The sequence below is a fragment of the Microbacterium sp. NPDC056569 genome, assembly GCF_042793475.1.
In the GTDB taxonomy this organism is placed as follows: Bacteria; Actinomycetota; Actinomycetes; order Actinomycetales; family Microbacteriaceae; genus Microbacterium.
The window spans coordinates 1-56,925 of record NZ_JBHTUV010000010.1; the positions used below are offsets into that span (position 1 = coordinate 1).

At 70.1% G+C, this 56,925-nt stretch carries 47 protein-coding genes and 4 tRNA genes (1 of these 51 only partly in view); 29 read left to right on the forward strand and 22 right to left on the reverse strand.

Annotated features, from left to right (window positions below; translation table 11 throughout):
• Positions 1-54: 54 nt before the first annotated feature.
• The 3 genes from sucB to ACFQ7C_RS12565 form a co-directional block, all read right to left on the reverse strand.
• Positions 55-1,833 carry a 2-oxoglutarate dehydrogenase, E2 component, dihydrolipoamide succinyltransferase gene (sucB, locus tag ACFQ7C_RS12555; protein ID WP_378901345.1) on the reverse strand — a complete coding sequence of 593 codons (1,779 nt, stop codon included), beginning with the start codon at positions 1,831-1,833 and terminating at the stop codon, positions 55-57.
• 62 nt (positions 1,834-1,895) lie between these two features.
• Entirely contained in the window at positions 1,896-3,269 is a 1,374-nt protein-coding gene (gene lpdA / locus ACFQ7C_RS12560; RefSeq protein WP_378901348.1) for a dihydrolipoyl dehydrogenase, read from the reverse strand.
• Positions 3,266-4,753 (reverse strand): leucyl aminopeptidase, encoded by a 1,488-nt coding sequence (locus tag ACFQ7C_RS12565; protein WP_378901351.1) that lies wholly within the window; start codon positions 4,751-4,753, stop codon positions 3,266-3,268. Before ACFQ7C_RS12565 ends, lpdA begins: the two co-directional genes overlap by 4 nt.
• 85 nt (positions 4,754-4,838) lie before the next feature.
• On the opposite strand from ACFQ7C_RS12565, the gene ACFQ7C_RS12570 reads away from it, so the two are divergent.
• The 3 genes from ACFQ7C_RS12570 (at position 4,839) to ACFQ7C_RS12580 (ending at position 8,041) form a co-directional block, all read left to right on the forward strand.
• Positions 4,839-5,759, forward strand: a complete 921-nt coding sequence (locus tag ACFQ7C_RS12570) for a proteasome assembly chaperone family protein (protein ID WP_378901354.1) — start codon at positions 4,839-4,841, stop codon at positions 5,757-5,759.
• 246 nt (positions 5,760-6,005) lie between these two features.
• A complete protein-coding gene (locus ACFQ7C_RS12575) occupies positions 6,006-7,349 on the forward strand; it encodes an RNA polymerase sigma factor (RefSeq protein WP_378901357.1) in 1,344 nt (447 codons plus the stop codon).
• Positions 7,346-8,041, forward strand: coding sequence for a coenzyme F420-0:L-glutamate ligase (locus ACFQ7C_RS12580; RefSeq protein ID WP_378901360.1), 696 nt, complete (start codon positions 7,346-7,348; stop codon positions 8,039-8,041). Before ACFQ7C_RS12575 ends, ACFQ7C_RS12580 begins: the two co-directional genes overlap by 4 nt.
• 78 nt (positions 8,042-8,119) lie before the next feature.
• On the opposite strand, the gene ACFQ7C_RS12585 is transcribed toward ACFQ7C_RS12580, so the two are convergent.
• Positions 8,120-9,142 carry a sugar-transfer associated ATP-grasp domain-containing protein gene (locus ACFQ7C_RS12585; protein ID WP_378901363.1) on the reverse strand — a complete coding sequence of 341 codons (1,023 nt, stop codon included), beginning with the start codon at positions 9,140-9,142 and terminating at the stop codon, positions 8,120-8,122.
• A gap of 44 nt (positions 9,143-9,186) precedes the next feature.
• Here ACFQ7C_RS12585 and ACFQ7C_RS12590 point away from each other — a divergent pair, with 44 nt between their 5' ends.
• Together ACFQ7C_RS12590 and ACFQ7C_RS12595 are read left to right on the forward strand one after the other, a co-directional pair.
• Complete coding sequence (locus ACFQ7C_RS12590; RefSeq protein ID WP_378901366.1) at positions 9,187-9,912, forward strand: alanine racemase C-terminal domain-containing protein; 726 nt, start codon at positions 9,187-9,189, stop codon at positions 9,910-9,912.
• Entirely contained in the window at positions 9,909-10,958 is a 1,050-nt protein-coding gene (locus tag ACFQ7C_RS12595) for an alanine racemase (RefSeq protein WP_378901369.1), read from the forward strand. The genes ACFQ7C_RS12590 and ACFQ7C_RS12595 overlap by 4 nt, the downstream gene beginning before the upstream one ends.
• 32 nt (positions 10,959-10,990) lie before the next feature.
• Here ACFQ7C_RS12595 and ACFQ7C_RS12600 read toward each other — a convergent pair whose 3' ends face one another.
• Positions 10,991-11,209, reverse strand: a complete 219-nt coding sequence (locus ACFQ7C_RS12600) for a hypothetical protein (RefSeq protein ID WP_056367331.1) — start codon at positions 11,207-11,209, stop codon at positions 10,991-10,993.
• Positions 11,210-11,377: 168 nt separating this feature from the next.
• Between ACFQ7C_RS12600 and ACFQ7C_RS12605 the strand changes: the two genes are divergently transcribed.
• On the forward strand, positions 11,378-13,459 hold the full coding sequence (locus tag ACFQ7C_RS12605; protein WP_378901373.1) for a type IIA DNA topoisomerase subunit B: 2,082 nt from the start codon (positions 11,378-11,380) through the stop codon (positions 13,457-13,459).
• Positions 13,460-13,511: 52 nt separating this feature from the next.
• Here ACFQ7C_RS12605 and ACFQ7C_RS12610 read toward each other — a convergent pair whose 3' ends face one another.
• Positions 13,512-15,971 carry a DNA topoisomerase (ATP-hydrolyzing) subunit A gene (locus ACFQ7C_RS12610; RefSeq protein ID WP_378901375.1) on the reverse strand — a complete coding sequence of 820 codons (2,460 nt, stop codon included), beginning with the start codon at positions 15,969-15,971 and terminating at the stop codon, positions 13,512-13,514.
• 68 nt (positions 15,972-16,039) lie between these two features.
• Between ACFQ7C_RS12610 and ACFQ7C_RS12615 the strand changes: the two genes are divergently transcribed.
• Positions 16,040-17,161: an alkaline phosphatase family protein gene (locus ACFQ7C_RS12615; protein WP_378901377.1), complete on the forward strand. Its 1,122-nt coding sequence runs from the start codon at positions 16,040-16,042 to the stop codon at positions 17,159-17,161.
• A 10-nt stretch (positions 17,162-17,171) separates the two neighbouring features.
• Here the strand turns inward: ACFQ7C_RS12615 and sepH are convergent, their stop codons facing one another.
• The gene (gene sepH, locus ACFQ7C_RS12620; RefSeq protein ID WP_378901379.1) at positions 17,172-18,215 is read right to left on the reverse strand and encodes a septation protein SepH; all 1,044 of its coding nucleotides are present in this window, start codon (positions 18,213-18,215) and stop codon (positions 17,172-17,174) included.
• 261 nt (positions 18,216-18,476) lie between these two features.
• On the opposite strand from sepH, the gene ACFQ7C_RS12625 reads away from it, so the two are divergent.
• Entirely contained in the window at positions 18,477-18,770 is a 294-nt protein-coding gene (locus ACFQ7C_RS12625) for a DUF4193 domain-containing protein (protein ID WP_378901381.1), read from the forward strand.
• Here the strand turns inward: ACFQ7C_RS12625 and ACFQ7C_RS12630 are convergent.
• A complete protein-coding gene (locus tag ACFQ7C_RS12630) occupies positions 18,745-19,248 on the reverse strand; it encodes a DUF3093 domain-containing protein (RefSeq protein WP_378901383.1) in 504 nt (167 codons plus the stop codon). The genes ACFQ7C_RS12625 and ACFQ7C_RS12630 overlap by 26 nt on opposite strands.
• A gap of 12 nt (positions 19,249-19,260) precedes the next feature.
• Here ACFQ7C_RS12630 and dut point away from each other — a divergent pair, with 12 nt between their 5' ends.
• From dut to dxs, 5 genes are all read left to right on the forward strand, one after another.
• Positions 19,261-19,782: a dUTP diphosphatase gene (gene dut / locus ACFQ7C_RS12635; RefSeq protein ID WP_378901385.1), complete on the forward strand. Its 522-nt coding sequence runs from the start codon at positions 19,261-19,263 to the stop codon at positions 19,780-19,782.
• Entirely contained in the window at positions 19,779-20,378 is a 600-nt protein-coding gene (locus ACFQ7C_RS12640; RefSeq protein WP_378901387.1) for a DUF3710 domain-containing protein, read from the forward strand. Before dut ends, ACFQ7C_RS12640 begins: the two co-directional genes overlap by 4 nt.
• Positions 20,375-21,166: a DUF3159 domain-containing protein gene (locus ACFQ7C_RS12645; RefSeq protein ID WP_378901389.1), complete on the forward strand. Its 792-nt coding sequence runs from the start codon at positions 20,375-20,377 to the stop codon at positions 21,164-21,166. The genes ACFQ7C_RS12640 and ACFQ7C_RS12645 overlap by 4 nt, the downstream gene beginning before the upstream one ends.
• Before the next feature lie 88 nt (positions 21,167-21,254).
• A complete protein-coding gene (locus ACFQ7C_RS12650; protein ID WP_378901391.1) occupies positions 21,255-24,134 on the forward strand; it encodes an aconitate hydratase in 2,880 nt (959 codons plus the stop codon).
• A gap of 98 nt (positions 24,135-24,232) precedes the next feature.
• Complete coding sequence (gene dxs / locus ACFQ7C_RS12655; RefSeq protein WP_378901393.1) at positions 24,233-26,185, forward strand: 1-deoxy-D-xylulose-5-phosphate synthase; 1,953 nt, start codon at positions 24,233-24,235, stop codon at positions 26,183-26,185.
• Positions 26,186-26,270: 85 nt separating this feature from the next.
• Here the strand turns inward: dxs and ACFQ7C_RS12660 are convergent, their stop codons facing one another.
• From ACFQ7C_RS12660 to ACFQ7C_RS12675, 4 genes are all read right to left on the reverse strand, one after another.
• Positions 26,271-28,415 carry a 3-hydroxyacyl-CoA dehydrogenase NAD-binding domain-containing protein gene (locus ACFQ7C_RS12660; protein WP_378901395.1) on the reverse strand — a complete coding sequence of 715 codons (2,145 nt, stop codon included), beginning with the start codon at positions 28,413-28,415 and terminating at the stop codon, positions 26,271-26,273.
• A gap of 12 nt (positions 28,416-28,427) precedes the next feature.
• On the reverse strand, positions 28,428-29,633 hold the full coding sequence (locus tag ACFQ7C_RS12665; RefSeq protein WP_378901397.1) for a thiolase family protein: 1,206 nt from the start codon (positions 29,631-29,633) through the stop codon (positions 28,428-28,430).
• Between the two features lie 72 nt (positions 29,634-29,705).
• Entirely contained in the window at positions 29,706-30,905 is a 1,200-nt protein-coding gene (locus ACFQ7C_RS12670) for a ribonuclease D (protein ID WP_378901399.1), read from the reverse strand.
• Entirely contained in the window at positions 30,898-31,488 is a 591-nt protein-coding gene (locus ACFQ7C_RS12675) for a DUF3000 domain-containing protein (RefSeq protein WP_378901401.1), read from the reverse strand. The genes ACFQ7C_RS12670 and ACFQ7C_RS12675 overlap by 8 nt, the downstream gene beginning before the upstream one ends.
• A 25-nt stretch (positions 31,489-31,513) precedes the next feature.
• On the opposite strand from ACFQ7C_RS12675, the gene ACFQ7C_RS12680 reads away from it, so the two are divergent.
• Positions 31,514-32,767, forward strand: coding sequence for an alpha/beta hydrolase family protein (locus ACFQ7C_RS12680; protein ID WP_378901404.1), 1,254 nt, complete (start codon positions 31,514-31,516; stop codon positions 32,765-32,767).
• A gap of 15 nt (positions 32,768-32,782) precedes the next feature.
• Here ACFQ7C_RS12680 and ACFQ7C_RS12685 read toward each other — a convergent pair whose 3' ends face one another.
• Both ACFQ7C_RS12685 and ACFQ7C_RS12690 read right to left on the reverse strand, forming a co-directional pair.
• Positions 32,783-33,223: a SufE family protein gene (locus tag ACFQ7C_RS12685; RefSeq protein ID WP_378901407.1), complete on the reverse strand. Its 441-nt coding sequence runs from the start codon at positions 33,221-33,223 to the stop codon at positions 32,783-32,785.
• Positions 33,224-33,256: 33 nt separating this feature from the next.
• Entirely contained in the window at positions 33,257-34,162 is a 906-nt protein-coding gene (locus ACFQ7C_RS12690) for a sulfurtransferase (protein ID WP_378901409.1), read from the reverse strand.
• 161 nt (positions 34,163-34,323) lie between these two features.
• Between ACFQ7C_RS12690 and zapE the strand changes: the two genes are divergently transcribed.
• From zapE to ACFQ7C_RS12705, 3 genes are all read left to right on the forward strand, one after another.
• Positions 34,324-35,352, forward strand: coding sequence for a cell division protein ZapE (gene zapE, locus ACFQ7C_RS12695; RefSeq protein ID WP_378901412.1), 1,029 nt, complete (start codon positions 34,324-34,326; stop codon positions 35,350-35,352).
• 203 nt (positions 35,353-35,555) lie between these two features.
• Positions 35,556-36,797, forward strand: coding sequence for an ammonium transporter (locus ACFQ7C_RS12700; RefSeq protein WP_378901415.1), 1,242 nt, complete (start codon positions 35,556-35,558; stop codon positions 36,795-36,797).
• Positions 36,798-36,886: 89 nt separating this feature from the next.
• Positions 36,887-37,408 carry a type II toxin-antitoxin system PemK/MazF family toxin gene (locus ACFQ7C_RS12705; protein WP_378901418.1) on the forward strand — a complete coding sequence of 174 codons (522 nt, stop codon included), beginning with the start codon at positions 36,887-36,889 and terminating at the stop codon, positions 37,406-37,408.
• Between the two features lie 42 nt (positions 37,409-37,450).
• Here the strand turns inward: ACFQ7C_RS12705 and ACFQ7C_RS12710 are convergent.
• Positions 37,451-37,526: transfer RNA gene (locus tag ACFQ7C_RS12710), tRNA-Val, on the reverse strand.
• 156 nt (positions 37,527-37,682) lie between these two features.
• Between ACFQ7C_RS12710 and ACFQ7C_RS12715 the strand changes: the two genes are divergently transcribed.
• The 3 genes from ACFQ7C_RS12715 to ACFQ7C_RS12725 all read left to right on the forward strand — a co-directional run bounded on the left by ACFQ7C_RS12715 (position 37,683) and on the right by ACFQ7C_RS12725 (position 37,981).
• Positions 37,683-37,755 (forward strand) — tRNA-Gly (locus ACFQ7C_RS12715).
• Between the two features lie 54 nt (positions 37,756-37,809).
• A tRNA-Cys gene (locus ACFQ7C_RS12720) sits at positions 37,810-37,880 on the forward strand.
• A 26-nt stretch (positions 37,881-37,906) separates the two neighbouring features.
• A tRNA-Val gene (locus ACFQ7C_RS12725) sits at positions 37,907-37,981 on the forward strand.
• A gap of 45 nt (positions 37,982-38,026) precedes the next feature.
• Here ACFQ7C_RS12725 and ACFQ7C_RS12730 read toward each other — a convergent pair.
• From ACFQ7C_RS12730 to ACFQ7C_RS12740, 3 genes are all read right to left on the reverse strand, one after another.
• Positions 38,027-38,239 (reverse strand): KTSC domain-containing protein, encoded by a 213-nt coding sequence (locus tag ACFQ7C_RS12730; protein WP_378901424.1) that lies wholly within the window; start codon positions 38,237-38,239, stop codon positions 38,027-38,029.
• A 71-nt stretch (positions 38,240-38,310) separates the two neighbouring features.
• Positions 38,311-39,351 (reverse strand): alpha/beta hydrolase, encoded by a 1,041-nt coding sequence (locus ACFQ7C_RS12735; protein WP_378901427.1) that lies wholly within the window; start codon positions 39,349-39,351, stop codon positions 38,311-38,313.
• A complete protein-coding gene (locus ACFQ7C_RS12740) occupies positions 39,348-41,768 on the reverse strand; it encodes a GMC oxidoreductase (protein ID WP_378901430.1) in 2,421 nt (806 codons plus the stop codon). The genes ACFQ7C_RS12735 and ACFQ7C_RS12740 overlap by 4 nt, the downstream gene beginning before the upstream one ends.
• A gap of 365 nt (positions 41,769-42,133) precedes the next feature.
• On the opposite strand from ACFQ7C_RS12740, the gene ACFQ7C_RS12745 reads away from it, so the two are divergent.
• From ACFQ7C_RS12745 to ACFQ7C_RS12755, 3 genes are read left to right on the forward strand one after another with little or no spacing between them, the layout of a single operon-like run.
• Positions 42,134-43,966: a peroxidase family protein gene (locus ACFQ7C_RS12745; RefSeq protein ID WP_378901433.1), complete on the forward strand. Its 1,833-nt coding sequence runs from the start codon at positions 42,134-42,136 to the stop codon at positions 43,964-43,966.
• The gene (locus ACFQ7C_RS12750) at positions 43,963-45,291 is read left to right on the forward strand and encodes a cytochrome P450 (protein WP_378901436.1); all 1,329 of its coding nucleotides are present in this window, start codon (positions 43,963-43,965) and stop codon (positions 45,289-45,291) included. The genes ACFQ7C_RS12745 and ACFQ7C_RS12750 overlap by 4 nt, the downstream gene beginning before the upstream one ends.
• Positions 45,272-46,192: an alpha/beta hydrolase gene (locus tag ACFQ7C_RS12755; protein ID WP_378901439.1), complete on the forward strand. Its 921-nt coding sequence runs from the start codon at positions 45,272-45,274 to the stop codon at positions 46,190-46,192. Before ACFQ7C_RS12750 ends, ACFQ7C_RS12755 begins: the two co-directional genes overlap by 20 nt.
• A 49-nt stretch (positions 46,193-46,241) precedes the next feature.
• Here ACFQ7C_RS12755 and ACFQ7C_RS12760 read toward each other — a convergent pair whose 3' ends face one another.
• Both ACFQ7C_RS12760 and ACFQ7C_RS12765 read right to left on the reverse strand, forming a co-directional pair.
• Positions 46,242-47,702 (reverse strand): hypothetical protein, encoded by a 1,461-nt coding sequence (locus ACFQ7C_RS12760; RefSeq protein ID WP_378901442.1) that lies wholly within the window; start codon positions 47,700-47,702, stop codon positions 46,242-46,244.
• A 19-nt stretch (positions 47,703-47,721) separates the two neighbouring features.
• On the reverse strand, positions 47,722-48,804 hold the full coding sequence (locus ACFQ7C_RS12765; RefSeq protein WP_378901445.1) for an alpha/beta fold hydrolase: 1,083 nt from the start codon (positions 48,802-48,804) through the stop codon (positions 47,722-47,724).
• Between the two features lie 307 nt (positions 48,805-49,111).
• On the opposite strand from ACFQ7C_RS12765, the gene thrS reads away from it, so the two are divergent.
• Both thrS and ACFQ7C_RS12775 read left to right on the forward strand, forming a co-directional pair.
• Complete coding sequence (thrS, locus tag ACFQ7C_RS12770) at positions 49,112-51,106, forward strand: threonine--tRNA ligase (RefSeq protein ID WP_378901448.1); 1,995 nt, start codon at positions 49,112-49,114, stop codon at positions 51,104-51,106.
• A complete protein-coding gene (locus ACFQ7C_RS12775) occupies positions 51,103-51,687 on the forward strand; it encodes an HIT family protein (protein WP_378901451.1) in 585 nt (194 codons plus the stop codon). The genes thrS and ACFQ7C_RS12775 overlap by 4 nt, the downstream gene beginning before the upstream one ends.
• 50 nt (positions 51,688-51,737) lie before the next feature.
• Here ACFQ7C_RS12775 and pdxY read toward each other — a convergent pair whose 3' ends face one another.
• Positions 51,738-52,589, reverse strand: a complete 852-nt coding sequence (pdxY, locus tag ACFQ7C_RS12780; RefSeq protein WP_378901454.1) for a pyridoxal kinase PdxY — start codon at positions 52,587-52,589, stop codon at positions 51,738-51,740.
• A gap of 7 nt (positions 52,590-52,596) precedes the next feature.
• Complete coding sequence (locus ACFQ7C_RS12785; protein WP_378901457.1) at positions 52,597-53,940, reverse strand: aminotransferase class I/II-fold pyridoxal phosphate-dependent enzyme; 1,344 nt, start codon at positions 53,938-53,940, stop codon at positions 52,597-52,599.
• 127 nt (positions 53,941-54,067) lie between these two features.
• On the opposite strand from ACFQ7C_RS12785, the gene pdxS reads away from it, so the two are divergent.
• The 4 genes from pdxS to ACFQ7C_RS12805 form a co-directional block, all read left to right on the forward strand.
• The gene (gene pdxS, locus ACFQ7C_RS12790; protein WP_341999502.1) at positions 54,068-54,958 is read left to right on the forward strand and encodes a pyridoxal 5'-phosphate synthase lyase subunit PdxS; all 891 of its coding nucleotides are present in this window, start codon (positions 54,068-54,070) and stop codon (positions 54,956-54,958) included.
• Positions 54,952-55,554, forward strand: a complete 603-nt coding sequence (gene pdxT, locus ACFQ7C_RS12795) for a pyridoxal 5'-phosphate synthase glutaminase subunit PdxT (protein WP_378901888.1) — start codon at positions 54,952-54,954, stop codon at positions 55,552-55,554. Before pdxS ends, pdxT begins: the two co-directional genes overlap by 7 nt.
• A 37-nt stretch (positions 55,555-55,591) precedes the next feature.
• Entirely contained in the window at positions 55,592-56,113 is a 522-nt protein-coding gene (locus tag ACFQ7C_RS12800) for a hypothetical protein (protein ID WP_378901460.1), read from the forward strand.
• A gap of 74 nt (positions 56,114-56,187) precedes the next feature.
• A protein-coding gene (locus ACFQ7C_RS12805; RefSeq protein ID WP_378901463.1) for a YebC/PmpR family DNA-binding transcriptional regulator crosses the window boundary here: on the forward strand, positions 56,188-56,925 show its 5' portion. Its footprint extends 24 nt past the window's final position; 738 of the gene's 762 nt are visible here — the first part of the coding sequence; the start codon lies at positions 56,188-56,190; its stop codon lies beyond the right edge, outside the window.

Genomic DNA, 56,925 nt, shown 5'->3' on the forward strand with positions numbered 1-56,925 from the left:
TGCGCGACGTCACCGACGTCGCGCAGCAGCCTTAGCAGCGGAACCCGCTCCGGATCAGATGCCCAGCTGACCCTCGAACGCGGCGGCCTCGAGGCGCGACTTCACCGCACCGAGGAAGCGGGCGGCGTCCGCACCGTCGACGACGCGGTGGTCGTACGACAGAGCCAGGTAGACGTACGAGCGCACCGAGATCGCGTCCTTGCCGTCGACGGTCACGACGCCGGGGCGCTTGACGACCACGCCGGTGCCGAGGATCGCGGTCTGGGGGAGGAACACGACGGGCGTGTCGAACAGCGCGCCGCGCGAACCGGTGTTGGTCAGCGTGAACGTTCCGCCGGCGAGCTCGTCGGGCTTCAGCTTGTTGTCGCGGGTGCGTGCGGCGAGGTCGGCGATCTCGTGCGCGATCTCGGCGAGGTTCTTGCTCGCCGCGTCACGCAGCACGGGGGTCAGCAGGCCCCGCTCGGTGTCGACCGCGATCGACAGGTTCTCGGTGGCGGGGTAGACGATCTGGTCGCCGTCCACCGTCGAGTTGACGACGGGGTACGCCTGCAGAGCCTCGGCGGCCGCGAGCGCGAAGAACGGCAGGAACGACAGCTTGTCGCCGGTCTTGGCGAGGAAGTCGTTCTTCACCTTGTCGCGGAACGTCGCGAGCTTGGTGACGTCGACCTCGACCACCGTCGTGAGCTGGGCGGTCGCCTGCATCGACTCCACGGCGCGCGACGCGAGCACCTTGCGCAGGCGCGACATCGGCTGCGTGGTGCCGCGCAGCGGCGACACCTCGAGCGGCGCGGGTGCGGCGGCAGCCGGCGCGGCGGCCGGAGCAGCCGAGGCGGCCTCGGCAGCCTTGAGCACGTCCTCCTTGCGGATGCGACCGCCGACGCCCGTGCCCTTCACCGACGCGAGGTCGACGCCCTGCTGCTGCGCGAGGCGACGAACGAGCGGCGTCACGTAGGTGATCCCATCCTCATCGGCGACCAGCGCCGGAGCGGCGGGAGCGGCGGCGGGGGCAGCTGCGGGAGCGGGGGCAGCTGCGGGAGCGGGGGCAGCTGCGGGAGCGGGGGCAGCTGCGGGAGCGGGGGCAGGAGCCGGGGCAGGGGCGGGCGCAGCTGCGGCAGGAGCCTGCTCGGCAGCCGGAGCCTCGGCGGGCGCCGCTGCGGCGGGGGCCGGCTCGTCGGCGGGCGCAGGCGCCGCGGCCGCAGGGGCCGCACCCGCCTCGCCGATGCGGGCGAGCGCCGACCCTACGGCGACCGTCTCGTCCTCGGCGACGAGGATCTCGGTGAGCACGCCGGCGAACGGCGACGGGATCTCGGTGTCGACCTTGTCGGTGGAGATCTCGAGGAGCGGCTCGTCGGCGGCGACCTCGTCGCCGACCTGCTTGAGCCAGCGGGTGACGGTGCCCTCGGTGACACTCTCGCCGAGCTCGGGCAGGACGACGTCCTTGCCACCGCCGGCGGGAGCGGCCGCGGGAGCCGGAGCGGCCTCGGCGGCGGGCGCCTCGGCGGCGGGAGCCTCCGCGGCCGGAGTCTCGGCGGGCGCCGCGGGGGCGGCCTCTGCGGCGGCGGCCTCCGGGGCCGGCGCCGCCGCGGGGGTGCCCGAACCGTCGCCGATCTTCGCCAGCACGGCGCCGACCTCGACGGTCTCGTCCTCCTGCACGAGGATCTCCTCGATCACGCCGCTGACCGGCGACGGGATCTCGGTGTCCACCTTGTCCGTGGAGATCTCGAGCAGGCCCTCGTCCGCCTGGACCGTGTCGCCGACGTTCTTGAGCCAGCGGGTGACCGTTCCCTCGGTCACGCTCTCACCGAGAGCGGGGAGGACCACGGATGTGCTCATGAGGATGTCTCCTTCTGAAGAAATATCGGTTCTAGCTTAGTGATGGGGGACGGTCTCGAAGGTCAGAGCGCGTGCAGCGGCTTGCCCGCCAGGGCGAGGAACGCCTCGCCGAGCGCCTCCGACTGCGTCGGGTGCGCGTGGACGAACGGGGCGATGTCTTCGGGGTGGGCCTCCCAGCCCACGACGAGCTGGCCTTCGGTGATGAGCTCGCCGACGCGGTCGCCGATGAGGTGCACGCCGACGACGGGCCCATCCTTGACGCGCACCACCTTGACGATGCCGCTCGTGCCGAGGATCTCGCTCTTGCCGTTGCCGGCGAGGTTGTACTCGTACGCGACGATGCCGTCCGCTCCGTGGGCATCGACCGCCTGCGCCTCGGAGAGCCCGACCGAGGCGACTTCGGGGTGGCTGTAGGTGACCTTGGGGATGTGGGCATCGGGAACGACCACGGGCGACAGCCCTGCGATCTCCTCGGCGACGAAGATGCCCTGCTGGAATCCGCGGTGCGCGAGCTGGAGGCCGGGGACGATGTCGCCGACGGCCCACACGTGGTCGACGCCGGTGCGCAGGCGCTCGTCGGCCACGACGAAGCCGCGGTCGATCGTCACGCCCGCTTCCTCGTATCCCAGGCCAGCCGTCGCGGGACCGCGCCCGACGGCGACGAGCAGGTAGTGGGCGGTGAAAGTCTTGCCGTCCTCGAGCGTCACGGTCACCGCATCGGCCGTCTGCGTCGCGCCCTGGAACCGCACTCCGAGCGAGTACTGGATCCCGCGGCGGCGGAAGGCCCGCTCGAGGCCCTTGCTCAGCGCCACGTCCTCGTTGGGCACGAGGTGGTCGAGCGCCTCCACGATCGTGACCTCCGCGCCGAACGAGCGCCAGACGCTCGCGAATTCGACGCCGATCACGCCACCGCCGAGGATGATGACGCTGCCGGGCACCTCGTCGAGCTCGAGCGCGTGCTCGCTGGTGAGGACGCGGCCGCCGATCTCGAGGCCGGGGAGCGTGCGGCTGTAGGAGCCGGTGGCGAGCACGACGTCCGTGCCGCGGTACAGGTCGTCCCCGACGCGGACGGCCGGGCCCGCCTCGAGACGCCCCGCGCCGTTCACGACGGTGATGCCGCGGGCCTTGACCAGTCCCTCGAGTCCCTTGTACTTCTTCGCGACGATGCCCTCGCGGTAGGCGCGGACGCCCCCGGGGTCGACGCCGTCGAACGTCGCGCGGATGCCGATGGCCGACGCATCCCGTGCCGACTCGGCCACCTCTGCCGCGTGCAGCAGCGCCTTGGTCGGGATGCAGCCGCGGTGGAGGCATGTCCCACCCACCTTGTCCTTCTCGACGAGGGCGACGGTCTTGCCGAGTTCCGCGGCGCGGAGCGCGGCCGCGTAGCCGCCGCTTCCACCGCCGAGAACGACGAGATCGAAGGAGTGGTCGGTCATCGTGCCTCCTCATCGAGGTCTGCCAGGACGAAGCGGACCAGGCTGCGCACGGTGGCGGCAGTCGGCCCCTTGTCGGTGAAGCCGTACGGCGCGCCCTTGTGGGTCCCGCTGCCGGCGATGTCGAGATGCACCCAGGGGATTCGGGGGGCATCCGCCTCGTCGGCCGTGCGGCCGACGAAATGACGCAGGAACAGTCCTGCGAAGAGCGAGCCGCCCGCGGGATCGCCGATCTTGGCGTTCTGCAGGTCGGCGATGGGGGAGTCGAGCTCCTCGACCATGTGGGCGGGGAGGGGCAGCTGCCACGCGGGCTCGCCGGCCTCCGCAGCGGCGGCGAGGTAGCCGGCCACGGCGTCGTCGTCGCCCATCACACCGGTGTGCCGCGTGCCGAGGGCGATCAGGATCGCACCGGTGAGGGTGGCGACGTCGACGATCACGTCGGGGTTCTCGCGGCTCGCGGCGACGAGGCCGTCGGCGAGCACGAGGCGCCCTTCCGCGTCGGTGTTGAGTACCTCGACGGTGGTCCCGTCCAGCAGGCGCAGCACATCGCCGGGGCGGGTCGCGCGGCCGGACGGCATGTTGTCGGCGAGGCAGAGCCACGCCGTCACCTTGACCGCGGCCTGGACGGATGCCGCCGCCCGCAGCACACCGAGCACCGTGGCGGCGCCCGCCATGTCGTACTTCATGCCGACCATCGATCCGGCCGGCTTGAGCGACAGGCCCCCGGTGTCGAAGGTGATGCCCTTGCCGACGAGCGCGACGTGCTTCGACGCCCCCTCTGGCGCGTACTCCAGGCGGACGAGGCGCGGCGGCCGGTCGGAGCCCTGGCCCACGCCCAGGATCCCGCCGAATCCCTGCTCGCGCAGCGCCGTCTCGTCGAGCACCTCGACAGTCACGGGCAGGCCCGCGACGGCGTCCGCGGCCCGCTCGGCGACGTCGGCAGGGCCGAGCCATTCGGCGGGCGTGTTCACGAGGTCCTTGACGAGCGCGACGGATGCTGCGGTCTCGACGACGAGCTTCAGCGCGGCATCGTCGGGCTCGGCGGTGCCGTGGACGACGACGCGCTGTGCGCGCGGCTTCGGCGCCTCGCTCTTGTAGCCCTCGAAGCGGTACCCGCCGAGGGCCGCGCCTTCCGCGGCCGCGGTCCACAGCGACGGGTCCGCGAACGGCGCCGCGACGGCGACGGTCGCGAATCCCGTGATGGCGCGGATCGCCGCACCGATCGCATCGCGCAGGGCCGCAGCATCCGGAGCCGAACCGGTGCCCACGACGGCGAGCGGCAGCGTCGTGGCCTCGGGCGCATGGACGCGGACCCATGCCCCCGCGGCACCGGTGAATCCCACGCCCGACAGGGCCTCGCGGAGGCCTTGCCATTCCGAGAGATCAGGGGATCCCTCGGCCTCGAGCGGGGGGAGCGCGAGGAGAAGCAGGTCGGCGTCGGACTCTCGGACGGATGCAGTGCGGTACTCGAGGTCGGGGAACGACATGATCTCCATCCTAGGGACGACGGCTGTTCGCTCTGAGCGCGTCCGACACGACCCGACCCGGGCGGACGGCTCGTAGCATGGGACCATGCCTTTTCCCGGCCCGCTGTTCGAGCGTGCGGCCTCCGCGCCGCCCGTGCCGCGCGGGCTGCCGCTGGTGATCGCCCTGACCGGGTTCACCGACGCCGGCAGCGCCGTGAGCCGTGTGATCGACTACTTCCGCGACGACCTCGGGCCGTCGCCGCTCGCCGTGTTCTCCAACGACACGCTTCTCGACTACCGGGCGCGCCGCCCGATCGTGTCGTTCGAGAAGGACCACCTCACGGACTACCGGCCGTCGCGCCTGGAGCTGTCGTTCGCCCACGACGCCCTCGGTCAGCCGTTCCTGCTGCTGGCCGGCTACGAGCCGGACTTCGCCTGGGATGCCTTCAGCGAGGCGGTCCTCGAGTTCACCGAGGTGTACGGCGTGTCGACGGTGACGTGGGTGCACGCCATCCCGATGCCCGTGCCTCACACGCGCCCCATCGGCACGACCGTGAGCGGCACGCGGTCGGAGCTGACCGAGGCGCACTCGGTGTGGCAGCCGCACACGCAGGTGCCGGCGACCGCGGGACACCTGCTGGAGTACCGCCTCGCCGCCGCGGGCGCGCGCGTCGCGGGCTTCGTGCTGCTCATCCCGCACTACCTGGGCGACACCGAGTACCCGGCGGCCGCATTGGCCGCCCTCGACAGCGTCACCGTGGCGACCGGGCTCGTCTTCACCGGCGACGAGCTGCGCGAGGAGAACCGCGAGTACCTCGAGAAGGTCACTGAGCAGATCGAGGGCAGCGAGGAGCTCGCCCGCATGGTGCAGGGACTGGAGGAGCGCTACGACGCGTACATGGCCGGTTCCACGCTCGCGACGCCGATGATCCACACCGGCGATCTGCCGAGCGCCGACGAGCTGGCGGCCGAACTCGAGCGCTTCCTCGCGACGCGCCCGGCCGAGGACGACAAGCGCGGTTCCTGATCGCGGCGCCGCGCGCCGGCGGAATTCGACGCCCGACCCGTGCGTTGACACAGGGGATGGAGGTGCGCCGACCCCGGCAGGGCGATGCTGGCGGCGCACGGCAAGTATGAGATACTAGACGCTCTGACCCGTTGTCAACCGTCTTCGTGGGGCATCCCTTCGAAGATGTGGACTTGACAAGGGTCTTACTAGTGTCCGAAACCGACCGGAGAGGCGCAGGGCGCCTCGACCGGTGAAAGGCGAAACGTGACTCCAGGCACGAACACCAAGGCTCGCTCGGCCGCGAAGGACACCGAGACGGACGAGACGAAGACGGCGGCCGCCAAGAAGGCTCCCGCAGCCAAGGGCGCCGCCAAGACCAAGGCCGCACCGAAGACCGCGTCCAAGCGCGCGAAGAAGTCGGACGACGAGTTCGAGGACGACGTCGAGGAGCTCGACGACGACGTCGAACTCGAGGACGACGGCGACGACGCGGACGGCGACGACGCGGCGGACGTGGGAGCGACCGCCAAGGACGCGAAGGCGACCACCGAGGAGACCGCCCCCACCGAGGACGAGGAGGACGAGGAGGAGAGCACCAAGCCGGCGTTCACCGAGCCGCTCCCGACCGGCGCCATCGTGATCTCGTCGAGCGACGAGGACGACGTCCCCGTCTACTCGACGCAGATCACCGGCGCCACGGCCGACCCGGTCAAGGACTACCTCAAGCAGATCGGCAAGGTGCCGCTCCTGAACGCGGCCGAAGAGGTCGAGCTCGCGATGCGCATCGAGGCAGGACTGTTCGCCGAAGAGAAGCTGTCGCACATGTCCGCGGCCGAGAAGACCTCGCAGCTCGGACTCGACCTGCAGTGGGTCGCCCGTGACGGCCAGCGCGCGAAGAGCCACCTGCTCGGCGCCAACCTGCGACTCGTCGTCTCCCTCGCCAAGCGCTACACGGGTCGCGGCATGCAGTTCCTGGACCTCATCCAGGAGGGCAACCTCGGTCTCATCCGCGCGGTCGAGAAGTTCGACTACACCAAGGGCTTCAAGTTCTCGACCTACGCGACGTGGTGGATCCGACAGGCCATCACGCGCGCCATGGCCGACCAGGCCCGGACCATCCGCATCCCGGTGCACATGGTCGAGGTCATCAACAAGCTCGCGCGCGTCCAGCGCCAGATGCTGCAGGACCTCGGTCGCGAACCCACGCCCGAGGAGCTCAGCCGCGAGCTCGACATGACCCCCGAGAAGGTCATCGAGGTGCAGAAGTACGGCCGCGAGCCGATCTCGCTGCACACGCCCCTCGGCGAGGACGGCGACAGCGAGTTCGGCGACCTCATCGAGGACACCGAGGCCGTGGTCCCCGCCGACGCCGTGGGCTTCACGATGCTGCAGCGCCAGCTCGAGTCGCTCCTCGACTCGCTGTCGGAGCGCGAGGCGGGCGTGATCCGCATGCGCTTCGGCCTCGGCGACGGTCAGCCGAAGACGCTCGACCAGATCGGCGACACGTTCGGGGTCACCCGCGAGCGCATCCGCCAGATCGAGTCGAAGACGATGGCGAAGCTGCGGCACCCGTCGCGTTCGCAGTCGCTGCGGGACTACCTCGAGTGAGTGAGGCGAACGCCGGCAAGGCGCTCACCGTCCAGGTCGAAGGCTCGTCGTTCGCTCGCATCCCGATCCGTACGCGGGTCGTGATGGCGGGCGACGACCTCGACGAGTTCGTCCGCGAGTACGCGGCCGATGTGGTGCGCGAGGGCGACCTGCTGTTCGTGACCGAGAAGATCGTCGCGATCACGCAGGGTCGTTCGTACCTCGTGGAGGACATCAAGCCCCGCAAGCTCGCGCTCTTCCTCTCGAAGTACGTCACCCGGACGCCGCACGGCATCGGGCTCGGCATGCCCGAGACGATGGAGATGGCGCTGCGCGAGTGCGGCACGATCCGCATCCTGTTCGCGGCCGCGGTCTCCGCCGTCACCAAGCTGTTCGGCCGCAAGGGCGACTTCTACCGCATCGCCGGCGACAAGGCACGGGCGATCGACGGCCCGACGTCGGGAACCATCCCGCCCTACAACAAGGCTGTCGTGCTCGGGCCCGAGCGCCCGCGCGAGGTCGCGACGCACCTCAAGTCCCTGCTCGGCGGAGTGCCCGAGGTGGCCGTGGTCGACATCAACGACCTCGGCGGCAACATCCTCGGCTCGACGCTCGACCGGGCCGCGGAGAAGCGCCTCGTCTCGATCCTCAAGGACAACCCGCTGGGTCAAGGACACCAGTCGACGCCGCTCGGCATCGTGCGCGCCGTCTGATATGCACAGAATCGCGAAAGGGTATGTTTCCGCCGGCGGAAACATACCCTTTCGCGATTCATGCGTGCGGGCGGGCGGTCAGAAGCCGATCGCCTCGCGATAACGGGCCTTGTGCCCGGTGCGGATGCCCGTGACGCTGGGCTTGTTCTCATACACGCCGGCTCCCCAGTTGCCCTCCACGAGCACCGGGCCGTCGGGCGTGACGACGATGTCCCAGCCGACGTACTGGATCTGCGGCACGACGCGCGCGACCTGGTCGACGAACGTCTTGACCTCGTCGATCATGGGCAGCTGGAAGTCGGCGATGACGAACCCGCTGTCGGGGTGCTTCTCATGCACGTGGCCGTGCGAGTCGTAACCGGGGCCGACGGCACGGCCGCTCTCGTCGAGCATCGTGTAGAAGCCGCCGAAGGTCATCTGGTCGCTCACCGCACCGCGGCCGAACTTCTGCGCCATCGCCAGGATGTGGGTCTTCTCGCCGTCGAAGAACGCGGTGACGCGAGTGGTGTTCACGGTTCCGGGGCACACCGCCGCGAGGTCGGCGTGCTGGCGGATGACCTCCTCGATGAGCAGCTCGCCGCGCGAGAGCAGACCGCGGTGGAAGTCGTCCCAGTCCGAGACGTCGGCCGCCTGGTAGCGGTGCACGCCCGTGCCCGCTTGACCCACCGGCTCCTTCGTGACGATCGTGCCGTGCTTCTCGGCGAAGGCGCGCACCGCATCGGCGTTGCCCTCCTCGACGACCATCCATTCGCGACGGAGGAAGTCGCTGAACGCGCGGTCGAACTCGACCTTGTCCTGGAACTGGCCGCGGTAGTCGGGGTGGTCGTACTTCTGCGACAGCTCGTTCGAGACCGGATGCGTCATGTAGGTCGCCCGCTCGGCGCGGTTCAGGATCGCGAAGTCGTAGTCGACATAGTCCTGGAAGCCGACCTGCTTGAAGCCGGCCGACCACAGCATGTCGACGACCACCGCGGGCGTCCACTTGCCGTGCGCGTGTGCGGTCTCCTTCGCGCGTTCCAGCACGGATCCGACATCGATGCGGCGGACACGCCAGGCGAGGTAGCGAAGGCGGTTCGAGAGGGCGAGGCCCTGAGAAGACATGCGTGCTCCGGGGTTCGGTTCGGGGACCCCGATAGTCTAGAGGCGTGAGTTCCGCGATCCCTGGGCACCCCCACGTGGCGCCGGGATCGGACCCACGCAGCGCGCCGGTCGCGCGCATCTCTCGCTCCGCGCTGACCGCGAACGCGCGCGCGGCGCGGGATCGCGGCATCCGTGCGTATGACACCGCGATCCTGCGGGCGGATGCCTGGGGCCACGGCACGGCGCTGGTCCGCGATGTGCTCGGGGCCGCAGGCCTCGAGCCGCGCGAGTACCGCGTCGTCGTGTCCGCGACCGCCTCTGCCGCCGTGCCGGCACGGACGGATGCCCTCGCGGCCGCGGTGCTCTTCGGGCTGCCGGGTGCGCAGCGCTCTGCCGCGCCCGCGCTGCGGCTGACGGGCACCGTGCTCTCGGTGAAGGACCTCCGCGCGGGCGAAGGCGTGTCGTACGGCTACGCGTACCGCGCGCCCGCCGACACCCGCGTCGCACTCGTCACCGGCGGGTACGCGCAGGGCGTCGTGCGCGGCCTCGGCGGCGCCGTCGACGTGGCGATCGCGGGGGAGCGGCACCTGATCGTCGGTCGGGTCGCGATGGACGTGTGCGTGGTGGAGATCACGGATGCTGCGATCCCGCGCGGCGCCGAAGTCCTCTTCCTCGGCGACCCGGCGCAGGGCGAGCCGTCGCTCGCCGATTGGGTGCGCGCGACGGGACTCACCGCCGGCGAGCTCGTCACGATGGTCGGACTGCGCGCCATCCGGCAGGAGGCACCATGACCGCCCGCCTCCGCGTCGACCTCGACGCCCTCGCGGCGAACATCTCGCGCGTGCGCGACACGGTGTCTCCCGCCGAGCTGATGCTCGTGGTCAAGGACGACGCCTACGGCCACGGTCTGGAGCCCGTCGTGCGGGCCGCTTCCGCCGCGGGAGTGAACTGGTTCGGCGCCTTCGACGTGCGGACCGGCTGCGCCGTACGCGATGCCGTCGGTGACGGCGCCCGCATCTTCGCGTGGATCGCCGCCTCGCGCGACGATCTCGACGCCGCCGTCGCGGCGCGCATCGACGTCGGCATCGGCGACGCCGACCTGCTGGAGGAGCTCGCAGAGGCCGCGCGGGACGCCGGCGCGGGCGTCCGCGTGCACCTCAAGATCGACACGGGGCTGCACCGCAACGGCGTGCGGCCGGAGCAGTGGCCCCACTTCGTCTCGCGCGCGGCCGTACTCGAGGCGGAGGGCGTGATCGACGTCGTCGGTGTCTGGAGCCACATCGCCGAGGCCTCCGACGCCGAGGACGACGACGCCCGTGACCTGTACGAGCGGGCGCTCGCGCAGGCCGCGGGTGCGGGCCTGCGCCCGGCGATACGGCATCTGGCCGCCAGCGCGGCGTCCTTCGCGCGCCCCGAGTTCCGCTACGACATGGTCCGCGTGGGGGCGTTCTGCTACGGCATCCGTTCCGCCGGAGGGCCGTCGGCCGACGACCTCGGCCTCACGCCGATCGGAACCCTCGAGGCGGACGTCGTCGACGTCGCCGAGGAGGTCGTGCGGATCGGCCTCGGGGCCCTCGACGGTCTCCCCTCGTCGCTCGGGCGACGCGCTTCCGTCGGCACGCCCGCCGGGAGCCGGCAACTCATCGCCGTGGGGGACTCCGACTCCCTGGTCGCCGCCTGGCCGGGAGCGGTCGTCGGCGACGCCGTCGCGGTCTACGGTCCAGGCGCCGCGGGCGAGCCCGGCGCGACGGACCTGGCGGAGATCATCGGCACGATCGGCGAAGAGATCGCGCTGCGCGTGTCGCCCCTCCTGGAACGCAGATACACCCGCCGCTGAAAGCGACGGGTGCGAGTCTGCCGGACCGGCGCCTACTCGGCGAGGCGAGCGGTCTCGTCGTGCCAGGAGGTCGCGATCGCGCGGAGCTTCTCTTCGTACTTGCGGCCGTGGTGCGCGCAGAAGAGCAGCTCGCTGCCGTTGACCTCGGCTGCGATGTAGGCCTGCGCGCCGCAGGAGTCGCAGCGGTCCATCGCCGTGAGGCGGTGCTCGAGGACGGCGCCGGTCTCGGTGGGTGTCGATAGCGTGTTCATCTCGGTGCCTCCTCGTATTCGTAGAACTCTCTGCCGGTCATGAAATACAACCACGCCGATGTTTCGAGAATGCCGCGAATACGACACATTTCGCTGAGCGCGTACGCCCGATGCCGTCGATGCGTGTCTGCGCGGGCCTGTCGGGAGCGCCGATTACGATGGGAGATTGTGACCGCCGAGTACTCCGCCCATCATCTCCAGGTGCTCGAAGGGCTCGAGGCGGTCCGCAAGCGCCCCGGCATGTACATCGGCTCGACCGACTCGCGCGGCCTCATGCACTGCCTGTGGGAGATCATCGACAACTCCGTCGACGAGGCACTCGCAGGTCACGGCTCGCGCATCGACATCGTGCTCCACGCCGACGGCAGCGTCGAGGTGCGCGACCGCGCCCGCGGCATCCCGGTCGACATCGAGCCGCGCACCGGCCTCTCCGGCGTCGAGGTCGTCTTCACGAAGCTTCACGCGGGCGGCAAGTTCGGCGGCGGGTCCTACGCCGCGTCGGGCGGTCTGCACGGGGTCGGGGCATCCGTCGTGAACGCGCTCTCGGAGCGCCTCGACGTCGAGGTCGACCGCGGCGGCAAGACGTGGGCGATGTCGTTCCACCGCGGCGAGCCCGGTGTCTTCTCCAACGGCAGCCCCGACTCGGCGTTCACCCCCTTCGAAGAGCGCAGCGAGCTGCGCGTCGCCGGCCGCGCGGCGAAGGGCGTGACCGGAACCCGCATCCGCTACTGGGCAGACCGGCAGATCTTCACCAAGGACGCCGCGTTCAATCTGCCCGAGCTCGAGCAGCGCGCCCGCCAGACCGCGTTCCTCGTCCCCGGACTCGAGATCGTCATCCGCGACGAGCGTCCCGGGACCGAGTCGGGCGAACCCGTCGAGACGAGCTACCGGTTCGACGGCGGGATCTCCGAGTTCGCCGATTTCCTCGCCCCCGACTCGGGCGTCACCGACACCTGGCGTCTGAGCGGCGAGGGCTCGTTCACCGAGACGGTTCCCGTGCTGCAGCCGTCGGGCGCCATGGTGCCGACCGAGGTCGAGCGCCAGTGCCACGTCGACATCGCGGTGCGCTGGGGCACCGGCTATGAGACGGTGTCGCGCTCGTTCGTCAACATCATCGCCACGCCCAAGGGTGGCACGCACCAGCAGGGGTTCGAGCAGGGGCTCATGAAGGTGCTGCGCGACCAGGTCGCGCAGAACGCGCGCCGGCTGAAGGTCGGAAACGACAAGCTCGAGAAGGACGACATCCTCGCCGGCCTCACCGCCGTGCTGACCGTGCGCCTTCCCGAGCCGCAGTTCGAGGGCCAGACCAAGGAGGTCCTCGGCACGCCGGCGGTCCGCCAGATCGTGTCGAACGTGGTCACCCGCGAACTCACGGCGCGGTTCACGTCGCCGAAGCGCGACGACAAGGCGCAGACCTCGCTGCTGCTCGACAAGGTCGTCTCCGAGATGAAGGCGCGCATCTCCGCGCGCACGCACAAAGAGACGCAGCGCCGCAAGAACGCGCTGGAGTCCTCGTCGCTGCCGGCCAAGCTCGCCGACTGCCGGTCGAACGACGTCGCCGAATCCGAGCTGTTCATCGTCGAGGGCGACTCGGCCCTGGGCACCGCCAAGCTCGCGCGCAACAGCGAGTTCCAGGCCCTGCTGCCGATCCGCGGCAAGATCCTCAACGTCCAGAAGGCGTCGATCAGCGACATGCTGTCGAACGCCGAGTGCGCCGCGATCATCCAGGTGATCGGCGCCGGCTCGGGGCGCTCGTTCGACCTCGACACCGCGCGCTACGGCAAGATCATCCTGATGAGCGACGCCGACGTCGACGGCGCGCACATCCGCACGCTGCTGCTGACGCTTTTCTTCCGCTACATGCGGCCGCTCATCGACGAGGGCCGCGTGTACGCCGCCGTGCCGCCGCTGCACCGCGTGGTGGTGATGAATCCGGGCTCGAAGCCCAACGAGACGATCTACACGTACTCCGAGGCCGAGCTGCACGGCCTCCTCGCGAAGCTCACCAAGGCCGGCAAGCGCTGGCAGGAGCCGGTTCAGCGCTACAAGGGGCTCGGCGAGATGGACGCCGACCAGCTGGCGACGACGACGATGGACCGAGGCGGCCGTACCCTCCGACGCGTGCGGATGCAGGACGCCGAGGCTGCAGCATCCGTCTTCGAACTGCTCATGGGCAACGACGTGGCGCCGCGCAAGGAGTTCATCATCGACTCCAGCGACCGCCTGGTACGCGAGCGCATCGACGCGTGAGCGCCGTCCGCCGGCTCATCGCACCGCGGGATGAGACAAGCCGGCGGAACGGTCAGCGGATTCCGGTGCCGACGGCGCCGATCACGCTGTCGAGCGCCGTGCCCGACGCGTCGCGCTTCGCACCTGCCTCGGGCAGCGCCCGAGTGGCCCCGTCCGCGCCGACGGCGCGGGGATCCGTGCCGACCCATGCGATGGTCAGTGCGTCTTCACCCTTAAGGAACCGCTGAGCGCGCACGCCGCCGGTCGCGCGGCCCTTGGCGGGGAACTCGCTGAACAGCGACACCTTCGCGCTGCCGGCATCGGTGCCCGCGAGCGCGGTGGTCGCGCCGGCGATCGTCACCACCACCGCATCGAACTCGGACGGACCGACGACGTCGAAGGCGATGACGTGCGCGCCGTCGGTGAGACGGATGCCGGCCATGCCGCCGGCCGACCGGCCCTGCGGGCGCACCGACGATGCGTCGAAGCGCAGGAGCTGCGCGTCGCTGGCCACGAACACCAGCTCGGCGCCGTCCGAGGCGGGCGCCGCACCGACGACCCGGTCGCCGTCCCTGAGGGCGATGATCTCGATGTCGTGCTTGTTCGCGATCTCACTGGCCGCAACGCGCTTCACGATGCCCTGCGCCGTGCCGATGGCGACCGGCGGCGCGTCGGCGAGCGGCACGAGCGCGACGACGTGCTCGCCGCCGCTGAGCCCGAGGTACTGGTCCCCGCGCGTGCCGGCGGCGAGCTGGACCGAGTTGCCGGGAACCGAGGGCAGGTCGACGGGGGAGAAGCGGACCAGTCGTCCGAGGTTCGTGACCGCACCGATGTCGCCGCGTGTGGTGGCGTCCACCGACGAGCGGATGGCGTCGTGCTTCGAGCGTCGGGCCGGGGCGACGATGCCGCCGCCGGGCGCGTCGGCGACGATCTCGGCACGCACCATGCGGCCGGTGGCGGACAGGAAGACACGGCAGGGCGCGTCCGCGATCTGCAGATCGGCCGCGGCCGCCGCGGCGCGCGAGCGGGGCTGGACCGGGCCACCGTTGAGCAGCAGCGTGCGCCGCGGGGTGCCGAACGCCTCGGCCGCGGCATCCAGTTCCTGCGCCACCTGCGCGCGCAGCAGCACATCGCTGCCCAGCAGCTCTTCGAGCTGCGCGATCTCCTTCTTGAGGTTGTCGCGCTCGGTCTCGAGCTCGATGCGCGAGAACTTCGTCAGGCGACGCAGTCGCAGCTCGAGGATGTACTCGGACTGGGCCTCCGAGAGGTCGAAGACGCTCATGAGGCGCGTCCGCGCCTGCTCGCTGTCGTCGGAGGTGCGGATGACCTGGATGACCTCGTCGATGTCGAGGATCGCGATGAGGAGGCCCTCGACCAGGTGCAGGCGTTCCTTGCGACGCTGGAGCCGGTAGCGGCTGCGGCGCGTCACCACGCTGATGCGGTGGTCGAGATAGACCCGGAGCAGATCGCGAAGTCCGAGCGTCTGCGGCTGACCCTCGACGAGCGCGACGTTGTTGATGCTGAACGAGTCCTCGAGCGGCGTCAGCCGGTAGAGGTGGTCGAGCACCGCCTGCGGGTCGAAGCCGGTCTTGATGCCGATGACCAGCCGTAGGCCGTGATGGCGGTCGGTGAGATCGGTGACGTCGGCGATGCCCTGCAGCTTCTTCGCGTTGACGGCGTCCTTGATCTTCTCGATCACGCGCTCGGGACCGACGAGGTACGGCAGCTCGGTCACGATGAGACCGGTGCGGCGCGGGCCGAGGGATTCGATCGACACCTTGGCGCGCGTGCGGAAGCTGCCGCGGCCGTTCGTGTAGGCGTCCTTGATGCCGTCCAGCCCGACGATGATGCCGCCGCCCGGGAGGTCGGGACCGGGCACGAACTCCATGAGCTCCTCGACGGTCGCCTCGGGGTTCTCGAGCAGGTGCGTCGCCGCGCCGACGACCTCGATGAGGTTGTGCGGCGCCATGTTGGTCGCCATGCCGACGGCGATGCCCGTCGTGCCGTTGACGAGGAGGTTGGGGAACGCCGCCGGCAGCACTTCGGGCTGCTGGAACTGGCCGTCGTAGTTGGGGATGAAGTCGACGACGTCCTCGTCGAGGTTCTCGGTGAGGGCGAGCGCCGGCGGGGCGAGCCGGGCTTCCGTGTAGCGGGGTGCGGCCGGACCGTCGTCGAGCGAGCCGAAGTTGCCGTGGCCGTCGACCAGGGGCACGCGCAGCGAGAACGGCTGGGCGAGGCGCACGAGCGCGTCGTAGATCGGCGCGTCACCGTGCGGGTGCAGCTTTCCCATCACCTCGCCGACGACGCGGGCGCTCTTGACGTGGCCGCGGTCGGGGCGCAGGCCCATGTCGGCCATCTGGAACAGGATGCGTCGCTGCACCGGCTTGAGCCCGTCGCGCGCGTCGGGCAGTGCGCGCGAGTAGATGACCGAGTACGCGTACTCGAGGAACGACGTCTGCATCTCCGAAGAGACGTCGACATCCTCGATGCGTCCGTGGTCGGCGGGGGAGGAATCGGTGCGGGAAGCGGGCATGTGTCGATGAAGCCTCGGGTGACGGCGGGGAGCGAGGGGGCGCGGCCGCGTGTGCGAGACTGGCCCCGATGACCCTCAGCCTACCCGTGGACCCGCCGCGCACCCGGAGCCTCACCCGTGTCGTGACCGAGATGTCGGCGGCGCTGGCGGGCGGGTCCGAGTGGTTCGCCCCGGCACGGAGCGCCATCGTCTGGGTGCTGGACGGGCTGGGGGTGCACAACCTGTCGGCCCGCGCGGGGCACGCCCGCTTCCTCAGCGAGGCGCGGACGAAGAAGGACGTCGCGCGCACCGTGTTCCCGTCGACGACGGCCGCCGCGCTGACCAGTCTCCTCACCGGCGCGCTGCCGGGGGAGCACGGCATCGTCGGGTACCGGGCCCGCGTGCCCGGCACGGACGACGTGGTCAATCTGCTCCGCGGCTGGGACACCGACGGCCTGCCCCTGGAGTTCCAGCGCGCCGCCCCGCTGTCCGCGAGGCTCGGCAGGCCGTTCTTCGCGGTCTCCCGCAACGAGTACGCCGGCACCGGATTCACCGCCGCGACTCTCGGCGACGCGGTGTTCCACGGCGCCGACGACCTCGACGAGCGGGTGAGGCTCGCCGCGGACCTCGCGGCGCAGCATCCGGGCTCCCTCGTCTATCTCTATGCACCCGATCTCGACGCGATCGGACACAAGCGGGGGTGGGAGTCCGACGAGTGGGTCGCCGGTCTGGAGAGGGTGGATGCTGCGGCCCGCACGCTCTCGACGTCCCTCGACCGCGGCACCGGGGTGGTGGTGACGTCGGACCACGGCATGATCGACGTGCCACGGCACCGTCATCTTCTGCTGGAGGAGGGCGACGACCTCCTCGACGGCGTCCGCCTCATCGGCGGCGAGCCGCGCATGCTCCATCTGTACGCGGAGCCGGGTGCGGCGGATGCGATCCTGGCCCGCTGGCGGGAGGCGGAGGCATCCCGTTCGTGGGTCTTCTCACGCGCCGAGCTCGAGGCCTCGGGGCTCGTCGGTGCCGTCGATCCGGAGGTCGACGCCCGCATCGGCGATGTGATCGTCGCTGCACGCGCGGGCGTGGCGTACTACGACGACAGGCTCGCCGACAAAGCACCGCAGAAGATGATCGGCCAGCACGGGTCGCTCACCGACGAAGAGCGCGTCGTGCCGCTGATCCGCCTGGGCGCGTTCGCCGGAGCGTGAACCCCCGCGGTCAGTCCTCGGAGCGCGCGCCGAAGACGATCTCGTCCCACGAGGGCATCGACGTGCGTCCCTTGCGCCGGCCGGCTTCGGCGACCGCCGCGGGAGTGGGCGTCTGGAAGTCGGACGCCGGCGGCTCGTCTTCGGACGGCGACTCGTCGTAGCCCGGCTCGAGCGCGTCGAAGAGGGCGACAGGGGCCGGCGAGCGGGGCGCCGACGCGACCTCTTCGGCGCCCGGCAGCGGCTCGCGCTGACCGCGGCGGCGACGCAGCGCCTCGAGCAGGTCGGCGGTCTCGGCCGACGTCACGACGGCAGGCTCCGTAGCGCGCTTGATGGCCGCCTCCTGGACGGCCGGGGCAGCGGGAGCAGGGATCTCGGGCGACTCGATGTCGGCGTCGGGGAGGCGACGCGGACCGAACGCACCGCTGTCGAACCGGGAGTCGTCCTTCGGGGGAACCGCGTCGAGCGCGCGGAGCCGGGGGATGAGTCCCTCCGGCAGCGAACCCTGGCGGGAGAGCTGGATGGCGTCCGCGTTCAGGGGCGACAGCGTGCTGCGGCGAGGGTCGAAGCCCCACCGGGCGTCGTGGCCGATGTCGTTCGAGGTGAACTCGAGCTTGACGGTCCAGCCGGTCGGCTCCTTCCAGCTCGTCCAACGTTCGCCGATCGCGCCCGCCTCGGCGAGCTTGGCCCGCACGGCCGAGCCGAACGTCGCCTGCCCGTCGCCCTCGAAGTCGCCACCGAGGAGCACCGGGACCGCCAGGGCCTGGCCGACGATGTGCTCGCGCTCCGCGAGCACCGGCCCCTCGAACCGCACGATGTCCTCGACGCGGGCGCCCAGGAGTTCGGCGACCTCTCGCGCGGACAGTCCCGAACGGATGTGGGCCTGGATCTCACGGGGGCTGGGCCGGGGCGTCTGGACATCCGACTCGCGGTCGCGGCGTGCCTTGCGCAGCTCGCCGCGCAGCACATCGTCGACGTCGAGCGTGAATCTCTCGCCGGACTCCGTCGCCAGGATGAGCTTGTCGTCTTCGGTGCCGATGACCTTGAGCTGTTCCATGCGGACGCTCCCTGCTTCTCGTGCCGGCTCTGGGCTGCCTTCTCCGACGGACTCACGGCTTCCGAGCCCGCCGGTCCGCCCCATCGTGTCACAGGGCACCGCGAGGGCCGGGAATATCCCGCGCGTGCCGCGAGTTTCACGCGAACGCACGGCCATGAACGCGCCCGAGCGCATTTGCGAAAAGGGGGACGGTCGTGCAAACTATCGCCGCCCGCAAGGGCGAGCGCAACCGCGAATACCCGGAAGTTGAGATCTTCACGCATGGCCACCGATTACGACGCCCCCCGCAAGACCGAGGACGACAGCGAGTCGATCGAGGCGCTCAAGGAGCGCGTTCCCGACAAGCTCTCGGGTTCGGTCGATGTGGAGGACGCCGACAACCCGTCGGGCTTCGAGCTGCCCGGAGCCGACCTGTCGGACCTCGAGCTCGACGTCGTCGTTCTACCCGCCCAGGAGGACGAGTTCACCTGTTCGAACTGCTTCCTCGTGAAGCACCGCTCGCAGCTCGATCACGAGACCGCCCACGGTCCTATCTGCACGGAGTGCGCCGCGTGATCTGAGCCCGCCGCACTGCGGCGGCCAGCCGATCCGGCGTCCGCGAGGAGATGACCCACGCGGTCGTCGGATCATCGGCATCCGTGACCGGGAACACGGCGACCCCGTCGACCCCGCCCCGGATGAGATGCCACGACCGCGGGTCCAGGCCGGCGCCGCGCGCATGGCGCGCATCCTCACCGACGTGCACTTCTCCGGCCCCGAGGAATTCGACGCCGATGTGCGCGCGTCCGGCGCGCAGCTCGCCGTCCCGGACCTCGATGACGGGTGCCGCCAGGATCAGCAGCGCGATGAGCAGAACGCCGACGACGGCGCCCACGACGAGTGCGACGGTCGTGTCGATCGGCGTGACGACGAGCGCCGCCATCGGCGCCGCGACCGCCGCGGCGACCAGGATCCACAGCGACGGGCCGAGCCGCTCGCGATAGCCGTCGGTGCGCCCGCTTCGGGCACCGGCGTGAGGCGTTGAGTTCTGCATTACCCTCGTTGGGTGACTGAAACGGTGGACGTCCCCATTATCGCCCCCGACGTCCCGGTGTACGCGCACCCCGGTGACGCCGGAGCCGACCTCGTCGCCGCCGAGGCGGTGCGCCTCGAGCCCGGCCAGCGCGCCCTCGTCGGCACCGGCGTGCGTATCGCGCTGCCCGACGGCTACGTCGCATTCGTGGTGCCGCGCAGCGGCCTGGCCGCCAAGCACGGGATCACGATCGTCAATGCGCCCGGCACCATCGATGCGGGCTACCGCGGCGAGATCAAAGTCATCCTCCTCAACACCGACCACGCGAGCGCGCACGACATCGCCGTCGGCGACCGCGTGGCCCAGCTCATCGTGATGCCGGTGCCGCGCGCCGTGTTCATCCCCGTGGAGACCCTGCCCGACAGCGTGCGCGGTGAGGGCGGCTTCGGTTCCACGGGCTTCAACGGGGGCGCGGCGAAGCCGCCGACGAACGCCCCCGAGTTCTCGCGGGGAGCTCCCCGCGACCACGACGAAAAGGACGGAGTCCTCGCATGACCGACCCCTCATCCGTCGACGGCCCGCGCAAGGTCGCACCCGACGACCGCGCCACGACCGGCCCGTTCGACGAGTCCGAGGCCAACCCGGTCCGCCCCTACATCGACCTCGGCGGGATCAAGATCCTTCCGCGCGAGGGCCTGAATCTGCGACTCGAGGTCGAGGAGCAGACCAAGCGCATCGTCGCGGTCGGCCTGGACTACGCCGGATCGACACTGCAGGTGCAGCCGTTCGCCGCCCCGCGCTCGGCGGGACTCTGGGAGGAGACCCGCGAGCAGATCCGCCAGCAGATCCGCCAGCAGGGGGGTCGCGTCGAGGAGCGTGAAGGACCGCTGGGCCCCGAACTCCTCGCCGAGGTCCCCGTCGTCGCCGGCCCCGACGGCACGGCCGGCAAGCGCCTGGCGCGTTTCATCGGCGTCGACGGACCACGCTGGTTCCTGCGCGGCGTGATCGGCGGCGCGGCCACGGCGGACGTGGAGGCGGCGGCAGCCGTCGAGGACCTGTTCCGGTCGATCGTGGTCGTCCGCGGCGGCTCGCCGATGCCGCCTCGAGACCTCATCCCGCTGAAGATGCCGGCGACGCCGGGCTCCGCGTGAGCGACGCCCCGCGCCCCGACGGCGCGGCGGACTCCACCGCGAACGGTCCTGTCACCCCCTCCGAGGAGACGACGGATGCCCCACCCTCGGCATCCGAGGCGCTCGGGGCCGCGCTGGGCGGCGCCGCGCGCCGCGCCGGCCTCGACCCGGCCGAAGGCAAGAGCACCGGGCATGTCGTGTGGGCGGCGATGGGTGGCTGGCGGGGCATCCTCGAGTCTGTGCTGCCGGGCGTCGTGTTCCTCGTCGCCTGGACGGTGACCTACGACCCCGACCCGGATGTGCGCTCCGGCAATCTTCTGCTGAGCCTCGGCCTGTCGGTCGGCCTCGCCGCCGTGTTCACCATCGTGCGCCTCATCCAGCGGCAGTCCGCCAGCGCCGCCATCGGCGGCCTGATCGCCGCCGCCGCGGCCGCGGGCCTGTCGCTGTGGACCGGCAGGGGAGAGGACAGCTTCATCCCCGGCTTCCTCACCAACACGCTCTACGGCACGGCTTTCCTCGTCTCGGCCCTCGTCGGATGGCCGCTCATCGGCCTCGCGGTGGGCTTCCTCATGGGCGAGGGCACCGCGTGGCGCACCGATAAGCGCAAGCGGCGGGTCTTCTTCTGGCTGTCGATCGCGTGGGCGAGCCTCTTCGCCCTGCGACTGATCGTGCAGCTGCCGCTCTACTTCGCCGGCGACGTCACCGCACTCGGCACCGTGAAGCTGATCATGGGCCTGCCGCTCTTCGCGCCGATGGTCGCGGTCACATGGCTCGCCGTGCGCGCGCTCTATCCGCGCACGCCGAAGTGATACATTTATCTCGACATCAAGATAAATTTCCCCCGATCCGTTAGGTCGACCTCACTAGCCGAGGGCTTCGGGGCGGGGGAAGATGGGGATGCCGGACTCCGGCACGATCCCGCCGCCGACGAAGGAGACAGACGTGTCCACGGTTGACAGCTTCGGTGCGAAGAGCACCCTGACGGTCGGCAGCACCGACTACGAGATCTTCCGCCTCGACACCGTCGCGGGCTACGAGAAGCTCCCGTTCAGCCTCAAGGTGCTGCTCGAGAACCTGCTGCGCACCGAGGACGGCGCGAACGTCACCAAGGAGCAGATCCAGGCTCTCGGCTCGTGGAACCCCGACGCGGAACCCGACACCGAGATCCAGTTCACGCCGGCACGCGTCGTGATGCAGGACTTCACCGGCGTCCCGTGCATCGTCGATCTCGCCACGATGCGCGAAGCCGTCACCGCGCTCGGCGGCGACCCCAGCAAGATCAACCCGCTCTCGCCGGCCGAGATGGTGATCGACCACTCCGTCATCGCCGACCTGTTCGGCCGCGAGGACGCCCTCGAGCGCAACGTCGAGATCGAGTACGAGCGCAACGGCGAGCGGTACCAGTTCCTGCGCTGGGGCCAGACGGCGTTCGACGACTTCAAGGTCGTCCCGCCGGGCACCGGCATCGTCCACCAGGTGAACATCGAGCACCTCGCGAAGGTCATCTACGACCGCCAGGTGAACGGCGTGCTCCGCGCCTATCCCGACACCTGCGTCGGCACCGACTCGCACACCACGATGGTCAACGGCCTCGGCGTGCTCGGCTGGGGCGTCGGCGGCATCGAAGCCGAGGCGGCGATGCTCGGCCAGCCCGTGTCGATGCTCATCCCGCGTGTGGTCGGGTTCAAGCTCACCGGATCCATCCCCGCGGGCGTCACCGCGACCGACGTCGTGCTGACGATCACCGACATGCTGCGCAAGCACGGCGTCGTCGGCAAGTTCGTCGAGTTCTACGGCGAAGGCGTCGCGTCGGTGCCGCTCGCCAACCGCGCCACCATCGGAAACATGAGCCCCGAGTTCGGCTCGACCGCGGCGATGTTCCCCATCGACGACGTCACGCTCGACTACCTGCGCCTCACCGGCCGCGACGAGGAGGCCGTCGCGCTCGTCGAGGCGTACGCCAAGGAGCAGTCTCTCTGGCACGACCCGGCGCGCGAGCTCGTCTTCAGCGAGTACATGGAACTCGACCTCTCCACGGTCGTCCCCTCGATCGCCGGCCCGAAGCGCCCGCAGGACCGCATCCTGCTCTCGGAGGCGAAGTCGCAGTTCGAGAAGGACATCGTGAACTACGCGACGGCCTCCACCAGCGACGACATCGTCGACCTCGAGTCGAAGCACTCCTTCCCGGCTTCCGATCCCGGCGCCGTGCCCGGCGAGGAGGAGCCCACCACGCGCCCGGTGCACATCAACAGCGGTGCGCCGGCGACGGCGTCCAAGCCCGTCAAGGTCACGACGCCCGACGGCGAGGCGTACATCCTCGACAACGGCGCCGTCACGCTCGCGGCCATCACCTCGTGCACGAACACCTCCAACCCGTCGGTCATGATCGCCGCGGGCCTGCTCGCCAAGAAGGCGGTCGACAAGGGCCTCAAGCGCAAGCCGTGGGTCAAGACCACGCTCGGACCGGGCTCGAAGGTCGTCACCGACTACTACGAGAAGTCCGGCCTCGACAAGGCGCTCGAGGGCCTCGACTTCTTCACGGTCGGGTACGGCTGCACGATCTGCATCGGCAACTCGGGTCCCCTCATCGAAGAGGTCTCCGCGGCCATCAACGACAACGACCTCGCCGTCACCGCGGTGCTCTCGGGCAACCGCAACTTCGAGGGTCGCATCAGCCCCGACGTCAAGATGAACTACCTCGCGTCGCCGCCGCTCGTGGTGGCGTACGCGCTGGCCGGGTCGATGAACTTCGACTTCGAGACCGACCCGCTCGGCAAGGACACCGACGGCAACGACGTCTTCCTCAAGGACATCTGGCCGTCGCCCGAAGAGGTCCAGCAGATCATCGACACGTCGATCTCGCGCGAGCAGTTCATCACCCAGTACGCCACGGTGTTCGAGGGCGACGAGCGGTGGAAGAACCTGCCGACGCCGACCGGTCCGGTCTTCGAGTGGGACCAGGACTCGACGTACGTGCGCAAGGCGCCGTACTTCGACGGCATGAAGATGGACCTGACCCCCGTCTCGGACATCTCCGGCGCGCGGGTCATGGCGACCCTCGGCGACTCGGTCACCACCGACCACATCTCTCCCGCCGGCAACATCAAGGCCGGCACGCCCGCCGCGCAGTACCTCACCGAGCACGGCGTCGCGCAGAAGGACTTCAACTCCTACGGCTCGCGCCGCGGCAACCACGAAGTCATGATCCGCGGCACCTTCGCCAACATCCGTCTCAAGAACGAGCTGGTCGCCGCCGTCAACGACGGCCAGATCATCGAGGGCGGCTACACGCGCGACTTCACCCAGGAGGGCGGCCCGCAGTCGTACATCTACGACGCGAGCCAGAACTACCAGGCGCAGGGCACGCCGCTCGTCGTCTTCGGCGGCAAGGAGTACGGCTCCGGCTCCTCGCGCGACTGGGCGGCCAAGGGCACGAGCCTGCTGGGCGTGAAGGCGGTCATCACCGAGAGCTTCGAGCGCATCCACCGCTCGAACCTCATCGGCATGGGCGTCGTCCCGCTGCAGTTCCCGGCCGGCGAGAGCTGGAAGTCGCTGGGCCTGGACGGCACCGAGATCGTCTCGATCTCGGGTCTCGAGCAGCTCAACGAGGGCGTCACGCCGAAGACCGTCAAGGTCACGGCCGAGCCCAGCGAGTTCTCGCCCGAAGGCAAGCAGACCGTGGAGTTCGACGCGGTCGTCCGCATCGACACGCCCGGTGAGGCCGATTACTACCGCAACGGCGGCATCCTGCAGTACGTGCTGCGCTCGCTGGTCTGACAGGTGATTCACGGGGGACCGGATGCTCTGGCATCCGGTCCCCCCTTCATGCCCCGGGTAGACTTGCAGAGCCCTTCCGGGGCCGGAAAGGAGCGGGGATGTCGCTGCTGTCGTCCATCACCGGACCCCGCGACCTCGACGCACTGAGCCTCGATCAGCTCGAGCAGCTCGCGGACGAGATCCGCGGCTTCCTCGTCGAGAACGTCGCACGCACAGGTGGCCACCTGGGCCCCAACCTGGGAGTCGTCGAGCTCACGATCGCGCTGCACCGCGTGTTCGACTCGCCGGACGACCCGATGATCTTCGACACGGGGCACCAGTCGTACGTCCACAAGCTCCTCACCGGGCGCCAGGACTTCACGAAGCTCCGCGCGCGCGAAGGTCTCGCGGGGTACCCGCAGCGCTCGGAGAGTCCGCACGACGTCGTCGAGTCCTCGCACGCCTCGAGCTCGCTGAGCTGGGCCGATGGCGTCTCGCGCGCCCTGACCCGCACGGGGCGCAAGGACCGGCACGTGGTCGCCGTCGTCGGCGACGGCGCGCTCACCGGCGGTATGACGTGGGAGGCGCTCAACAACATCTCCGACGACAACGACCGCAACCTCGTGATCGTCGTCAACGACAACGGACGCTCGTACGCGCCGACGATCGGCGGCATGGCACGCTACCTCAACCGCGTCCGCACGGCGGATTCGTACCGCAACCTGCACCGCGGCTCCGACACGCTGTTCCGCAAGCTCGGGCCCGCAGCGCGCGCCGTCTATCGCGGTGTGCGCGGCGGCACGCACGGCTTCCTGTCTCGGTTCACGAACAACGCTGCCCTCTACTCGAACCTCGACATCAAGTACCTCGGACCCGTCGACGGCCACGATCTGCCGACCCTCATCGAGACGCTCGAGCTCGCCAAGGAGTACGGCGCGCCGGTCATCGTCCACGCGATCACGGAGAAGGGACGCGGCTACGCGCCCGCGCTCGAGGACGAGGCCGACCAGTTCCACGCCGTCGGCAAGATCGACCCGGTCACCGGCGAGGCCCTCGGCTCGGCCGGTGGCACCGCGTGGACGGATGTCTTCGCCGACGAGCTCGTGCGCGTGGGCGACGAGCGCGGCGATGTGATCGCGATGACCGCGGCTATGCTGCGGCCCACCGGCCTCCTGCCGTTCGCGCAGCGCTACCCCGACCGCGTGTACGACGTCGGCATCGCAGAGCAGCACGCCGTCGCGTCGGCGGCCGGCCTGGCGTTCGGCGGCCTGCACCCCGTCGTCGCGATCTACGCGACGTTCATGAACCGCGCGTTCGATCAGGTGCTGATGGATGTCGCGCTCCACCGCGCGGGCGTCACCTTCGTGCTCGACCGCGCCGGTGTGACCGGCCCCGACGGCCCGAGCCACCACGGCATCTGGGACCTGGCGATGCTGCAGATCGTGCCGCACATCCGCATCGCCGTGCCGCGTGACGAGGCGCGCCTCCGTGAGGAGCTGCACGAGGCGGTGGCCGTCGACGACGCACCCACCGTCGTGCGGTTCCCGAAGGGCGGCGTGAGCCCGGAGCTGCCGGCCCTGGAGCGCCTCGAGGACGGCGTCGACGTGCTGGTGCGCTCCGACGCCCAGGACGTGCTGCTGGTCGGCATCGGCCCGATGGCCCACATCGCGGTCGACGTCGCCGAACGCCTGCGCGCGCAGGGCATCGGCGCCACCGTCGTCGACCCCCGGTGGGTCGTCCCGGTGCAGCCGTCGATCGTCGAGCTCGCAGCATCCCATCGTCTCGTCATCACGATCGAGGACGGCATCCGCGTCGGCGGCATCGGCACCCGTGTGCGCCAGGTCCTGCGCGAGGCGGGCGTCGACACCGCGGTCGACGAGCTGGGCGTGCCCGACGAGTTCATCGACCACGCGAGCCGGGAGCAGATCCTCGAGGACGCCGGGCTCACCCCCGCGAAGATCGCACAGGACGTCGTCGCGCAGGTACTCGGCACCCGCATCCCGGTCGCCCGCGGCGCGGAGACCCGCGAGATCCCGGTGATCCCCACGCTGTCCCGCGAGGAGCGCCGCTAGAGCCCCGCGCCGCGCACGACCGCGCATATCCGATGCGGAAGGGCGCATCCTCCGAGGAGGATGCGCCCTTCCGGTGTTCGCGGCGTCAGCCGGCGATGCCCGTGATCACCGGGTGGTGGAACGTGTCACCGAACGCCCGTTCGGAGGCCCCCTCCCGGTCGAGGTACGGCGACGCGCCGCCGTCGATGAAGGGCCAGCCCGCACCGAGGATGAGGCAGAGATCGATGTCTTCGACCTCGGGGACCACGCCCTCGTCGAGCATGAGCTTGATCTCCTGGGCGAGCCCGTCCTGCACGCGGCGGAGGATCTCGTCGGCGGAGGCCGGTGAGGAGCCCACGGCGGGCTTGAGGACCTTCTCCGCGGCCTTGGTCCAGCCGGTCACACGGCCGCCCTTGTCCTTCTCGACGACCTCGGGGAGCTCCGCGAGCGCGTGGAAGTTCTCGTTGGCGTAGAACCGGTCGGGGAAGGCGCGCACCATCGTGTCCTGCACGTGCGCGGCGACCTTCCAGCCGACCAGGTCGATGAGCTGGAACGGCCCCATCGGCAGCCCGAGCGGCGCGAACGCCTTCTCGACGTCGGCGACCGACGTGCCCTCGTAGACGGCGCGCGCGGCCTCGCCCATGACCTTGGCGAGCAGGCGGTTCACCACGAAGCCCGGCGCATCGGCGGTGAGGACCGCGTTCTTGCCGAGGTTCTTCGCGACCACGAACGCCGTCGACAGCGCGGCATCGGATGTCTGCGGCGTCTTCACGATCTCGATGAGCGGCATCACCGCGACCGGGTTGAAGAAGTGGAAGCCGACGAGGCGCTCGGGGTGGGCGAGCTTCGCGCCGATCTCCTCGACCGACAGTGACGAGGTGTTGGTGGCGAGGATCGCGTCCTCGGCGATGATCTGCTCGATCTCGCCGAACACCTGCTGCTTGACGCCGACCTCTTCGAAGACGGCCTCGATGACGAAGTCGCAGTCCGCGTAGAGGCTCTTGTCGGTCGTGCCGGTCACCAGCGCGCGCAGCTTGTTGGCGGTGTCGCCGTCGAGGCGCCCCTTCGCCTCGAGCTTGCCGATCTCGTCGTGGATGTACGCCACGCCCTTGTCGACGCGCGCCTGGTCGAGGTCGGTGATGAGAACCGGCACCTGCAGCTTGCGCACGAACAGCAGCGCGAACTGGCTCGCCATGAGACCGGCTCCGATGATGCCGACCTTGGTGACCTTCTTCGCGAGCTCCTTGTCGGGGGCGCCGACCGGACGCTTGGCGCGCTTCTGCACCAGATCGAAGGCGTACATGGATGCGGCGAACTGGTCGCCCGTGACGAGCTCAGCGAGAGCCTCGTCCTCGCGGGCGAAGCCTTCGGCCTTCGAACCGTTCCGCGCCTTGTCGAGGAGGTCCAGGGCGACGTACGGGGACTTCGGCACGGTGCCGATCTTCGACTCCAGCATGCCGCGCGCCATCTTGATCGCGATCGGCCACTTGGTGAGGCGCTCGATCTTGCCCGGCTCGTTCTTGCGGTCGACCTTGATCTTCCCGGTGAGCACGCCGTCGGCCCAGGCGAGCGAGTCCTCGAGGTAGTTCGCGGCGGGGAAGATCGCGTCGACGATGCCGTAGTCGAACGCCTGCTGCGGCTTCAGCATGCGGTTCTGCTTGAGCGGGTTCGAGATGACCACCTCGAGCGCGTTCTCGATGCCGATGAGGTTCGGCAGGAGGTACGCGCCGCCCCAGCCGGGGATGATGCCGAGGAACACCTCGGGCAGCGCGATCGCGGCGGCCGAGGCATCCACCGTCCGGTACGTGCTGTTGAGCGCGATCTCGAGACCGCCGCCGAGCGCGAGCCCGTTGACGAAGGCGAACGCGGGCACCCCCAGCTCGGAGAGCTGGCCGAACACCTTGTGGCCGAGCTGGGCCACCATCCGGGCGTTGTCCTTCGAGCCGACCTTGCTGATGTCGCTGAGGTCGGCGCCGGCGGCGAGGATGTACTGCTTGCCGGTGATGCCCACCGCGTGGATCTCGCCGGCGGCCGCTCGGGCCTTCAGCGCGGCCAGCGTCTCGCCGAGCTGGAACATCGTGGCGGGGCCGAGGGTGTTCGGGCGCGTGTGGTCGCGTCCGTTGTCGAGTGTGACGAGCGCCAGCACCTTGCCGGACGCGAGACGGATGTCGCGCACCCGCGAGTGCGTGATCACCTCGCCGTCCGTCACGGCGAGGATGGGGGAGAAGTCGATGTCGTCGTAGTTCGTCATTCTTCCGGTGCCTCAGCGCTTCTTCTTGCCGTCGTAGTGGGGGTTCTCCCAGATGACCGAGCCGCCCTGGCCGAGGCCCACGCACATGGCCGTGAGGCCGTAGCGGACGTCGGGGCGCTCGGCGAAGTGGGCAGCGAGCTGGATCATGAGGCGCACGCCCGAGGCGGCCAGCGGGTGGCCGAACGCGATCGCGCCGCCCCACGGGTTGACGCGCGGGTCGTCGTCGGCGATGCCGAAGTGGTCGAGCAGCGAGATCACCTGGATGGCGAACGCCTCGTTCAGCTCGAACAGGCCGATGTCGTCGATCTTCAGGCCCGCCTTCTTCAGCGCCTTCTCCGTCGACGGGATCGGGCCGATGCCCATGATCTCGGGCTGCACGCCCGCGAACGCGAACGAGACGAGCTTCATCTTGGGCTTCAGGCCCAGCTCCTTGACGGCCCCGCCGCCGGCGAGCAGCGACATCGTGGCACCGTCGGTGAGCGGCGAGGAAGTGCCCGCGGTCACGCGTCCGTGGGGGCGGAACGGCGTCTTGAGAGCCGCCAGATCCTCCATCGTGGTCTGCGGACGGCGGCCCTCGTCCTCCGTGACCAGGCCCCAGGAGCCCTCGGCGTCCTTGGTAGCGACCGGGACGAGGTCGGGCTGGATCTTGCCGGCGTCGTACGCGGCCTGCACCTTGTGCTGGCTCAGCATGCCGTAGCGGTCCGAGCGCTCCTTGGTGAGGTGCGGGAAACGGTCGAAGATGCGCTCGGCGGTGACTCCCATGTTGAGCGCACCGGGGTCGACCATCTTCTCGGCGACGAAACGAGGGTTCGGGTCGGCGTTGCCGCCGATCGGGTGGTGGCCCATGTGCTCGACGCCGCCCGCGAGGGCGAGGTCGTACATCCCGACGCCGATCGACCCGGCCATCGTGGTGACGCTGGTCATCGCGCCCGCGCACATGCGGTCGATCGCGAAGCCCGGGACCGTCTGGGGGAGCCCTGAGAGGATCGCGACGCTGCGGCCGAGCGTGAGTCCCTGGTCACCGGTCTGCGACGTCGCCGCGATGGCGACGTCGTCGATGCGGTCCTTCGGAACGTTCGGATTGCGCTCCATGAGCCCGATCGTCGCCTTGACGGCGAGGTCGTCCGCGCGGGTGTTCCAGTACATGCCTTTCTCGCCGGCGCGCCCGAACGGGGTGCGCATTCCATCGACGAAGAAGACGTCCGAAATCTCGGCCACTCTGCCTCCAAATGTAGGGATGCCGCCAGCCTAGGAGGGCGCGTGGAGCGGTCGGAATCGGGTGGGGGAAACCTACGAAGTCGTTTCCGACGGCTCCGATGCGGCTTGCACGGATTCCACAAAGGCATCGGCGATCACCTGTGAGGTCTGCGCAATCTGCCAGGGCCGCGCACCCAGCGCGGCGAGTGCTTCGCCGACGGATGCCGCGGTCAAGGGCTGCGGGGGAGCCCAGGCGACGCGGCGCAGCAGCTCCGGCGTGAGCAGGTTCTCGGTCGGCATGTGGAGATCTTCGGCCCGCTGCTCGACGACGGGGCGCGCGGCCTTCAGACGCGCGTCGGCCTCGGGGTTGCGGTCGGCCCATGCGCGCGGCGGCGGCAGTGTGTCGCCGCCCGTCGCACGCTCCAACGGGAGCTGGGTGACGGCGCGGCCCGCCTCGATCGCGGCCCACCAGCGGTCGAGCTGGGACCGGCTCGCGCGCCCGGTGAAGTCCTTGACCGCGGCGAGGGCGCTCTTGGACTTCGGGTCGGCGAGCACGGCGGCCACGAGCGCACGGTCGGGGACGAGTCGCCCCGGGGCGACGTCCTCTTCCCTGGCGTACTCCTCGCGGGCGGTCCAGAGCTCACGGGCTACCGCGAGCGACTTGCGCCCGCGTACGGTGTGGAGGCCGGACAGCCGGCGCCACGGCTCTTCCCGCGGTGGTTTCGGCTCGCGATCGAGGACGGCGCGGAACTCCTCCGCCGCGAACTCCGTCTTGCCCTGCTCCACGAGCTCATCGACGAGCTTGTCGCGCACGTCGACGAGGTGTTCGACGTCGAGCGCCGCGTACTCGAGCCAGGACTGCGGAAGCGGACGCGTCGACCAGTCCGATGCGGAGTGCGCCTTCGCGAGCGTGATGCCCAGCGTGTCCTCGACGACTGCGCCGAGCCCCACCCGCTCGTGACCGAGCAGCCGTGCAGCCAGCTCGGTGTCGAAGATGCTCGCGGGCTCGAGTCCGATCTCGCGCAGCGACGGCAGATCCTGGCTCGCTGCGTGCAGCACCCACTCCTCGGCGCCGATGGCGTCCTCGAGCGCGCGGAAGTCGCTGATCGGCGGGGGATCGAAGAGGAACACCCCCGCGCCCCGGCGGAACACCTGCACCAGGTACGCGCGCTGGGAGTAGCGGAAGCCCGAGGCGCGCTCGACGTCGACGGCGACGGGGCCCTCCCCGTCGGCCAGCCGCCGCGCGGCCTCCTCGACGCGCGCGACCTCGTCGATCACGTCGTAGTCAGCCACGTGGTGACCTGTGCGATCCGATCATTGCGATCCCTTCCGAGCCGGGCGGGAGCCCTGCCAGCATGCAAACCAACTCCGCCCATGCTTCCACGTGCGGCGCGATCGCGCCCTCCGGCGACCATGAGGCGCGCAACTCGATCTGTGCGCCCTCCCCTTCCGCCGCCAGGGCGCCGAAGCCCTTCGAGAGGGTCTTCGTCGCGGTTCCCGAAGCCGAGTGGAACCCCGCGCGACGCGACTCGAGCGCATCCATGAGCCACGTCCACGCGACATCCGCCAGCAGCGGGTCCACACCGATCTCCGGCTCGAGCGGAGCCTGCGCGAAGCACACGATCCGCCACGGGCCGTTCCACGGCGCGGGCTCCTCGGGATCGTGCAGCAGCACGAGCCGCCCGGTGCCGTAGGGCGAATCCGTGTCTTCGGGCGAGGACCGCACGTCGCCTGCGATCGCGAACGCGCTCGGAGCGAGCCCCGAGGGGGCGGCGATCTCGCGGACGGTGAGATCGTCGCGGAACGAGATGGCGCGCACCGCCTCGGCGGCCTGCTCGAAAGAGCCGGGTGACGCCGGGGGACGCTGCTCAGTCACGCGGACAGACTAGAGTGATGCCTCGATGGTCGCCTCCAGGCGCGCCGCATGGGGCGGCGCACGCAACTCCCCGGCAGGACCGAAGACTCCCGCTCCTCGCCGCCGGCGCAGGACGCCCGCCCTCGTCGCCGGGGTGAAGGCCGCGCTCACGGTGCTGAGCGTGGCGCTGGCCGCTGTGCTCGGCGCACTCGCGGCAGGCTCCGTGATGATGGCCCGGAAGGTGGTGACGCCCGCTCGTCGCCAGGCCGACACCCGCATCCTCGCGCTCGACACCGCCGCGCAGACGATCACGCTGTCGCGCACGGCCGACACCGAGCTCCCCGGACGCTACGGCCTGTTCACGTCCGGCACGTCCGACTACATCAAGCTCGGCTCGGTGCTCTCGGAGGATGCCTCGAGCGTCAAGCGCAAGCTCCTCACGCACGTGCCCGCCGATGCTCGCCTGGAGCCGGAGGCCGCGTTCAGCGGGTGGTACTACGACCACCCCGCGCAGCTGCACCTGCCGTTCACCCCCGAGCTCATCGGCTCGACCGTCGGCCCCTGCCCGGCCTGGCTGTTCCCCGCGGGCGAGGGCGAGACCTGGGTCATCCAGGTGCACGGCCGCGGCACGACGCGAGCCGAGTGCCTTCGCGCCGTGCCGGTGTTCCACGCCCTCGGCATCACGTCGCTCGTCGTGTCGTACCGCAACGACGGGGAGGCGCCGCGCAGCCGGAACGGCACCTACGCCCTGGGTGCGACGGAGTGGCGCGACGTCGACGCGGCCGTCGGATTCGCCCGGCGCCGCGGTGCCCGCCGGATCATCGTCATGGGCTGGTCGATGGGCGGCGCGATCGCCCTGCAGCTGGGGCTCAACTCCGCGCACGGCGACGCCATCGCCGGGCTCATCCTCGAATCGCCCGTGGTCGACTGGCGGATCGTGCTGAACCACCAGGCCCGCGCGGAGCGCGTCCCCGGCGCCGTCAGCCGCCTCGCGATCGAGGCGCTGCAGGCCGAGTGGGCGTCCCCGCTGACCCGCACCGGCGCGGCCATCCGCCTCGATCAGCTCGATGTGGTCGCGCGGGCTGCGGAGCTGCAGCATCCGGTCCTCATCCTCCACAGCGACGACGACGGCTTCGTGCCGTCCGACGCGTCTCATGACCTCGTCGCGGCGCGACCGGACCTCGTCGAGATGCAGGTGTTCGAGGTGGCGCGGCACACGAAGCTGTGGAACTACGACCAGGAGCGCTGGAGCGCGAGCATCGGCGCGTGGCTCGCCGCCCACGGCATCGTCGCGGACTGACGAGCCGACGCGCGGCTACGCCGTGGACTTGTCGCGCACCTGGCGCTGGGCGCGCAGGAGCATGCCCGTCATGCCCGAGAGGCGCAACGGTGACACCACACGGGTGAGCCCCAGCGTCTGGGGGAAATCGCCGGGCACGGCGAGCACCTCGGCCGCGGAGAGACCGGTCAGGCCCTGCGCCAGGATGCTCGCGAAGCCTCGGGTCGTCGGCGCCTCGGGCGGAGCCGTCGCGTGCATCGCGACGGCGCCTTCCGCATCGACGTCGACGACGATGAACACGGGCGACTGGCACTCGACCACGCGCTCGTACAGCTCGGGGTGACCCTCGTACTCCGGAGGCACTGCCGGCAGCTCGTACGAGTACTCCAGCAGCAGCTGCAGCCGGTCGGGCTCGGGCAGCTCGAGGAACTCGTCGCGGATCTCGGCGAGACGGTCGGGCAGGACGGCTTCGGTCATCCCTGCCATTTTCCCACGTTCGGGCGACGCGGCTCAGCGCGCGGGCGCTTCGCCCGGCTCCGAGCCGGCGACGATCGGGACTCGCACCGCGCTGCCCCACTCCGTCCACGACCCGTCGTAGTTGCGGACGTCGTCGAAGCCGAGGAGGTGCTTCAGCACGAACCAGGTGTGGCTCGACCGCTCGCCGATGCGGCAGTAGGCGACGATCGCGTCGTCATCCTCGAGCCCGACCTCGCCGCGGTAGATCTCGTCCAGCTCGGCGCGGGTCTTGAAGCCGCCGTCCTCGGCGACGGCGCGCGCCCACGGCACGCTCTGCGCCGACGGGATGTGGCCGCCGCGCAGGGCTCCCTCTTCGGGGTAGGCGGGCGCCGACGTGCGCGATCCGTCGTATTCCTCCGGGGAGCGCACGTCGATGAGCGGACCGCTGCCCAGGTGCGCGAGCACGTCGTCCTTGTACGCGCGCAGCACGGAATCGTCGCGCTCGACCACCGGGTATTCGGTGGGAGCCGGGGTCGAGGCATCCGTCGTGATCGGGCGTCCCTCTCCGATCCACTTGTCGCGCCCGCCGTCCAGGAGACGCACGTCCTCGTGGCCGAACAGGGAGAACACCCACAGTGCGTAGGCGGCCCACCAGTTGTTCTTGTCGCCGTAGATGACGACGGTGTCGTCGCGCGAGATGCCCTTGCGGCCGAGGAGCTCGGCGAAGCCTGCGCCGTCGACGTAGTCGCGCACGACGGGATCGTTGAGCTCCGTGTGCCAGTCGACCTTGACCGCCCCCGGGATGTGGCCGGTCTCGTACAGCAGCACGTCCTCGTCGGATTCGACCACGACGAGTCCCGGCTCGCCCAGGTGGGCCTCGAGCCAGTCGCCCGTCACGAGCCGGCCGGGCTCGGAGTACTCGGCGAACTTCTCGGAAGAGGTGTCGGTCTCGACGGTCATGGCGTCTCCAGGATCGGGTGCGAGGGAGCGGCGCCTGTCATCCGGCGTCAAGCGAGGGCAGGCGCACGCGGGTGACGGTTAGGGTTGAACCGTCGCCTCCGACCCTAGATTCCCGGCCGGGGCGGCACAGCCCCCTCGTAAGACTCCGACACAGGATCCGCATGACCGTCTCCGCCACCCGCATCGGCGTCGTCCACCTCGCGGAGCGCACTCCGCAGCTCGCCGGCGCCGAGATGGTCGCCGCCCTCGTCCCTCCGCCGCAGTTCGCCGACGCGACGTTCGACACGTACCGCGCCGACCCGGCGTATCCGTCGCAGCAGGAGGCGAAGGATCTGCTCCAGGCGTTCTCGGGTGCCGCGGCGCCCGCCAAAGGCGGACTGTTCCGCCGCGCCAAGCGCCCTGAGCTCAAGCCCGGCGTCTACCTCGACGGCGGCTTCGGCGTCGGCAAGACCCACCTGCTCGCCTCCGTCTATCACGCGATGCCTGCGCGCCGGAAGTACTTCGGCTCGTTCATCGAGTACACGGCGCTCGTCGGCGCGCTCGGCTACCAGAACACCGTCGAGCTGTTCCGCGGCTCCGATCTGCTCTGCATCGACGAGTTCGAGCTCGACGACCCGGGCGACACGATGGTCATGACGCGCCTGCTGGGCGAGCTCGTCTCCTCCGGCACCCGCCTGGCCGCGACATCCAACACCCCTCCCAACGCGCTCGGCGAGGGACGCTTCGCCGCGCAGGACTTCCTCCGTGAGATCCACGCGATGGCGTCGAGCTTCCAGACCATCCGCATCGACGGCACCGACTTCCGCCACCGCGCGGTCGACGGGCACGCCGTCGTGCTCGACCCGCCGCAGTACGAGGCGGCGATCGCGGATGCCGCCGCCACCGGGCTCGCCTCGGACGACGCGTTCGCCGCACTCGTCGCACATCTCGCGCACGTGCACCCCTCCCGCTACATCCGCCTCATCGAAGGGCTGGCGGTCGTCGGACTGCGGGACGTGACGCCCTTCGACGACCAGTCGGCGGCGCTGCGGTTCGTCGCCTTCATCGACCGCGTCTACGACGCCCAGCTGCCCATCCGCGCCACGGGCACGTCGCTCGACCTCGTCTTCCCCCAGGAGATGCTCGCGGGCGGCTACCGCAAGAAGTACCTGCGCGCCATCTCGCGCCTGGTGGCCTCCACCCTCGCGTGACGCCCGGCCGGGCCATCGGCTCCTCCCGGCGGGCTCCCGCCCCGCCGAAACCTGATGTTTACATCGCAGGGGTCGACGTAACCATCGCGAAACACGGTGCGCACGGCGGGTGAAACCGGCCCTCGCGAAACTGTGGTCAGCACAAGGCGAACACCCGTGACGCCGCGTGGAACTGTCACCGACCCGATGCGAGGTATCACCCCATGGACGCACCCGGCAACATCGCCTGGGCGGTCACCGCAACCGCTCTAGTCCTCCTTATGACGCCCGGCGTGGCGTTCTTCTACGGCGGTCTCGTCAAGGCCAAGTCCGTCGTCAGCATGATGATGATGAGCTTCGGCGCGCTCGGCCTCGTCGGCGTGCTCTGGATCCTCTACGGCGCGAACATGAGCGTGGTCGACGGCACGTGGAGCTTCGCCGGCAACCCGTTCAGCGACTTCGGGCTCTCGAGCCTCTCGTCGGGTGAGGGGGCGAACGTCGGCCTGCTGGGCACCGCCTACGGCGCGACCTTCGCGATCATCACCGTCGCGCTGATCTCGGGCGCGATCGCCGACCGCGCCAAGTTCGGCGCCTGGATGATCTTCGCGGGCCTGTTCGCCACGCTCGTCTACTTCCCGGTTGCGGCCTGGGTCTGGGGCGGCGGCTGGATCTACAACCTCGGCACCACGATGTTCGGCGAGGACAGCGGCGTCGCGGTCATCGACTACGCCGGTGGCACCGCGGTGCACATCAACGCGGGTGCTGCGGCCCTCGCGCTCGCGCTGGTCCTCGGCAAGCGCATCGGCTTCCAGAAGGGCATCCTCAAGCCGCACAACGTGCCGCTGACGCTCCTGGGCGCGGCGCTCCTCTGGTTCGGCTGGTTCGGCTTCAACGGCGGCGCCGAGTGGCTCTCGGAGGACATGGGCAACGTCGGCCTCATCACGATCAACACCCTCGGCGCGACCGCTGCGGCCGTCATCGGCTGGATCATCGTCGAGAAGGTCAAGGACGGCAAGCCGACCTCGGTCGGCGCCGCCTCGGGTGCGGTGGCCGGTCTCGTCGCCATCACCCCGGCGTGTGCCAACCTCACGCCCGGCTGGGCCCTGCTGCTCGGCGTGCTCGTCGGCGCCGTCTGCGCCCTGGCGATCGAGCTGAAGTTCAAGCTCGGCTTCGACGACTCGCTCGACGTGGTCGGCATCCACCTGGTCGGCGGCCTCTTCGGAACGATCTACCTCGGCTTCTTCGCGACCGAGACGGGTCTGTTCCTCGGCGGCGGCGTCGACCAGCTGATCGTCCAGGTGATCGCCGCGGTGGGCGTCCTGCTCTACTCGTTCATCGTGGCCTTCGTCATCGGCTTCGTGATCGAGAAGACGATCGGCTTCCGCGTCAAGAACGAGGACGAGCTGGCCGGCGTCGACACCGTCGTGCACGGCGAGGAGGGCTACCTCCTGGACGAGCGCGTCTGATCCTGACGGATCCCCCCGGATCCGAGGGCGCCGCGGCATCGCCGCGGCGCCCTCGCCGTGTCCGGGTGTCGTTTGGCTAGGGTGACGATGTGACACAGCGAAGCGGGCTCCGCGGCATCCTGAGCAGCATCTTCCGGCCCCGCCGGGCACCGGGCCGCTCGACGACCGCGACCGGGCCCGAGGACGGCCGCAGCGGCCCCGCGGCGACGGTGGAGGTGGCGCCTCCCGGGAGGGGAGCGCTGCGGATCACCTACGCCCCCGATCACGACGGCGATCCCGACGCGGGGGAGATCATCTGGACCTGGGTCCCGTACGCCGAGAACGACGGGCGCGGGAAGGATCGCCCGCTCCTGGTCATCGCGCGGCAGAGCGCAGACCGCGTGTACGCGGTCCGCCTCACGAGCAAGCCGCACGACGGCGACCGGGACTTCCTCGCGCTCGGCACGGGGGACTGGGACGCGCAGGGCCGGCCCTCGTGGCTCGACATCGAGCAGCTGTACAGCGTGCATCGGGACGGCATGCGGCGCGAGGCATCCGCTCTCGATCTGAACCGGTTCGTCCGCGTCGCCGACGCTCTTCACCGCCGCTACGGCTGGGACGTCGGGAACTGATGCGAGAAGGCCCGATCACTCTCGTGACCGGGCCTTCTGTGGTGGTGGGCGATACCAGACTCGAACTGATGACCTCTTCCGTGTGAAGGAAGCGCGCTACCAACTGCGCCAATCGCCCGTTCCCCGGAGGGGGACGAGTATCGATCCTACCGGATGCCGGAGCGTGCCTCGAACCACATCTGCGTGACACGCGCGGGGTGCGCCCGGTTTTGCAGGACGCTCAGGATCGGTTAGAGTCTTTCAAGTGCCCGGGTGAACAACCCGGGAACGAAATGCGGATGTAGCGCAGTTGGTAGCGCACAACCTTGCCAAGGTTGGGGTCGCGAGTTCGAGTCTCGTCATCCGCTCGAGTGCAGGGATCTCTTTCGGGGGATCACGGCACGTGGGGTCAAACCACACGCGGTGGCGTGGCCGAGCGGCTAGGCACCGGCCTGCAAAGCCGTTTACACGGGTTCGAATCCCGTCGCCACCTCGCCGACAACTGAACAGCCTCTTTAGGCGCGATTGGCGCAGCGGTAGCGCGCTTCCCTGACACGGAAGAGGTCACTGGTTCGATCCCAGTATCGCGCACCACCCGAAACCCCCGGCTTGCCGGGGGTTTTGTCGTTTCCGGCCCTCTCAGCGGACGTGCTCGGCCGGATACACGTCGCGGATCCGCTCCCGGAAGAACCGGCCCGCACTGTCGGCCTCGCGGAGCGCCCGGTGCACCGACGGCGGAACGGCGAAGTAGCGGTAGACGTCGCCGGACGCGAACTCCAGCTCGAGCACCGCCGTCTCCGCGTCGTACCCCGCCGACGCGATGGCCGCGGAGTCCAGGCGCTGTCGTCGCACGGCTTCAGGCTACGCCCGGAGCCTCATGACAGGGGCGCCAGGCTGCGAGCTGAACCCGCCGTTCCCGCCCGTCACGCATTCAGCTCGGCGAGGATCCTCGGGTACACGTCGATGTGGGCACGGGCCCCGAGGAAGACGTCGGCATGGCCGTACCCGCGCAGGACCGTGAGCGAGTGCCGGCCCGGCTGATGCCGTTCCAGGTAGGAGTGCGTCCTCTTCTGGCTCTCGGGCAGGAACGCACGGTTCTCGGCACCGGTGAACAGGGCGAACCTGGCCTGCGTCCGCGGCGCCTCGGCGCCGAATCGGGCGGGAAGTCCGTCCCTCACCCGGATCGACACGACGTGTCCGGCGCGCTCGGAGGCGGCGAGCTGCGCGTAGAAGCTCATGGGCACGCGACCGAACTCGGTCGCCACCCAGTCGTGGGTCGCGGCATCCAGATTCGCGTGTCTCCACAGCGCGGGATGCCCCGATCCCAGCGCGAAGCTCGCCATGTTGCAGCTCGCGTTGCCGCACTCCGCGTGCCACACGCGCACCGCGTTGCGGGTCACGCGGGGGAGCGCCCTCTCGGGCCCGTCCCGCCAGGGGACATCCACGTAGGACTGCGTGCGCTGCAGGAGCGGTCGCAGCGTGTGCAGCTTCACCCGGGCGAACCGCGGGATGACGGGATGCAGCGACACGCCGTTGGACACGATCACCTCGACCTCCGGCACGAGCCCGCTCGCCGCGGCCATGCTGAGCGCCGTCGACCCCTGGCAGTGCGCCACCGCTCGCACGGAGGCCGCGCCGGTCTGGGCGAGGACATGACGGACGGCGGCCGGAACATCGTGCAGCGCGACGTCGTCGAGCGTCCAGGGCCGCGGATCGAGGTCGGTCGAGCCTCGCCAGTTGAGCATCCAGACATCCCAGCCATCGTCGAGCAGCGCGTCGACGAGCGTGCGGGCGACGGGTGGCCGGAAGGTCTCGGCGCGCATCGCCACGCCGTGGAGCAGCAGCACGGGCCCCTTCGTGGGCTCGGTGTCGGTGCGTACGCGGATGAGGGTGACCGTGACACCGTCGCCCGCGTCGAGGAAGTGGACGTCGTCACGGTGGCGGAAGCGCGCCGTCGCCCTCACGGTCCTTCCTCCGGCGAGGACACCGACGGCACGGGCGTCGGGACGGCGCCCGGTGCGGGCGGACCGGGACGGAGGTAGACGTCCTTCATCGACCCCGCGAAGAACGCGCCGAACCGTGCGATGGAACCGAGCGGACCCGCGCCCGACCCGCGGAACGTCGTCAGCTGACGTGCGAAGTCGAGAGGCAGGATGCGCAGCACGCCGGCGCCGATCACGTCGGCCGGCGCATCCTGGCCGCCGTTCTCGCCCGGCGGGACATGGCCGCGCATGAGGGTGATGTAGAGGGTCGACGTGTCTGTCCACATGTCGAACCCGCGGTCGTTGCGGACGGTCTTGAAGCCGTACATCGTGAGCGGCTGCCCCGACATGTCGCTGAACCACAGCCGATACCGCATCTCGCGGGTGAGAGCCGCGTCGGCCGCGACGAAGAGGTTCGCCCATCCACGCTGGACGGGCAGCCTGCCGCCCAGCAGGTCGCAGTCGACGAACCCCTCGGCGATCGCGGTGCGATCCTCGCCCGCGGCGAACCGCTCGACATCCGGTGCGGTGATCGTGAGCTGGAACATGAAGCGCTGCGCCAGCTGGCGTCCGAGCTCCCAGCCGGCGAGGGGATCCGTCTCGCCCAGGGCGAGGTGTCCTTTCATCTGCTCGGTGAACTCCATGCCGCGGCCGGCCACCGGATCCGCCGGCGCCTCGACGACCGGCTCCGGCGACGGCCGCACGGCCCCCCGCCGACGCTTGGGCTTCGGGCGCTCGAGCACGTGCTCCACCGCGCGGTCGGCCATCGCGGCGATGGTGAGCGAGGGGTTGGGGCCGACCGGCCCGGGAACCGCCGAGCCGTCGACGACGAACAGCCCGGGGTGGCCGAACGACTCGCCCCAGCTGTCAACGACCCCCTCCTGCGGCGCGCGGCCCATCGGCGCGCCGCCCAACGGGTGGACGGTGACGACGCGTTTCGTCCACCACAGCGGGTTGTCACGGAACTTGCCGCCGAGCGCCTCGGTGATGCCCTGCATCGTCTCGCGCATGGCGTCGAAGTACGCCTTGCTGGTGGCGGTCGTCCACTCCACCTCGATCTCGCCGTCGACGAGCGTGATCCGTCCGTCCGGGGTGTCGCGGCCCATGCCGAGCAGCGGGAGCGAACTCGAGGTCAGCCGCCCCTGCCCGACGAGCTTCGCGACCTCGGCCGAGATCGTCGACTCGTTCCTGTTCGCCAGGCGGTGCATGACCATCTGCGACACGACGCTCGCCGCGCGCCGCATCGACGCCGTGACCTGTGCGGTCTCGACGAGCCAGCTGGTGAATTCCGGGAAGCCCGCCTCCTGGACGTAGTACCCGCGGCCCTGGCCCTCTTCGTCGAGCCCATCGGGCTTGCGGATGGCAGTGGTGATCACGGGACCGTAGGCGGGGTCGATCATGCGGGTGAGCCCGCCCTCGGTCGTCTGCTGCGCGCCGAGGCAGAAGGTGAGCAGGTCGCCGTTGCCGCTGAAGCGGGTCCCCAGCGCGCGCCCGATCGCGGGCAGCGCCACTCGGTTGCGCAGCAGCAGGGCGGTCGTGCCGAACGTGCCCGCGCCCAGGAACAGCTGGTCGCACGTGATGCGCAGGTGGGTGCGCTCGTACCGACCGCTCGCGTCGGGCTCGCCGTAGCGCACATAGCGCACCTCGTATCCGCCGCCGTCGAGCGGCGTGACGCCGTTCACCTCGCACAGCGTGCGCAGATCTGCGCCGTGCGACGACGCGGCCGAGAGGTAGTTGTGATCGAGGGTGTTCTTCGACCCCTCGTTGCAGCCGATGTCGCACTCGCCGCACAGACGACAGGTCAAGCGCGTGGCGTTGTGGAGGTTGCCGTAGGAGGGCGTGTCGATGACCTGCTTCGGGATGGCCTCCGCGCCGGGCCGCGACGAGAACGAGACCGCGAGCGGGGGAGAGAAGGCCTGGAGCCCCAGCTGATCGGCGGCCTCACGGAGGGCCCGTGCCTTGGGAAGATCGGGGTAGGGATTCGGCACCGGTGTCATCATCGCCTCGACGGCGTCGTAGTGCCGGTCGAGGTCGTTGCGGCCGATCGGCCAGTGCTCGTACCCGCCACCGGGCAGCGGCGAATCGTGCACGAACCAGCGCTCGTCCTTGCGCAGCAGGACGTTGGCGTAGATGAGCGAGCCGCCGCCGAGACCCGCCGACACGATCCCTTCGAGCTTGCGGAACGACCGCACGTCGAACAGGCCGAGCAGCTCGTCCTTCGGCTCCCAGAAGGCGCGGCTCATCTCGTACGGGTTGCGGGCGAAGTCTCCCGGCGCGTACCTGCGCCCGCGCTCGAGCAGCACGACGGAGCGACCCGCCTCCGCCAGGCGATACGCGCTGACGGACGCCCCGAATCCGGAGCCCACCACGACCGCGTCGACGTGCTCGGCAGCCGGCATCTCAGGCCACCCCGCGACGTGATGCGGCGTGGCATGGGTGGTTCTCGTGTTGCGTGCGGATCATCGGCTCCCTCTCTGCGGGGCTCGGCGACACACTCGGTCGAGGCGGTCGTACACCGGAGGAGTCCGGCGCGCCGCACAAGATACGTCGCCCCCGGACCACCCCCTCGGCACTCAAACTAGTGATCCCGACGACGGTGCCGCAACGGATTCCGCGCCGCGGTCGGCGCCGCGCAGGGGGTCGTCGGATTCTCCCGCCGACGGGATGTACGAAGGATGGCCCGTGCCACCTCTGTTCACTATGATTCGGGCAGATCCACCGACCTGCCCTCTCGCTCAAACCGCCTGCTGTGAGGAGACCCGAGGTGCTCAGACGCTTCTACGCCAGGATCAACCGCACGAGGCCGTGGTACCGGCTTCCGTTCCTGCTGGGGCTGTTCAACCTCATCGCCCTGCGCGATGAGCTGCGTGAGGACAACCTCGTCGACACCCGTACCCCGGGCGACGCCGGCCGCACTCCTGGCGCGACTCTCACCACCGTCGACGACGAGCGCCGGCGCTTCCGCACGGCCGACGGCTCGTACAACGATCTGAGCGATCCCGACATGGGCCGCGCGGGCACGCGGTTCGCCCGCAACGTGCCGCTCGCGCACACATGGCCGGCGGAGGGCGACGAGCTCATGACCCCCAGCCCGCGCGAGGTCAGCCGCACGCTGATGCGCCGCGAGTCGTTCACGCCGGCGACGTCGATCAACCTCCTCGCGGCGGCGTGGATCCAGTTCCAGACGCACGACTGGTTCGCGCACGGCCGGGAGCCGGTCGACGTGATCGAGATCGATCTCGAGGAGGGCGACGACTGGTTCGAGCGGCCGATGCGCATCCCGCGCACGAAGGCGGACGGCACCCGCACCGACGCCGACCGCGACCTGCCGCCGACATTCATCAACAGCAACTCCCACTGGTGGGACGCGTCGTCGATCTACGGGAGCACCCCGGAGCGACGCGAGCAGGTGCGCAGCCACGTCGACGGAAAGCTGGTCTTGAAGGACGGCAATCTGCCGCTCGACCCGGCGACCGGCGTGGCGCTCACCGGCTTCAGCGAGAACTGGTGGGTCGGGCTCGGCCTGCTCCACACGCTGTTCACACTCGAGCACAACGCGATCTGCGACCGGCTGAAGAAGGACTACCCCGGGATGACCGAGGACGAGCTCTTCGGCACCGCACAGCTGGTCGTCTCCGCGCTCCTGGCCAAGATCCACACGGTGGAATGGACACCCGCGATCATCGCGCACCCCGTCCTCAAGGTCGCCATGCGGGCGAACTGGTGGGGTCTCGCGGAGGAGAAGCTCCACCGGCTGTTCGGACGCCTGAGCAGGAGCGAGGTGATCAGCGGCATCCCCGGATCCGCGTTCGACCACCACGGCTCGCCCTATCAGCTGACCGAGGAGTTCGCCGCGGTCTACCGCCTGCACCCCCTCCTCCCCGACACGTTGGAGGTGCACTCGCTCGACGACGGCACGCTCGTCGACAGCATGGAGTTCCAGGAGATCATCCTGCTCAACGCGCATCGCGTGCTCACCTCGGGCGCGAAGGTGCAGGACCTCTGGTACTCGTTCGGGGTGCAGCATCCGGGTGCCGTTCAGCTGCACAACTTCCCCCGGTGGATGCAGGACATCACCCTGCCCGACGGGCTGCGCCTCGATCTCGCGGCACTCGACGTCATGCGCGACCGCGAGCGCGGCGTGCCGCGGTACAACGAGTTCCGGCGGCAGCTGCACCTGAAGCCGGCCGAGACCTTCGACGAGCTCACGGACAATCCGGTGTGGGCGCGCGAGCTCGAGGCGATGTACGGCGATGTCGAGAAGGTCGACCTGCAGGTCGGCATGCACGCGGAGACACCGCCACCGGGCTTCGGCTTCAGCGACACCGCCTTCCGCGTGTTCATCCTCATGGCCAGCCGAAGGCTCAAGAGCGACCGGTTCATCACGGACTGCTACACCGAGGAGTACTACACGAAGACCGGCATGCAGTGGGTCGCCGACAACACCATGAGCTCAGTGCTCCTGCGCCACTACCCGCAGCTCGCGCCCTCGCTCGAGGGCGTGAAGAACGCGTTCGCCCCGTGGAAGGTGCGAACGGCGCCGGGCGGCGCGGATGCCCCGGTGGACGCGCGCGCGACGGCGGTGACGGGCAAGTGACGCGCAAGCCGCTCCCGCCCGGAAGATTCGGGCTGCCCTGGCTGGGAGAGACCCTGTCGATCCTGCGCAACAACCACGCGTTCTATACCGATCGCATCGAGAAGTACGGCCCGATCTTCAAGACGCGGCTGTTCGGGAACAGCTTCGTGATCTTCTCCGGGCACGAGGCGTTCCACACCTTCGCGATCGACGAGCGGATCGTGCGCGGCGACGCGGACCCCATCTCGGCGGAGCAGATCTTCATGAACTCGCTCGCGCTCATCGACGGTGCCGAGCACCACCTCCGCAAGTCGGTGATGCTGCGCGCGGTGGGCTTCCGCTCGGCGATCGCGTCCTACCTTCCGACGATGCAGGAACTGCTCGAGCGCACGATCGACCCGTGGCTCGCGAGCGGCACCGGCGGCGACCTCCGCGCCGACCTGCAGCGCTTCGCGGCACGGCTGACGGGTGCGCTCTACACCGGCGACCGCAGCGAGGAGCACGCGGCGGAGCTCGACCGCCACCTCGCGAACATGCGCGACGCGTTCATGACGCTGCCGCTGCCGATCCCCGGCACGAAGTACGGCAAGGCGATCGCGGGTCGCAAGCGCATGGACGAGATCATCGCCGAAGCGCTCGAGAAGCACGAGCGGGGCGGGTACGACGACATCGTGTCGCGGATGATCGTCGCCGCGAATGACGCCGACGTGCCGATCGACGCGCTGCGCGGCGACATCCGCCACCTCATCTTCGCGGGCCAGGGCGGCTACTTCGTGCCGCTCACGCTGACCACGATGATCGTGGGGCAGCACCCCGACATCATGGAGCGCGCCCGGGCCGAAGTGCTCGCCGTCTCGCCCGAGGGCGCCATCACCATGGAGCAGATCGAGCGGATGGAGTACCTCGAGCAGATCTCGAAGGAGGTGCGACGGTACTTCGCGATGAACTCCGCGACCTTCTTCGGCCGGGTGCAGTCCGACATGGAGGTGGGCGGCTACCGGATCCCGAAGGGCTGGGGCGCGATGGGAGGCATCCACATCAACATGCGCAACCCCGACGTGTTCCCCGATCCCGACCGGTTCGACCCCGACCGCTTCGAGACGAAGCGGGAGGCGGCGCTGCCGCCGGGAAGCTACGTCCCGCACGGCGACGGCCAGAGCACTCACCACCGGTGCCCGGGCGAGAACATCGTCACCGTGGCGGTCAAGGTTTACCTGACGCTGCTCCTGCGGAGAGCCGAGTGGTCCATCCCCGAACAGGATCTGACGCTGACCAACGAGCTCTTCCCCCTGCCCGCGAGCGGGCTCACCGTGACGTTCCGCGAGCATGTCCCCGTCGCCGGCTGACGCGGGCCGGCGCGCCCCGACCAGTGGCGGCATCGGCAAGCTCGTTCCGCTCACGCGGCTCATGGTCGTCGGATCCCGGCTGCCGCTGACGCGCACGCCCGCCGAGGCCGGACTCGAGTACGAGGACGTCGTGTTCGAGGCGACCGACGGCGTAGAGCTGCGCGGCTGGTTCGTCTCCGCCGGCGCGGGGCCCGCGCCGACGGTCGTGTGGGTGCACGGCTGGCTCTGGAACCGGATGGGCAATGTCGCCGGCCTCGTGTCCTTCCCCGACCGGGATGTGGACTTCCTCCCCGCCACCAAGGCACTGCACGACGCGGGCTACCACGTGCTCATGTTCGATCTCTCGAACCACGGCGAGAGCGGCGCGCGGCGACCGCTCACCTTCGGGCCGTGGGAGGCGCGCGACTACGCGGGCGCGGTGGCCTACCTGCGGTCGCGCCCCGATGTCATCCCCGATCGCATCGGGGCGATCGGCATGTCCGCCGGCGGCAACACGGTCCTCTACGGCGCACCCGAGGCGCAGCCGATGAAGGCGCTCCTCATCGTCCAGCCGACCAGGCTCACGGTCTTCAACGAACGGTTCGCGCGCGACCAGCTCGGGCGGCTGGGCTCGCTCGCTGCCCGTTCCATGGACCTGCTCTACTTCCTGCTGCGCGCGCCCCTGCCCAGCCGGCAGGATCCGGCGATCCCCGCCCGCCGCATCGCGGATGCGACGGTGCAGTACGTCCAGGGCGTCGGCGATCCGTGGGGCACGATGGAGGCCGTCGAGGACATCTCGGCCGCGACCCCCAAGTCGCTCGGCGTCATCAGGTATCCGTCCCCGCCCGGCCGCTACGAGGGCTACCGGTACGTCATGGAGGATCCGGCGGCCGTCGTCGACTTCTTCGGCGAGCACCTCTGACGGCACGATCGGGCGGTCGCAGCATCCGTTCGCGCCACCCGATCACCGGTCAGCGGTGCCAGAGTCCGTCGTGGGCGGCCTGGCGGGTGTACTGCCGCGGGTCGAAGAAGCGATCGTAGTACTCGAGCTCGAGGTGCGAGAACTGCAGCCACATGCCGGGGGTGTAGAACGCGTCGACGTGCGCGGGGAACCGGCCGTACGTGTCCCAGATGTAGTTGCAGATCTCCTTCGTGTACGCGATCTCCTCGGGACCGAACTTCGTGCCCTTCTCGAGGAAGGCCCGCGCGTCGTCGGAGTTGCGGTACGGGCTCGCGAAGACCTTCTCGTTGCCGTAGGCCGGTCCGGTGGCGCTGTACTTGGACTCGACCACACGGTCGACCGCTTCGTCCATCGAGGAGACGTACGGGGGAGTGAGGCCCTCGAGGATGCCGTCGATCCCCACCGGGTTCGGCTGCGACGCCGGCACCGGCGGCCACTTGCGGTGCTTCTTCGGCTCTTGGAGCCGGAAGCCGAGCCCGTGCCAGCCCCTGGCGTCGTCCTGCTGCCAGATGTACGGCGGGAACACGGAGCCGTGGATCCAGCCGCCCAGCCCCATCGCCTGACCGAGCAGCATGAGGTTCTGGAAGTAGAAGAACGCCTCGTAGTCGGTGCGCAGCGTGTTGCCGAACCCGAGCGGAGCCTGGCTCGCCTTGTTGAGGTAGCCGCTGCGCACGCGGTCGAGCCCGCCGATCGGGTGGTAGGGGATCTTCGGCCCGATGCCGAGGCCGCTGCCGATCTTCGCGATCCACTCCACGGCGTTCTTCGGGTGGAAGGTGCGCCAGTCGTCCAGGAACAGCGGCCGCATCCCACCCGGCTCGGTCAGGAGGATCAGGATCGCGTTGATGTACTGCCACGTGCAGTCGACGACGGGGAAGAAGACCGTCGTGCCCGGGGTGTTGGACGCCTGGTTGTTCCAGCCGAGGTAATACGGCCACTCTCGCGGAAAGTCGAGTCGCCGGTCCGAGACGCGCACCAGGCACTCGTCCGCGGCGCCGATCCAGTCGGCCTCCGTCCAGTCGCCCCATTTGGGCGGGAGGTCCCTCAGCAGTTCGAGAGCGCGCTCGCCCCTGGGGCTTCGCAGCAGGAAGATGCCGTCGTCGTTGATCATGAAGAAGTGCGTGGCCTGCGCGTTGTCGGCGCTGCTGCCGGTGCGCGCCATGATGTTGAGGAACGGCGTGCCGAGCTCGTTGAGCCCGTTGTGCTCGACGAGCGGACCGTCGTGCGTCGTGATGCCGGTGATCCCCGTCACGCAGGTGATGAGGATCGCCTCCTCGAGCCTGCTCAGGGGCGCCGGGGCGTTGTGGCTCTCGTGGCTGAGCGGCCCGGCGTTGACCGAGAAGCCTCGCGGGATGCGGCGGGTGCGCCGTTCGGTGAGCGCCGACAGGAACGGATAGCCCGCGAGGTCGGCGAGCGCGGGATGGATCGCGGATGCCGTGGCGTCGGCGGCCGGGGACGGGTCGATCGATGTCATGGCGCTCTCCTCGTTCTCGTCAGTTGTGCCGGTCGAGCCGGCCGGTGATCACGGGGTAGACGTCGCGCGCGGCATCCTTCCCGATGAAGCAGTCCATGTGGGCGTAGCCCGGGATGACGTCCCGCGTGTAGAACTCGTCGCCGTTGCGCTCGCGCAGCACGTCGTAGGTGATCTCGCTGCCCTCGGGGAGGAACAGCCGGTTGTCCGCGCCGTGGAGGAATGCGATCGGCAGGCGGAGTCCCGACACGTCGTCGAGGTAGTCGTGTCCTCCGTCCGCGCTCACGGCGTGGTCCTCGCGCAGGATCCTCGTGATGTGGCGCAGCGTCGTCATGTTCGCGACGCCGAACGCCTCCTCGAGGTGGTCGTGGGTCGCGTCGTTGAGCTGCGCGTGGTCGTACACCTCGCCGTACATGAACATCACACGGCGGCAGAAGGGACGATCGCACGGCTCGTCGCCGGAGGGATAGATCGCGAGCGCCCTGTCGTAGAGCGTCTCGCCCCACGACGGGTCGTCGTCGAACTCGGTGGTGAGCGTGTCGAAGCCCAGCGCCTGCAGGATGTTCCCGGCGTAGACGCCGGCGCGCAGCTCGTTGAGCGTGCCGCCGCGCGGGTGCAGGGTCACCTGCGACGCCACCGCGGACCGCACGCCTTCGAGGCCCAGGCCCATCGCCATCAGCATCGTCAGCGATCCGACGCAGTGCGCCACGATCTGCACCGAATCAGCGCCCGACACCTCGCGCACCTTCGCCACCGCCGCGGGGTAGTCGTACCGCGCGATGTCGTCGAGCGTGAACTGCGTGCCGCCTGACGGCAGTGCCGGACTCGCCCGGTAGTCGAGCACCCACACGTCGTACCCGTGCTCGTGCAGGTGCTCGGGGAAGTTCGTGTCGGTCGTGTCGATCGTGTATGCGAACGCCGACGTGCCGAAACCGGGCGTCAGGATGACAGGACCCTTGGCCCCACCCTCGAACCGCGTGAGCCTCAGCGTGACGCCGTCCTCGGTGGGGAACTCGTGGATCGTCGGCTCGCCGCAGCGAAGGGGTCGCCGCTCGCGCTCCTCAGGGATGTCCGTCGCCGTCGACGCGGCTTCGTGCTCGCTCATCTCGACCCCCCAACGTCGGCCGTACGGAGTTCGTCGCGGCGAGGCGGCACCTGCCCATGGGCGACGACGGGGTCAGCATATTGCCCGGCATGCGCTCTCGTCACGAAGTTCTGGAGTGCCTGCGGGCCCCGCTGATACCCGCCGCCCGAGAACCACTGGCTAGACTCGTCGCGTGGAACTCGTCTGGTCGACCGCCGCAACGGCAGTGCAGACCGACACGCGAACGCTCGGCGCCTGAGCGGGCGGGGCGCGGCGTGCGCCCGAAGCTGAGTAGCCTTGAATCCGAGCCATTCCCAGGAGAGTTTCCGTGACTGACGCTGTGCCATATCCCGCCGACGGCTTCGCCCTGTTCCCCGACCGCTCCGTCGTCGCGCTGCGCGTGAACGGCGAGCTGAAAGACCTCGCCACGGTGGTGCAGGAGACGGATGCTGTGGAGCCCGTCACCATCGACAGCCCCGACGGCCTCGCGATCCTGCGCCACTCCACGGCGCACGTCCTCGCCCAGGCCGTCCAGCGCATCAACCCGCAGGCGAACCTCGGCATCGGCCCGCCCATCACCGACGGGTTCTACTACGACTTCGGTGTGGAGCACCCGTTCACCCCCGAAGACCTCAAGGCCATCGACAAGGAGATGGCGCGCATCATCCGCGAGGGCCAGCGCTTCGTGCGCCGTGTCGTCAGCGACGAGGAGGCGCGCGTCGAACTCGTCGACGAGCCGTTCAAGCTCGAGCTCATCGGCCTCAAGGGCGGGGGCGCCGAGAAGACCGAAGGGGCTTCCGTAGAGGTCGGCGCCGGCGAGCTCACGATCTACGACAACGTCGACCGCGACGGCCAGACGGTCTGGAAGGACCTCTGCCGCGGACCGCACCTGCCCAGCACCCGCATGATCGGCAACGGCTGGGCGCTGCAGCGCATCGCCGGCGCCTACTGGCGCGGCAGCGAGAAGAACCCGCAGCTGCAGCGCATCTACGGCACCGCGTGGCCCACCAAGGACGAGCTGCGCGCCTACCAGACCCGCCTCGAGGAGGCCGCCAAGCGCGACCACCGCAAGCTCGGCAAGGACCTCGACCTCTTCTCGTTCCCGGACGAGATCGGGTCGGGCCTGTCGGTGTGGCATCCCCGCGGCGGTGTCGTGCGCGGCGAGATGGAGCAGCACGCGCGTCGCCGTCACATCGCGGGCGGGTACACCTACGTGTACACGCCGCACATCTCGAAGGAGGACCTGTTCCTCACCTCGAACCACCTCGTCACGTACAAGGAGGGCATGTTCCCGCCGATCGTGATGGACGAGGAGCGCGACGAGCACGGCGAGATCGTCAAGCACGGCCAGGACTACTACCTGAAGCCGATGAACTGCCCGATGCACATCCTCATCTACAAGGAGCGCGCGCGCAGCTACCGCGACCTGCCGATGCGCCTCGCCGAGAACGGCACCGTGTACCGGAACGAGCTGTCGGGCGCCCTGCACGGCCTCACCCGCGTGCGCGGCTTCACTCAGGACGACTCGCACCTCTTCGTCACCCCCGAGCAGCTGGAGGAGGAGGCGACCCGCGTCCTCGAGTTCGTCATCTCGATGCTGCGCGACTTCGGCCTCGACGACTTCGAGCTCGAGCTTTCGATGCGCGACGACGAGAAGGACAAGTGGATCGGCTCGGATGAGTTCTGGGACTACTCGACGAACGCGCTGCGCAACGTCGCCGTCGCGAGCGGCCTGAAGCTCACCGAGGTGCCCGGCGAGGCCGCGTTCTACGGCCCGAAGATCGACCTCAAGACCCGCGACGCGATCGGCCGCACGTGGCAGCTGTCCACCGTGCAGGTCGACCCGAACCTGCCCGAGCGCTTCGAGCTCGAGTACACGGACCGCGACGGCCAGAAGAAGCGGCCGATCATGATCCACCGCGCGCTGTTCGGCTCGATCGAGCGGTTCTTCGCGATCCTGCTCGAGCACTACGCGGGCGCGTTCCCGGTGTGGCTCTCGCCGGTCCAGGTCGTCGGCATCCCCGTCGCCGACGACTTCGCGGACTACCTCGGCGAGGTCATCGACCAGCTGAAGGCCGAGGGCGTCCGCGCCGAGCTCGACCACTCGGACGACCGCATGCAGAAGAAGATCCGCACGCACACGACCCAGAAGGTGCCGCTGCAGCTCATCGCGGGCGCGCAGGATCAGGCCGGCGGCACCGTGTCGTTCCGCTTCCGCGACGGCTCGCAGGAGAACGGCGTCCCGATCGCCGACGCCGTCCGCCGGGTCCGCGAGGCGATCGCGTCGCACGCGCTCGTGAACACCGCGGAGGACTTCGCGTGAGCTCCGTCGACGAGGCCGGGTCGGGCGCTCCGGAGACGGATGCTGCCGACCCGGCGCTCGTCGACGCCGCGACGCTCGCGGGCGTTCCCGATGAGTTCCAGCGCCTCTGGACGCCGCACCGCATGGCGTACATCCAGGCGGGGCCCGAGGTGCTGCGCCACGACTGCCCGTTCTGCGAGGCGCCCCGCAGGTCGGACGAGGACGGCCTCATCGTGTTCCGCGGGAAGACCTCCTACGCGCTGCTGAACCTCTTCCCGTACAACTCGGGGCACCTCCTCGTGTGCCCGTACCGCCACATCGCGACGTACGACCAGGCGACCGACGAGGAGGTCGCCGAGATCGGCGCCCTCACGCAGCAGGGCATGCGCGTGCTGCGCCAGATCTCGCGCTGCGACGGCTTCAACATCGGCATGAACCAGGGCCACGTGGCGGGAGCGGGAGTGGACGAGCACCTGCACCAGCACATCGTGCCGCGCTGGGCGTCCGACGCGAACTTCTTCCCGATCATCGCCAAGACGAAGGCCCTGCCGCAGCTGCTCGGCGACGTGCGCCGCGCGGTCTACGACGCCTGGCACGCCTGACATGAGGGGAGCGGATGCTGCGGCCCGCAGCATCCGTTGTGTTCCACCTCTCAGCGGACCCGCGTGACCTCGAACTGCAGGCGCGGGTTCGCGTAGGCGTCCTGCGACTCGACGAGCTGCAGCTCGCGCTCGCCCGAGGCGTGGGTGCGCTCGAGCAGGTCGTACACGCTCGACGTCGTGCGGGCCAGGGCGTCGGCCGCGTCGCCGGTGCCGCGATAGTGCGCGGTGAAGAGCGCCGCCGTGACGTCGCCCGAACCGTTGGCCTTCATCGGGATGTGCGGGGTCTGCACGATCCAGGCGCCGTCGTCGGTCACCGCGAGCATCTCGATCGTGCCCTCGGCGCGGTCAGGACGCTCGACGCTCGTGACCAGCACGGTGCCGGGGCCCATCGCGCGCGCAGCGTCGGCCGAGGCGAGCGTCGAGTCGAGGTCCGAGGGCTCGGTCTCGGTGAGGAAGCCCAGTTCGAACTGGTTGGGCGTGATGATGTCGGCGGCGGGCACGACGCGGTCGCGGAGCAGCACCGGTATCGCAGGGGCGACGAAGCAGCCCGACTTCGCGTTGCCCATCACGGGATCGCACGCGTAGATCGCGGCGGGGTTGGCCTGCTTGACCCGCGCGACGGTGTCGAGGATGACGTCGGCGATGCCGTCGCCGCCCTGGTAGCCCGAGAGGACGACGTCGATCTGCGGGAACACACCGCGATCCTCGATGCCGAGGACGACGTCGCGCACATCGTCCGGGTCGATCAGCGGACCACGCCACGCCCCGTAGCCGGTGTGGTTGGAGAAGTTCACCGTGTACACCGGCATGACCTCGACGCCGATGCGCTGCAGCGGGAAGACGGCGGCGGAGTTGCCGACGTGGCCGTAGGCGACCGCGGACTGGATCGAGAGGATCTTCACCGCTCGATCATGCCACTTCGCGCGTGACGAGCCGTCCACCGGCCGCGCGCACGGCCGCGGCCACGTCGACGGCGAGTCGCTCGGCGTCGGCATCATCGAGGTCGTGCACCGTCAGGCGGAGCCGGCGGGAGGGCCCGCCGTCGCCGAGGACGAACTCGTCGCCCGCGCGCGCCAGCCAGCCGCGCCGCATCAGCTGCTCCGACACCGCTCGCGCGGGGACCGGGAGCGGGATCCACAGGTTCAGCCCGTCCCCGGCATCCGCCGGCACGCCCTCGACGGCGAGCCGCTCGACGAAGGCGGCGTTGCGCGCCGCGTAGTGCGCACCGGCGCGCTCGATCGCGGCCATGGTGGCGGCATCCGTCACCAATGCGTGCGTCAGTCGCTGCAGCAGGTGGCTGACCCACGTCGTGCCGGGGGTGAGGCGGATCGCGAGACGCTCGGCGGTCTCGGGATCGGATGCCGTCACCGCCAGGCACATGTCGGGGCCGAGGAACTTCGACACCGACCGCACGAGCGCCCACCGACGGTGACCCGACGCGATGAGCGAGTGGAACGGCTGTCGCGAGAGGAGCGAGAAGTGGTCGTCCTCGATCACGAGCACGTACGGGTGCTCGCGGAGCACGGCCCGCAGCTCTTCGGCGCGGCGCGCGGACAGGCACGCCCCGGTCGGATTCTGCGCGCGGGGCGTGTGGACGACCGCGCGCACGCCCTGCTCGAGCGCGGCCCGCAGTCCCTCGACCGTCATGCCTTCGTCGTCGACGGGCACCGGGACGGGGCGGTAGCCGCCGATCCGCACCGTGTGGATGCTCGTCAGGAAGCACGGATCCTCGAGCGCGACGGCGTCGTCGCGGGTGAGCGCCTGTGCGAGCAGCCGCTCGACGGCATCCGCGGCGCCGCTCGTGATCGTGAGGCGCATGTCGGCGGCAGCGGCGAGCCCGTCGCGCATCCACTCGTGCGCCCAGCCGTCGAGACCCGGGTCGATGACCGGTTCGCCGTACAGCACGGGACGGCCGGCCATGGCCGCGAGCGCGCCGGAGAGATCGGGGATGAGCTCGGGATCGGGGTTGCCGGTGCCGACGTCGCGCAGGACGCTGCCGGCCGCGAACCCCTCCTGGGCGACGGGGGACAGGTCCGCGACGCGCGTGCCGCCCCTGCCGCGGGTGACGATCACGCCGGCCTGCGTGAGCTGCCGATACGCCGCGACGACCGTGTTGCGGTTCACGCCGAGTTCGTCGGCGAGGGAGCGCACGGGCGGGAGGAGGTCGCCCGGGTGCAGGTCGCCCCGCTCGATGCGGGCCCGCAGGCTCTCGGCGATCTCGGAGGCGGATCGGCCGCTGATGTCGAGGTCCATGCCTGCACTTCCGTGACGTCCTGCCCCGCCGGATGCGAGGTCTCACCCATGCTATCTTTTGGCCTAGGCCAATACCCGCATTGTCCTCACCCGTTGCGCGTCCGCGCTCCGATCGAAGGGAAAGCTCGTGACCACTGCCGACACGGGAACCGACCGCGTCAAGCGCGGCCTCGCCGAGATGCTCAAGGGCGGCGTCATCATGGACGTCGTCACGCCCGACCAGGCGAAGATCGCCGAGGACGCCGGCGCCGTCGCCGTCATGGCCCTCGAGCGCGTGCCCGCCGACATCCGCGCGCAGGGCGGGGTCTCGCGCATGAGCGACCCCGACATGATCGACGGCATCATCGAGGCCGTCTCGATCCCGGTGATGGCGAAGGCGCGCATCGGCCACTTCGTCGAGGCGCAGGTGCTGCAGGAGCTCGGCGTCGACTACATCGACGAGTCCGAGGTGCTGTCGCCCGCCGACTACGTGAACCACATCGACAAGTGGAACTTCACCGTGCCGTTCGTGTGCGGTGCCACCAACCTGGGCGAGGCCCTGCGACGCATCAACGAGGGCGCCGCCATGATCCGCTCGAAGGGCGAGGCGGGCACCGGCGACGTGTCGGAGGCCACCAAGCACATCCGCAAGATCACGAGCGAGATCAACGTGCTGCGCTCGATGACCAAGGACGAGCTCTACGTCGCCGCGAAGGAGCTGCAGGCGCCGTACGACCTCGTCGCCGAGATCGCCGAGACCGGCAAGCTGCCGGTCGTGCTCTTCGTCGCGGGCGGCGTCGCCACCCCCGCGGACGCCGCGATGATGATGCAGATGGGCGCCGACGGCGTGTTCGTCGGCTCCGGCATCTTCAAGTCGGGCAACCCCGCGCAGCGCGCCGCGGCCATCGTGAAGGCGACGACGTTCTACGACGACCCGAAGGTCATCGCCGACGTGTCGCGCGGCCTGGGCGAGGCCATGGTCGGGATCAACGTCGCCGACCTGCCCGCGCCGCACCGGCTCGCCGAGCGCGGCTGGTGACGACACCGCCGCGCGTCGGCGTCCTCGCACTGCAGGGAGACGTCCGTGAGCACGTGCGCGTGCTCACGGACCTCGGCGCCGAGGTGACGAAGGTGCGTCGCCCCGAGGAGCTCGCCGAGGTGGACGGCCTCGTGCTCCCGGGCGGCGAGTCCAGCGTGATCGACAAGCTCTCGCGCGCTTTCGGCATGCGCGAGCCGGTGCGCGAGGCGATCGCGGCCGGGATGCCGGTGTACGGGACGTGCGCCGGCCTCATCCTCCTCGCCGACCGCATCATCGACGGCATCGAGGGCCAGCAGACGTTCGGCGGGCTCGACGTCACGGTGCGCCGCAACGCGTTCGGCAGCCAAGTGGACTCCTTCGAGGTCGACCTCGACATCTCGGCGCTCGGCGAGGCGCCCGTCCACGCGGTCTTCATCCGCGCACCACTCGTCGAGGAGTCCGGCGACGGCGTCGAACGCCTCGCCACCCTCGAAGACGGACGGGTCGTCGCGGTGCGGCAGGGCGCGCTGCTGGGCACGTCGTTCCATCCCGAGGTGACGGGGGAGCACCGCTTCCACGCGCTCTTCCTCGACATGGTGCGCGAGCGGGCCCGATGACGGGGCGCACGCGATCCGTCGGGGTACATTCGGAACCATGACGATCAACGACTGGTGGCGCGAGCACCCCGAGGAGCGCTACTGGATGATCGCCCCGTCGCGCGGCATCGTCGGCGACGCCCTCTCGGCGCCCAAAGCCGCGGACGAACGCCGCTTCGAGTGGTCGCACGAGCTCGTCGGGTTCACCGAGCCCGGAGACACGCTGTTCGTGTGGGACCGCACCCTGCCCGTGCCCGGCATCGCCGCGTGGGGGCGCGTGCTCGGGCCGCTCGGCGAGGAGACGCGCGAGCGTCGCGGCGACGACCTGCCGCACTGGCGCATGCCGATCAGCGACACGCTGCGTCTCGCGTCTCCGATCACCCTGCCGAGCCTCCGGCGGGTCGGCAGCGAGATCGTGACCGTGCGCGACCGGGTGGAGCAGCTCACCGAGGGCCCCGTGTACTTCCCGTTCATCGGCTCGGCGGAGACCCTCGCACCCGCGCCGGCATACCTCACGAAGGTCCCGCGCGACCTCGTGGCGCTGCTCTCGGCGAGGTTCGGCTTCGAGTTCGCGCTGTAGCGCGGGGATAAACTAGTCCGTCGGGCGAGGCGTTCACGACGCCCGCACCCGACGAGCGTGAATTCAGGAGGACCATGTCCGGGCATTCCAAGTGGGCGACGACCAAGCACAAGAAGGCCGTCATCGACGCGCGCCGTGCGAAGTCGTGGGCCAAGCTCATCAAGAACATCGAAGTGGCCGCAAAGCTCGGCGGGCCAGACCTTCAGGGCAACCCGACCCTGTTCGACGCCGTGCTCAAGGCGAAGAAGACGTCGGTGCCGAAGGACAACATCGACCGCGCGATCAAGCGCGGCGCCGGCATCGGCGGCGAATCGGTCGAGTACGCGTCGATCATGTACGAGGGGTACGGGCCGAACGGCGTGGCGCTCATGATCGAGTGTCTGACCGACAACAAGAACCGCGCGGCGGCCGAGGTGCGCACCGCGCTCACCCGCAACGGCGGCACGCTGGCCGACCCCGGCAGCGTCGCGTACAACTTCACCCGCAAGGGCGTCATCGTCGTCGGCGGGGAAGGCACCAGCGAGGACGACGTGATGCTCGCCGTGCTCGAGGCCGGCGCCGAAGAGGTCGAGCCGCACGCGCAGGGCTTCGAGGTCATCACCGAGGCGACCGACCTCGTGACCGTGCGCTCCGCGCTGCAGGACGCGGGCATCGACTACGAGTCGGCCGACGTCGAGTTCGTCCCCAACCTCAAGGTGGAGGTCGACGCCGACACCGCGCGCAAGGTGTTCCGCCTCATCGACGCCCTCGAGGACAGCGACGACGTCCAGAACGTCTACAGCAACTTCGACCTCACCGCCGAGGTGCAGGCC

Bases quoted from the DNA above. Each gene is read 5' to 3' on its own strand.
- sucB (WP_378901345.1), bottom strand. From the start codon at position 1,833: ATGAGCACATCCGTGGTCCTCCCCGCTCTCGGTGAGAGCGTGACCGAG.
- lpdA (WP_378901348.1), bottom strand. From the start codon at position 3,269: ATGACCGACCACTCCTTCGATCTCGTCGTTCTCGGCGGTGGAAGCGGC.
- ACFQ7C_RS12565 (WP_378901351.1), bottom strand. From the start codon at position 4,753: ATGTCGTTCCCCGACCTCGAGTACCGCACTGCATCCGTCCGAGAGTCC.
- ACFQ7C_RS12570 (WP_378901354.1), top strand. From the start codon at position 4,839: ATGCCTTTTCCCGGCCCGCTGTTCGAGCGTGCGGCCTCCGCGCCGCCC.
- ACFQ7C_RS12585 (WP_378901363.1), bottom strand. From the start codon at position 9,142: ATGTCTTCTCAGGGCCTCGCCCTCTCGAACCGCCTTCGCTACCTCGCC.
- ACFQ7C_RS12595 (WP_378901369.1), top strand. From the start codon at position 9,909: ATGACCGCCCGCCTCCGCGTCGACCTCGACGCCCTCGCGGCGAACATC.
- ACFQ7C_RS12600 (WP_056367331.1), bottom strand. From the start codon at position 11,209: ATGAACACGCTATCGACACCCACCGAGACCGGCGCCGTCCTCGAGCAC.
- ACFQ7C_RS12610 (WP_378901375.1), bottom strand. From the start codon at position 15,971: ATGCCCGCTTCCCGCACCGATTCCTCCCCCGCCGACCACGGACGCATC.
- ACFQ7C_RS12615 (WP_378901377.1), top strand. From the start codon at position 16,040: ATGACCCTCAGCCTACCCGTGGACCCGCCGCGCACCCGGAGCCTCACC.
- sepH (WP_378901379.1), bottom strand. From the start codon at position 18,215: ATGGAACAGCTCAAGGTCATCGGCACCGAAGACGACAAGCTCATCCTG.
- ACFQ7C_RS12625 (WP_378901381.1), top strand. From the start codon at position 18,477: ATGGCCACCGATTACGACGCCCCCCGCAAGACCGAGGACGACAGCGAG.
- ACFQ7C_RS12630 (WP_378901383.1), bottom strand. From the start codon at position 19,248: ATGCAGAACTCAACGCCTCACGCCGGTGCCCGAAGCGGGCGCACCGAC.
- ACFQ7C_RS12640 (WP_378901387.1), top strand. From the start codon at position 19,779: ATGACCGACCCCTCATCCGTCGACGGCCCGCGCAAGGTCGCACCCGAC.
- ACFQ7C_RS12650 (WP_378901391.1), top strand. From the start codon at position 21,255: ATGCCGGACTCCGGCACGATCCCGCCGCCGACGAAGGAGACAGACGTG.
- dxs (WP_378901393.1), top strand. From the start codon at position 24,233: ATGTCGCTGCTGTCGTCCATCACCGGACCCCGCGACCTCGACGCACTG.
- ACFQ7C_RS12660 (WP_378901395.1), bottom strand. From the start codon at position 28,415: ATGACGAACTACGACGACATCGACTTCTCCCCCATCCTCGCCGTGACG.
- ACFQ7C_RS12680 (WP_378901404.1), top strand. From the start codon at position 31,514: ATGGTCGCCTCCAGGCGCGCCGCATGGGGCGGCGCACGCAACTCCCCG.
- ACFQ7C_RS12685 (WP_378901407.1), bottom strand. From the start codon at position 33,223: ATGACCGAAGCCGTCCTGCCCGACCGTCTCGCCGAGATCCGCGACGAG.
- ACFQ7C_RS12690 (WP_378901409.1), bottom strand. From the start codon at position 34,162: ATGACCGTCGAGACCGACACCTCTTCCGAGAAGTTCGCCGAGTACTCC.
- zapE (WP_378901412.1), top strand. From the start codon at position 34,324: ATGACCGTCTCCGCCACCCGCATCGGCGTCGTCCACCTCGCGGAGCGC.
- ACFQ7C_RS12700 (WP_378901415.1), top strand. From the start codon at position 35,556: ATGGACGCACCCGGCAACATCGCCTGGGCGGTCACCGCAACCGCTCTA.
- ACFQ7C_RS12740 (WP_378901430.1), bottom strand. From the start codon at position 41,768: ATGCCGGCTGCCGAGCACGTCGACGCGGTCGTGGTGGGCTCCGGATTC.
- ACFQ7C_RS12755 (WP_378901439.1), top strand. From the start codon at position 45,272: ATGTCCCCGTCGCCGGCTGACGCGGGCCGGCGCGCCCCGACCAGTGGC.
- ACFQ7C_RS12760 (WP_378901442.1), bottom strand. From the start codon at position 47,702: ATGACATCGATCGACCCGTCCCCGGCCGCCGACGCCACGGCATCCGCG.
- ACFQ7C_RS12765 (WP_378901445.1), bottom strand. From the start codon at position 48,804: ATGAGCGAGCACGAAGCCGCGTCGACGGCGACGGACATCCCTGAGGAG.
- ACFQ7C_RS12785 (WP_378901457.1), bottom strand. From the start codon at position 53,940: ATGGACCTCGACATCAGCGGCCGATCCGCCTCCGAGATCGCCGAGAGC.
- ACFQ7C_RS12800 (WP_378901460.1), top strand. From the start codon at position 55,592: ATGACGATCAACGACTGGTGGCGCGAGCACCCCGAGGAGCGCTACTGG.